Below are 56,407 nucleotides of genomic sequence, written 5' to 3' on the forward strand. Positions count from 1 at the left end.
GCGAGCTGCCCGGAGATGCGGCGGCTGTGGCACGGCGAGCTCTTGGCCGAGGCCGGGGAGCAGGCGCGGACGCACTCCGGGAGCGCCTCCGCGCCGCCCGTCGCCGGCTGAGCCCGTGATCGGCCGGAGGTGGTCCTAGAGTCGGAACCGACGCCGGCCCCGGCCGCATGGGCATCGCCGGCGAGGCGGCATTCGGCATGGGAGGTGGTTACGGACATGAGCGATGACGCGCGGGCTCTTCTCTCCGTCGCGCTGGAGGCGGCCGGCGTCGCCGGCGAGCTGGTCAGGACGCGCCTGCCAGGCGCCGTCACGGCCAAGGGCGACCGGGACATGGCGACCGAGGTCGACTACGCCGTCGAGCGGGCGGTCCGCGACCACCTCCGCGAGCGCACCCCGCAGGTCGGCTTCCTGGGCGAGGAGGAGGCGGCCGGAACCGGATGGGAGCCGGGGGCGGGGCTGCGCTGGGTGCTGGACCCGGTGGACGGCACGGTCAACTTCGTCCACGGCCTGCCGCTGTGCGCGGTCTCGCTGGGCCTGGTGCGCGGGGACGTCCCCGTCCTCGGCGTCATCGAGCTGCCGTTCCTCGGCTCCCGCTATGCCGCCGCCGAGGGGTGCGGCGCCACCGTGGACGGGGAGCCGATCAAGGCGAGCGGCGCGGTGGCGCTCTCGGCCGCGCTGGTCTCCGTCGGGGACTTCGCCGTCGGCGACGGGGCCCCGGAGGCGAACCGGCTGCGGCTCGCGATCACCGGCCTGCTGGCGGAGCGGGCGCAGCGCGTCCGCATGTTCGGCTCCGCCGCGATCGACCTGGCCTGGGTCGCCGAAGGCAGGACCGACGCCTGCCTGATGATGAACAACCGGCCGTGGGACACCGCCGCCGGCGTCGCCATCGCCCGCGAGGCGGGCGCGCTGGTCGTCGACCGCGACGGGACGCCGCACACCATGCGCTCGACGGCCACCGTCTGCGCCGCCCCCGGCGTGCTCGCCGAGGTGCTGGACATCGTGCGAGGGGCCCGGAGCGTCACCGGGCGCGAGCGGGACATCCGCGAACGTTGACCGGGTTGGGCGCCGTAACCGGCGCCGGCATCGCCGTACCACGACCCGCCGCCCCGGCGCCGATCACCCACAGCACATGGCCGGGGTGCGAAGCCGCGCCCGGTGAACGGACGTGGACACCGCGCCGGCCAGTGCACTGCGCCGGAGATCCGTCGGCTGAGTCTCGTCCGATCCCACAAGGTCGGATGCGGAGGAACCACCGATCGGCCTCACTCATCCCACCATCGACCCAGACGGCGAACACCCGGCACGGCACACTGGCCGTTCAGCTTCCGACGCCCCGGGCGCGCGGGCCGTCCGGGCCGGCTCTCACCCGGCCACGACGGCCGTCTCGTCGCCGCGGAGCAGGCGCTCTTCGAGCTGGACCTCCGCGGCGAGATAGGCCGCGAGCTCGTCGAGCGTGGCGGCGCAGCGGACGTTGGACAGGCCGCGCGAGAGCAGGCCGCGCGAGACGCCGTGCCGGCGGACGGCGTACCAGCCGCCGCCCACGGCGTCGGATACGAGCCAGTGCTTGCTGTAGCGGTCTTTCAGCTCGTTGATCGTCACCGCCATCGCCGGGCACCCGCCGAGGACGGAGGGCGAGGAGCGGACGGGGCCGGCGCGAAACCGCGGGCCGTGACGGTGGGGGAGGGCATGCGTCAAGGCTAGTCAACGACTCGTGTTCGCTCAATCACACAATGTAATCGGGTCGGCGTTGGCCTACATCGGCCACACCCCTCAAGCTTGAAGGTATGAACGCGAACGAGTCGGCCACGACACGAAGGTCCCTGCACGGCGTCGCCGAGCTGCTGCTGGCCGGGCCGCAGCACCGGCGCAGCGGCACCATACGCCTGCGGGCCACGCCCGGCGGCTTCGCCACGGTCACCGAGCCCGACCTGCGCGTCGAGGGCGCCGACCTGGTGGCGGGCGAGCTTCGCCTGCCGATCTCCGGCACGTCGGCGCGGGCGCTGGGCACGGCGACGGGAACGGACGCGGGCGCGCCGGAGAGCCTCTACTCCGACGGCTCGGGGGTCTCCCCCGACGAGGTGCTGCGCGTCGACCCCGTCGCGGCGGCGGAGCTCGCCCACGCTCTCACGCTGGGTGACCAGGCGCTGCGCGCTCTGTCCCCCGGGGCGACGCCCGTGCTCTGGCCCGAGCACTTCGATCTGGCGATCACCGTGGACAAGGTGAACTACGGCGTCTCACCCGGCGACGCCTACCTCGCGGTGCCGTACGCGTACGTCGGCCCCTGGGAGCCGCACAGCGGCGAGTTCTGGAACGCGCCCTTCGGCGCGGCGCGCCCGCTGAGCGAGCTGGGCGGGGTGGTCGCGGCGATCACCGGCTTCTTCGCCGAGGGCCGCGACCGCGCCACCATGTCCTGACGTCCCCGCCGCCGCGCCGCCACTCCCGCCGCCGCGTCGTCCCCCCGTCCCCCCGTCCCGCCGCCGCGTCGTCCCCCCGTCCCCCCGTCCCGCCGCCGCGTCGTCCCCCCGTCCCCCCGTCCCGCCGTCGTCGGCCGTCCATGACCGGAGGCGGAACGGCGGAGCTGCGGACGAGCGGCGGCGGAGATCAGTAGTCCACGGCCGCGTCGACGAGCCAGGCGGCCAGGTAGCGGGCGTAGGAGGCACGGACGAGGACGCGGAACTCCTCCTCCCCGGCGATCAGCAGGACCTGGGCGCGGGCGAGCGTGGTCTGCGCGCAGCGGCCGGGGCCGAACACCGACGGGTGCAGGTCCAGGGCGCACCCGTGGGCCAGCAGGTCGCGGGCGCCCGGACCGGCCACCACGATCGTGGTGCGCTGCGCCGAGACGTCGGTCACCGCGACCTCCTCCGAGCGCGACAGGGGTGCCTCGCCGATCACCAGCCACTCGTCCGGCCCGAGCCAGACCACGTCGGCCTCCCCCGAGCGCAGCCAGGTGCCCGGCTCCAGCGGCAGCCTCATCCCCAGCGAGGACGGCGCCCGCGCGGGGTCCACGCGGAGGTTCGTCTGCCGCAGGAAGGGGATCTCCCGTATCTGGAGCCGCGGGCCCGTGACGCCGTCGAAGATGCCGTCGAATCCGGCGAGCGGGCTGGTCCGGTCAACCGTCACGGCGGGTCCCCTCGGGGTCGTAGAGGACGGGGTGGGCGACCGTCACCGCGACCAGGCCGGCGCCGGTGTAGGCGTGCAGGCGCTCGCCGATCCTGTCCCTGCCGCCGGCCACGAGCGCGAGCGCGAAGGCGCGTCCCAGGGCGGCGCTGCGGTAGGCCGAGGTGACGTGGCCGAGCATGGGCACCGGCGGTTCGGGAAGCCGGTCGGCGGCGATGACCTGGGCCCCCTCGGGGAGCAGTTCGGCCGGGTCGTCGGGGAGCAGGGCCACCAGATGGCGGCGGCCGGCACGGGCGGTGTCGGGCCGGGTGAAGGACCGTCTGCCCACGAAGTCGGCCTTGCTCCTGGAGATGATCCAGCTCATGCCGAGGTCGGCGGGGGTGACGGTGCCGTCGGTGTCCTGGCCGATGATGGGGTATCCCTTCTCGGCGCGCAGCACGTGCATGGTCTCGGTGCCGTACGGCGTGACGGCGCCGGTGCCCATGACGGCCTTCCAGAGCGCGAGCCCGTGCCACCAGGCGACGTTGATCTCGTAGGCGAGCTCGCCGGAGAAGCTGATGCGGCACACCCTGGCCTCCACGCCGGCCACCTCGGCGTCGCGCCAGGTCATGAACGGGAAGCTTCGCGCGTCCACCGCCAGCCCGGGGGCGAGCCCGGCCAGGACGGCGCGCGAGCCGGGACCGGCCAGGGCGACCGTGGCCCACTGCTCGGTGACCGACGTGCAGCGCACCCGCAGGCCCGGCCACTCGGTCTGCAGCCATTCCTCCATCCAGTCCAGGACGGTGGCGGCGTTGCCGGTGGTCGTGGTGACCAGGAATCGGTCGGGCGCCAGGCGGATGACGGTGCCGTCGTCGAACACCATGCCGTCGGCGCGGCACATGACGCCGTACCGGATCGCGCCGACCTTCAGGCTGCTCATGAGGTTGGTGTAGAGCCGGTCGAGGAACTCGGCCGCGTCCGGTCCCTGCACGTCGATCTTGCCGAGGGTGGAGGCGTCGAGCGCGCCCGCCGCCTCGCGCACGGCGCGGCACTCGCGCGGCACGGCGGCCGCCATGTCCTCCCCCGGCCGCGGGTAGTACCAGGGCCGTTTCCACTGGCCGACGTCCTCGAACCGCGCGCCGTGCTCGACGTGCCAGTCGTGGAGCGCGGTGACCCGCACGGGGTCGTGCAGGGCGCCGCGGTCGCGCCCGGCGAGGGCGGCGAAGGACACCGGGACGTAGGGGGCGCGGAAGGTGGTGGTGCCGAGTTCGGCCAGCCCCGCGCCGAGCGTGTGGGCGAGGACCGCGGTGGTGAGCGTGCCGGAGGTCTTGCCCTGGTCGTGGGCGGTCCCGGCCGTGGTGTACCGCTTGACGTGCTCGACGGAGCGCAGCCCGGCCCCGGTGGTGGCCAGCGCGATGTCGGCCACGGTCACGTCGCGTTGCAGGTCGACGAAATGGCGCGTGTAATCCCCCGCGCCCGTGGGATCGGCCGGTTCCCGCCCGCCAGCACCGTCCGGCCCCCGCACACCGGACGGCCCCCGCTCACCGGACGGCCCCCGCTCGTCGGACGGCTCCGGGGGGACGATGGTCGCCAGGGAGAGGGGCGGCACGATCCACACGTGCTCCGGGGGCGGCCCGGCGGGGACGGGGAGCGGCGGCGGTTCGGCGCCGGAACCTGCGGCCTCGCCGTCGGCCAGGCATCCGGCGAGGGTGAACAGCCCGCGCGCCGCCCCGGCCACCCGCACGGCGCCGCCGGCGGCGAACGGCTCCGCGGGGCGGAAGGCCGCCAGATGGTCGTCGTAGGCAATGGCGCCACCGGCCTGGCCGAACAGGTGGACCACGGGGTTCCAGCCGCCGGAGACCAGCAGCAGGTCGGCCTCGACCTCGCGGGCGCCGACCCGCACGGCGCGCACGCCGCCGTCGCCGCCGGGGCCGTCCGCGCCGAGCACTCCCGTGACCAGCCCGCCCTCCCGCGCGTCGGCGATCTCGGCGATCTCCACGCCGGCCGCCGCGAGGTCGCGGGCCGCGTCGTGGCCGCTGTCACCGCAGGTGAAGACCACCGCGCGGCGGCCGGGCAGAACGCCGTGCCGGTTGGCGTACGCGCGGGCGGCCGAGGCGAGCATGACGCCGGGCAGATCGTTGCCGTGGAAGGCGACCGACCGTTCGTGCGCGCCGGTGGCCAGCACGACTCTGCGGGCCCGGATGCGCCAGACCCGTTCCCGCGTGACCGCCTCCTCGCCGCGGCGCTCGACGGCGACCAGGTAGGTGTGGTCGTAGTAGCCGAGGACGCTGGTGCGGGACAGCACGCGCACGTCCGGCAGGGCGCGCAGTTCCCCGGCGACGGCCCGCGCCCACGCGGCGCCGGGGCGGCCCTCGACGGCGCCGCCGGTGTCGGCGAGGGTGCCCCCGGGCTCGGGGCGGTCGTCGGCGAGGATGACGCGGGCGCCGGTGGCCGCGGCGGCCCGCGCCGCGGCGAGCCCGGCGGGTCCGGCGCCCACCACCAGGACGTCGCAGTGGGCGTGGGTGGCGTCGTAGCGGGCGGTGTCCGGTTCGGCGGACAGCCGTCCACGTCCGGCCAGGCCGGAGGCGGCCATGCCGTCGAGCAGCGGGACCGTGGTGGCCTGCGCCATGGGCTCGGAGTAGGGCCGGTCGATCTGGACGACCGCGCTGGGCTCCTCGGTCCAGGAGCCGAACACCCCGCGCGGACGGCCGAGGGTGACGCTGGTGGCCACCCGGCGCACTCCGGCGGCGAGCAGCGCCGAGGCCAGCGTGTCGCCCCGGAGTCCCTCGTAGGACCGGCCGTCGAAGGTGAACCGCAGCGCTTCCCCCGCGTGCCCGTCCCTGCGCCGCCCGGTCATCGCCCGGCTCCCGGAACGGAGGCGTCGGCGGAAGCGGCATCGGCACCGGGGGTGAGGTCGCCACCGGGGGTGGGATCGCCGCCGGGCAGGATCTCGTCGGTCGCGGTGTCCCTGGTGAGGCCGAACCAGCGGCGGCAGCCGGCGGCGTGGTGCCAGCGCTCCCTGAACGGGCCCTCGGGGTTGTCGCGGAAGAACAGGTAGCGCGCCCACTCCTCGTCGGTGAGCGCGGCGGGGTCGCCGGGGTAGGCGACGCCGGCCTGTCCGCCGTACCGGAACTCGGCCTCGTCGCGCGGCCCGCACCACGGGCAGGGGATCAGCAGCATCGGGAAAGGGCGCTCCTTCAGTGGGCCACGGCGGCGGCGCCGTGCTCGTCCACGAGCGCGCCTGTGGTGAATCGTGCGAGGTCGAAGGGCGCGTTGAGCGGGTGCGGCTCGTCGCGGGCGATGGTGTGCGCGTAGCACCAGCCGACGCCGGGCGTCGCCTTGAAGCCGCCGGTGCCCCAGCCGCAGTTGACGTACAGGCCGCCGACCGGGGTGAGCCCGACGATCGGCGAGGCGTCGGGGCTGACGTCGACCACGCCGCCCCAGGTGCGCAGGACGTGCGCCCTGGCGAAGATCGGGAACAGTTCGAGCGCGGCGGCCATCTGCCGTTCGATGATGTGGAAGGCGCCGCGCCTGCGGTAGGAGTTGGGCGCGTCGATGCCGGCGCCCATGACCAGCTCGCCCTTGTGGGCCTGGCTGACGTAGACGTGGACGGCGTTGGACATGACGACCGTCGGGTGCACCGGTTCGAGCAGTTCGGAGACCAGCGCCTGCAGGGTGTGACTCTGCACCGGCAGCCGCACCCCGGCCAGGCCCGCGACGACCGAGGAGTGGCCGGCCGCGCTGAGCGCCACCCGGCCCGCCGCGACCCGCCCGCGCGTGGTCCGGACGGCCTGGACGCGTCCGCCGGCGACCTCGATGCCGGTGACCTCGCAGTGCTCGATGAAGTGGACGCCCATCGCGGAGGCGGCGCGGGCGTAGCCCCAGGCGACGTGGTCGTGCTTGGCGATGCCGCCCCGGGGCTGGTAGGTGGCGCCGAGCACCGGGTAGCGGGCGTCGGGCCGGACCTCGACGATGGGGCAGATCTCCTTGACCCGCTCGGGGCCGAGCCATTCGGCGTCCACGCCGTTCAGCCGGTTGGCGTTGACGCGGCGCACGCCGTCGCGCACGTCCTGGGCGCTGTGGGCGAGGTTGAGCACGCCGCGCTGACTGAACATCAGCCGGTAGCCGAGCTCCTCCTCCAGCCCCTCCCACAGCTTGAGCGCGTGCTCGTAGATGCCGGCGCTCTGGTCCCACAGGTAGTTGGAGCGGATGATCGTGGTGTTGCGCGCCATGTTGCCGCCGGCCAGCCAGCCCCGCTCAAGGACGGCCACGTTGGTGATGCCGTGGTTTCTGGCCAGGTAGTAGGCGGTGGCGATGCCGTGCCCGCCGCCGCCGACGATGACGACGTCGTAGGACCGGGCGGGCTCGTCGGGGCCGCGCCAGAGGGCGGCGCCGTCTCCGGGACCGGCCAGGCCGGTGGGGTCGGTCATGGTCCTCCCGTGCGGGGTCACGCGCGCAGCCGTTTCATCGCGGGGTCGAACAGCGGCTCCCGCGCGACGACGGCCGGGACGCGCCTGCCGAAGTAGCCGATGTGCACCTGCCGGCCGGGGATGGCCAGCTCGGCCGGCAGCCACGCGTAGGCGACGGCCTTGCCGACGGTGTACCCGTAGGCGGCGCTGGTGACGTATCCCACGCAGGAGTCGCCGTCGTACACCGGCTCCTTGCCCATCACCACGTCGGCGGGGTCGTCGGAGGTCAGGCAGGTGAGGCGGCGCCGCACCGACGCCTCCCGCTCGGCGAGCGCGCTCTTGCCGATGAAGCCGGGCTTGCGGGTCTTGACGGCGAAGCCGAGCCCGGCCTCGTACGGGTCGTGCTCGTAGGTCATGTCGGTGCCGAAGGAGCGGTAGCCCTTCTCCAGGCGCAGGCTGGTGAAGGCTCCGCGTCCGCCGGCGACGACGCCGTGCGCCTGCCCGGCCTCCCACAGCGTGTCCCACAGCTTCTGGCCCATGTCGGCCGTAGTGTAGAGCTCCCAGCCCAGCTCGCCGATGTAGGACAGGCGCAGCGCGGTGACCGGCACGGCGCCGATGTGGGCGCGCTTGGCGCGGAAGTAGCCGAAGCCCTCGGCGGAGAAGTCGGCGGTGGTGAGCGGCGCGACGACGTCGCGGGCGAGCGGTCCCCAGACGCCGACGCAGCACGTGCCGGGGGTGATGTCCCTGACGGTGACCGAGCCGTCGGCGGGCAGGTGGCGGTGGAGCCAGTCGAGGTCGAGGTTGCCGTTGGCGCCGACCTGGAACAGCTCGCGGCCGAGCCGGGCGACGGTGATGTCGCTGCGGATGCCGCCGTCGTGGTCCAGCAGCAGGCAGTAGGTGACGGTGCCCACCGCCTTGTCGACCTCTCCGGTGGACAGGCGGGTGAGGAACGCCGCGGCGCCGCGGCCGGTGACCTCCAGCCGTTTGAGGGCGGTCATGTCGTACATCGCGACGCCCCGCCGGGACGCCAGGGCCTCGGCACCGACGATCGGGGACCAGTAGCGGGCCGCCCAGTCGCCGGGCCGCGGGATGTCGCCGACCTCCGCCAGGGCGGCGTTGGCGGCGTACCACTGCGGGCGCTCCCATCCCGCGGCCTCCAGCGGGACCGCGCCCAGCTCGCGCTGCCGCGCGTGGAAGGGGCTGACCCGCAGCGGGCGCAGGTTCTCCGGCGGCTGGAGGGGGTGGATGATGTCGTAGACCTCGACGAAGTTCTGGCAGTCGCGGGTGAGGACGTACTCGGGGGCCAGTTGGTGCGGCTCGAACCGGTTGACGTCGCACTCGTGCAGGTCGAACGACGAGCAGTGCCCGTCGACCAGCCATTCGGCCATGGCGCGGGCCACGCCCGCCGAGTGGGTGACCCACACGGCCTCGGCCACCCAGAAGCCCTTGACCTCGGCCGACTCGCCGAGCAGCGGCATGTTGTCGGTGGTGAAGGAGAACAGCCCGTTGATGCCCCGCTCGATCTCGGCCTCGCGGGTCGCGGGGAGCAGCGCGCGGGTCTCCTCCCACGCCGGGGCGAAGTCGGCGGGGGTGAAGGGGGTCACCGAGGGCATCACCCCGGCGGCGGCGACGGCCGGGATGTCCTCGGGACGCACGGGCATCGGGCGGTGGCCGTAGTAGCCGACGGCCAGCCGGTCGTGCCGCTCGCGGTAGTAAAGGTCGGCGTCCTGGTGGCGCAGGATCGGGCGGGTCGCCTCCCTGGACGGCCGGGCCACCTCGCTCGCGAGGGCGGGGACCGGGCCGGTCCAGGCGAGCTGGTGGGCGAGCGGGGTGAGCGGCAGCGTCATGCCGGCCATGGCGGCCACCTTGGGGCCCCAGATGCCCGCGCAGCACACGACGACGTCGGCGGGGATCTCGCCCCGGTCGGTGAGCACGGCGCTCACCCGGCCGTCCTCGGCGCGCACGGCGAGCACCTCGTGCCGGTCCAGGACGCGCACGCCGCGCTCGCGGGCGCGGGCGAGCTGCCCCTCGACGGCGGGGACGGCCTTGGCGATGCCGTCGGTCGGGACGTACAGGCCGCCGAGCACCCGGCCGGGGTCGAGCAGCGAGTGGCGCCGCAGGCACTCCTCGGGGGTGAGCAGGCGGGCTTCGAGGCCCCAGGAGGCGGCCCAGCCGTGCCGCCTGCGCAGATCCGCGAGGCGTGCGGGGGTGGTGGCCACCTCCAGCCCCCCGACCTGGAGGAAGCAGCCGAGCGCCAGCAGCTTCTCGACGGTGTAGCGGGCCATTTCCATCATGGTCTTGGACGGGTTGGTCTGGAACACCAGGCCGGGCGCGTGGGAGCTGGACCCGCCGGCGGCCGGGAGCGCTCCCTGGTCGACCACGGTGATGTCGTCCCAGCCGCGCGTGGACAGCTCGTCGGCCAGGGCCGCGCCCACCACACCGGCTCCGATGACCACGACCCGCGGGCCTGCCATACGCCGCTCCTCTGTTGCGCATGCCGAGATCGGATGCGCATTCCGCAACAAGCGTGACCGGCGGCCCGGGGGGTGTCAAGAGCGGGTCAGCCGGTCGGCAGCCAGGCCTTCACCTTGGCGGGGTTGTCGGCGACCCACTTCTTCGCGGCGTCCTCGGCGGACATCTTGTCCTCGGAGATGTACTTGGCCACGAGGTTCTGGTCGTCGTTGGTCCAGGTGAAGTTCTTCACCAGCTCGTAGGCCGGGCCGCCCGAGTCGGCGAACTTCTTGCTCACGATCTTGTCGAGCTCGTACGGCGGGTAGTCGCAGGCCACCTTGGCGGCGTCGGCGTCGCAGCCGTCGGTGTAGGGCGGCAGGTTCACCTTGACGAGCTTGACCTCCGACAGGAACCACTGCGGCTCGTAGAAGTAGCCGAGCATCGGCTTCTGCTGCGCCTCGGCCTGCCGGAACCCGGTGATGAGGGCCGCCTCGCTGCCCGCGTAGACGACCTTGTAGTTCAGGCGCAGGTTCTTCACCAGCGCGGCGTCGTTGGTCACGAACGAGGGGTCGCCGTCGAGCAGCTGACCCTTGCCGCCGGACTCGGAGGTCGTGAACAGGTCGGCGTACTTGTCCAGGTTCTTGTAGTCGGTGATGCCGGGGTACTTCTGGGCCATCCACGGCGGCACGTACCAGCCGATGACGCCCTTGTTGCCGGTCGGGCCGGCCTCGACGGCGACCTTCTGGTCCTCGATGTATTTCTTCTTCAGGTCGTCGTGGCCCCAGTTCTCCACGATCGCGTCGACCTCGCCGGTCGCGAAACCCTGCCAGGCGACCTCCTCCTTGAGGTCCTTCTTGGTGACCTTGCAGCCTAGCTCCTTCTCGGCCACGTAGGCGATCACGGCCGCGTTGGCCTCGTACCCGACCCAGGGGTTGATCGCGAGGTTGACGGCGCCGCACGCCTTCTTCGCCGGGGCGGCGGCGTTCCCCGAGGCCGCCGGGGCCTCGCCGACCTTCGCCCCGCCGCACGCGGAGGCGAGCAAACCCACGACCGCCAGCAGCAGGACCGCCCTCGGCCGCCCGGATCCGTAGAACGAAACACTCACCAGGGTCCTCCTGATCGCAGGGCCGCGCGGAGCGGCCGCCGTGCACCCGTGACGGGCGGTTGGTGAACTCCCCGACGCCGCGACCCCTTGGTGATCGCGGCGAGCATGGTGCCGAGCACGACGATGGCCAGGCCCGCGGCCAGGCCCTTGCCGCGCAACTGGAGCTGCGAGAACCCCGACACGACGTCGTAGCCGAGCGCGCCCGCGCCGACCAGGCCGCCGACCACGACCATGGCCAGGACGTAGCACAGGCCCTGGCTCGCGGCCAGGGCGACCGCGCCGCGCGCCATCGGCACCTGCACCTTGGAGATGATCTGCCATGTGCTCGACCCGGCGGCCGTCGCGGCCTCCACCGCCCCGGCGGGCACGCCCCGGACGCCGTCGGCGACCAGCTTGATCGCCACGGGCGCGGCGTACACCACCGCGGCGATGATCGCCGTGAACCGGGTCGCGCCGAACAGCCCGAGGATCGGCACCAGGTACACGAACGCGGGCATGGTCTGGCCGGCGTCCAGCAGCGGGCGCATCACCCGGTCGGCACGGTCGTCCCGGCCGATCCACACGCCCACCACGACGCCCAGCGCCATCACCAGCACGGTGGCGACCAGTGTGGAGGCCAGCGTCACCATCGCGTCCTGCCACAGGCCGAGCGCCACCAGCAGGGCCAGGCAGGCGGCGCACACGAGCGCGACGCGCGGGGTGGCGACCACCAGCGCGACCGCGGTGACCACCAGCAGCACCAGCCACCACGGCGACCCGGTGAGCACCGCCTCGAACGGGTTCAGCAGGCTGTAGGTGATCAGGTTCTTCAGCCCGTTGGTGGAGGCGTACAGGTCGGCCTGCGCCCACCGGCCGGCGGCGTCGGCGCCCCGGCGGACGTAGGAGCCGAGGTCGGCCTCGCCGGGGAACTCCGCCGCCCACACGTAGACGTGCGAGAGGTAGACCAGCACGGCGGTGACGGCGAGGACGGCCGCCACCTGGAGCCTGCGCCACAGCGGCCGCCCGACGAGCCCGGCGCGCCCGGCCCGGCGGGCCGCCTCGACGCGGCGCCCGGCCGCCGAGACGCCGCGGTCCAGCACGATGGCCATGACCACGATGGCCAGGCCGGCGTTGAACGACGTGCCGACGTCCAGCGTCTCCAGCGCCTTGAGCACGGTCTTGCCCAGGCCCGGCGCGTCGATGAGCGCGGCGATCGTGACCATGGACAGCGCGGCCATGACGGTCTGGTTGACCCCGACGATGATGGTGCGCTTGGCCAGCGGCAGCCGCACCTTGGCCAGCAGCTGCCAGGGCGTCGAGCCGAGCGAGATACCGGACTCGACGCTCTCGCGGGGCACCTGCCTGATCGCGTGCGAGGTGATCCTGATCGCCGGCGGGATCGCGTAGATCATCGTGGCCACGGTGGCGCTGGCCGGCCCGATCAGGAAGAACAGCGTCAACGGCGCCAGGTACACGAAGGTCGGCATGGTCTGCATGAAGTCCAGGACCGGCGTCACCAGGCGGTCGAACCGGTCGCTCAGCCCGGCGCACACGCCGAGGGGGATGCCCGCGGCCAGCGACAGCAGGACGGCGGCCAGCGTCAGCGCCAGCGTGTCCATGCTCTCCTCCCACAGGCCGAGCAGCCCGAAGGAGACGAACCCGGCGACGGTCAGCGCCGCCACCCGGAGGTTGCCGTAGAGCAGGGTGAGCGCCCCGGCGATGCCGGTGACGCCGAGCCAGCCGACCACCGGCACCGGGCGGCCGAAGGAGGGCCGGCTGAGCAGCGCCTGGACGAAGGTGACCAGGTCGTCGATGAACAGCCGCACGTAGTTGACGAAGTAGAGGAACAGCGGGCTCTCATTACGGCCGTTGTCGACGGCCTCGGCGATCCGGCCGATGCGCACGTGCAGCGGGGTGAGCTCGGCGCCGTCCAGCGGGAGGGTGCCCTGCCCGCGGAAGGCGGCCCACAGCGCCACCCAGACGGCCAGGATGCCGAGCAGCAGGTACGGCCGGGACCACGCCGGCCGGCGGCGGGGCGCCGTGGTCGCGGTCATCGCGCGGTCACCTCGCCGGCGCTCATCCGGCGATCACCTCCAGCATCTCGGCGCCGCCGACCAGGCCGAGCAGCGCCCCGTCCTGGACGACCCGCACGGGCCGGTCGGCGCGCAGGACGGTGCGCACGGCGTCCTTGATGACGACGTCCGGCCCGAGCTCGGGGCCGTCCAGCGCGTCGCCGTCCTCGGGCGGGCGCATGATCCAGCGCAGGGTGAGCACGTCGGCGCGGGATACGTCCCGCACGAACGCGCGGACGTAGTCGTCGGCGGGCGCCCCGACCACCTCGTCCGGGGTGCCTACCTGGACGATCTCGCCGTCGCGCATGACCAGGATGCGGTCGCCGAGCTTGAGCGCCTCGCTCAGGTCGTGGGTGATGAAGATCATCGTCTTGCCGACCTCGCGGTGCAGGCGGACGACCTCGTTCTGCATGTCGCGGCGGATCAGCGGGTCGAGGGCCGAGAACGGCTCGTCGAAGAACAGCACCTCGGGGTCCACCGCCAGGGCGCGGGCCAGGCCCACGCGCTGTTGCATGCCGCCGGAGAGCTGGTCGGGGTAGGACTCGCCGTACCCGGCCAGCCCGACCAGCTCAAGCATCCGCGTCGCGCGCGCGTAGCGCCCCTGCCTGCCCTGGCCCTGGATTTCCAGGCCGTAGGCGATGTTGTCCAGCACCCGCCGGTGCGGCAGCAGGCCGAAGTGCTGGAACACCATGGCGAACCGGTGGCGGCGCAGCTCGCGCAGCTCCCGGTCGCCGGCCTTGCGGATGTCCCGCCCGTCCAGCAGCACCTCGCCGGCGGTCGGCTCGACCAGCCGGGTCAGGCAGCGCACCAGCGTCGACTTGCCCGAGCCGGACAGGCCCATGACGACGAAGACCTCGCCGCGCCGCACGGAGAAGGAGACGTCGCGCACCGCGGCGACGCAGCCGGTGCGCTCCTTGAGCTCGGCCCGCGACAGCTCGGCGAGCGGCGTGCCCGCCACCCGGCCGGCCCGCGCGCCGAAGACCTTCCACAGGCCGCGCACGTCGAGGGTCACCGCCTCCGGGGGCGGGGAGGGCTCGGCCTGCGACGTCGCGGTCATGGTCACCTCGCGGTTCGAGGGGCGGGGGCCGGCTTCCGGGGACGGACGGCGGAACAGGGCTCCGGCACGGACCTCTCCGTTCGCGGATTCGGTTGCGTATCGCGCATCAGAATGCTCAACGAGGAACAGATCGTCCCTCCCGTACGCGCCCCGGTCAAGGCTTGCCGCGTTTCGCTTGGCGACCGGAAAACGCACCTCCACCCGGGCGCGCACGTGAGTCCGGCCCGGCCCTGGTCACCCGGACGGAGCGGGCGCGTGGCCGGGCGGCGCGCCGGCGCGACCGGGGTGCCGGTAGAACTCCACCCGCTCCGGCGGCAGGGGCGTGTTGCCGAGCACGAGGTCGGCGGCCTTCTCGGCGACCATCATGACCGGCGCGTAGATGTTGCCGTTGGTCACGTACGGCATCACCGAGGCGTCCACGACCCGCAGTCCTTCCAGGCCGTGCACCCGCATGCTCAGCGGGTCCACCACGGCGCCCTCCCCGACGCCCATGCGGGCGGTGCAGGAGGGATGCAGGGCGGTCTCGGCGTCGCGGGCGACCCAGTCGAGGATCTCCTGGTCGGTGCGCACGGACGGCCCCGGCGACAGCTCGCCCGCGTTGAACTCCTCCATGGCCGGCCGGTTGAGGATGTCCCTGGCCACCCGGACGGCCTCGACCCACTCGCGGCGGTCCTGGCCGGTGGACAGGTAGTTGAAGCGCAGCGCCGGCCGCACCCGGGGGTCGGGGCTCTTGATCTTCACCGAGCCGCGCGCGTCGGAGTACATGGGCCCGATGTGCACTTGGTAGCCGTGGCCGCCGGCCGGGGCCGAGCCGTCGTAGCGCACCGCGACCGGCAGGAAGTGGAACATCAGGTTGGGGTAGGCCACCTCGTCGTTGCCCCGGACGAAGCCGCCCGCCTCGAAGTGGTTGGTGGCGCCCGGTCCGCTGCGCAGGAACAGCCACCGCGCGCCGATCCACGGCCGGTTGCGCCACTTCATCGCCGGCTGCATCGACACCGGCCGCCGGCAGCCGTACTGGACGTAGACCTCCAGGTGGTCCTGGAGGTTCTCCCCCACGCCGGGCAGGTTGTGGACGGGCCGCACGCCCGCGGCCCGCAGTTCACCGGCGTCGCCCACGCCGGAGAGCTGGAGCAGCTGCGGTGTGTTGATGGCGCCGCCGCACAGAATCACCTCGCCGGCCCGCACGGTGCGCCCGTCGCACTCCACGCCGACCGCGCGCCCGCCCTCGAACAGCACGCGGGTGACCAGCGCCCGGGTCCTGACCGTCAGGTTGGGGCGCCGTTTCACCGGGTGCAGGTACGCCCGCGCGGCCGACAGGCGGCGCCCGCGGCGGATGTTCCGGTCGAACGGCGCGAAGCCCTCCTGGCGGTAGCCGTTCACGTCGTCGGTGAGCGGATATCCGGCCTGCCGCGCGGCCTCGAAGAAGGCGGTGAACAGCGGGCCGTCCGCCGGGCCGCGCTCCAGCACCAACGGCCCGTCATGGCCGCGGAAGGCCGTGCCGGGGTCGGCGGTGCAGTTCTCCATGCGCTTGAAGTAGGGCAGGCAGTGGGCGTGGTCCCAGGTCTCCATTCCGGGGTCGGCCGCCCAGCGCTCGTAGTCCAGCGGGTTGCCGCGCTGGAAGATCATGCCGTTGATGCTGCTCGACCCGCCCAGCACCTTGCCGCGCGCGTGGTAGACGCGGCGGCCGTTCAGGTGGGGCTCGGGCTCGGACTCGTACTTCCAGTCGTAGAACCGGCTGCCGATGGGGAACATCAGCGCGGCGGGCATGTGGATGAAGACGTCCCAGGGGAAGTCGGAGCGTCCGGCTTCCAGGACCAGCACCCGGACGGACGGATCGGCGGACAACCGGTTCGCGAGAACGCATCCGGCCGAGCCACCACCGACGATGACGAAGTCGTACATGTAAGCCCTCGTCTCGCTCTCATCGCCAATATCCCGGCATATGCGGAGAAATGGCGCGCGTTGCGTTGTAGCGATTGACGCACAAGGTTGCGGCCTGCGCAACCATCGTCGGGCGGCGGCGTAAATGGACGGCGGTACGCCGACCCCCTACAGTCCGGGGCTATGGGCAACGAATCCTCGGCCGGCGTGCAGTCGGTCGACCGGGCCATCAGCGTGCTGGAGATCCTCTCCCAGCGCGGCGAGGCCGGCGTCAGCGAGATCGCCGCCGAGATCGGTGTCCACAAGTCCACCGCCTTCCGGCTGCTCGGCGCCCTGGAGGCCAGGAACCTCGTCGAACAGGCCGAGGACCGCGGCAAGTACCGCCTGAGCTTCGGCGTCATCCGCCTGGCCGGCGGCGTCGCCTCCCGGCTCGACCTCACCCAGCAGGGACGCCCGGTCTGCCGCCGCCTGGCCGAGGAGATCGGCGAGACCGTCAACATCGCCGTCGTGCGCTCCCACTACGCGGTCAACCTCGACCAGGTGCGCGGCCCGTCGGCGGTCACCGCCTACAACTGGGTCGGCCAGCTCACCCCCCTGCACGCCACCTCCAGCGGCAAGATGCTGCTCGCCCACCTCGACCAGCGCCACCGCGACCGGCTGCTGGCGGCGGCGGGCCTGGCCCGCTACACCCCCGCCACCATCACCTCGGCCGACGACCTCCTGCCCCAGCTCGCCGAGGCCAGGACGCGCGGGTACGCCGTCACCGTGGAGGAGTACGAGATCGGGCTGAACGCCATGGCCGCCGCCGTCCGGTCCTATGACGGGGAGGTCGTGGCGGCGGTCAGCGCGTCCGGGCCCGCCTACCGGTTCAGCGAGGAGCGCATGCACGAGGTCGCCCCGGTGCTGGTCGGCGGCGCGGCCGACATCAGCCACCGGCTCGGCTACTCCGGCTGACCCGGTGACGCGGGCCGGCCCCGCTCGGCTCGTCCGGTGACGCGGCCAGGCTCGGCTTCTCCGGGTGCCCCGGGCCGGGCCTGCTCATCCGGCGGGCCGGCCCGGCGGCTCGAGGCGCCCGGCGACCCACTGGTGGAACTCGGCGATGTGGTGCTCGCTCGGCACCAGGACGCCGCCGCGCGCGTAGACCCGCGAGCCCATCGCCGGCTGGCAGCGCTCGCACGCGTCGAAGTCCTGCACGTTGACCTTGTGGAACAGCTCGACCGACGGCCCGATGTCCCGGCCGCCGGCCACGACCTCCGGCAGGAACAGCCAGTCGCACTCCACCACCGTGCGGTCGGCGGCCAGCGGGAACATGCGGTGCACGATGGCGTGGTCGGGGACGAGGTTGACGAACACCTGCGGCCTGATGGTGATCGCGTAGTAGCGGCGGTCCTGCTCCCGGCTCACCGTCGGGATGCGGTCGACCCCCGGCGAGCCGTCCACCGTGAACCCCTCGACGCCGCCGCCGAACGCCGCGCCGTGGCCCACGAAGTACTGGGCGGCGTACCCGTCGGCGAACTCCGGCAGCACCGCGGTCAGCTCGGGGTGGATGGTCGCGCAGTGGTAGCACTCCATGAAGTTCTCGACGATGAGCTTCCAGTTGGCCCGGACGTCGTAGACGATCCTGCGGCCGACCTTCAGCTTCTCCACCCCGTAGTTCTCGATCGAGGCCAGGTCGCCGAGCCGGGTCACCACCGCGCCGAGGACGTCCTGCTCGAAGGAGGGCGGCTCGTCGGCCAGGCACACCCACACGTATCCGAGCCATTCGCGCACATGCGCCGTGACCAGGCCGTACTCGACGCGGTCGATGTCGGGCATCGTGCTGAGGTTCGGGGCGGCGATCAGCGTGCCGTCCAGGTCGTAGGCCCAGGCGTGGTAGGGGCACTGGAAGGCCCGGCGGACCCGGCCGGACTCCTCGGCGCACAGCCGGGCGCCGCGGTGCCGGCAGACGTTCAGGAACGCGCGCGCCGATCCGTCCTCGGCGCGGCTGACGATGACGCTCTCGCGCCCCACCTGCACCGTGCGGAAGGCCCCGGGCCCGTCCAGGTCGTCGGCGCGGGCCGCGCAGAACCACATCGTCTCGAAGATCCGGCGCTGCTCCAGGGCGAAGACGTCCTGGTCGGTGTAGAAGCGGCCGGGCAGGGTGGCCAGCAGGCTGGGGGTGGTCACGCGCCGCTCCCCGTCCGCCGGGCCGCTGCCGGTGCGCCGATGTCGAGCCGGTGGGCCTCGCCCCGCGACGGTGCCGCGAGGGGGCAGGCGGGAATCACCGCGGTCACCCCTGAAGTTGATGATGACGGAACGGAACTCACTATGCGCAACAGACTGCGTCCCAGGTGGGCCGCTGTCAATACGCCCCGGCGACGCCTCTGCCTTGCCCGTGTCTCACCTTGGGTGACCCCCGGCGGGTCACCCTGCGTGACGCCCGGCGGGCCCCGCACGCCTGGAGTACGGGCGCGCGCTCCTTGCTCCGGAGCCACCTTCCTGTTACTCAGGCCCACCCGCCGCGCCCGTCGATCAGGCGCCCGCCGCGGCGCGCCATCCGGGAAAATGGCCCACATGCGGCTCGAATGGCAGCTCTGGAGATATGTCGTAGTAGCCACACTTGTATTGCTGCCTGCCGCCGTCGCCGCGGCTCACCTGCTCGCCCGCCGGCGGGCGCGTCAGGGGCATCCCCACCCCGCGCGGACGGCCTACGCCGATGTGTTCATCGTCGCCGGGACCCTCCCCTGGGTGTGGATGATCCTCACCCCTGGCACCGCTCCGGGCGTCAGCCTGGTGCCGCTGCGCGATCTCGCCGAGCTGGCGCGCGGGCCGTTCGGAGCGATGTTCGCGCAGGTCGGAGGCAATCTGCTGGTGTTCGCCGCACTCGGCGCCCTGCTGCCGATCCGCTCGGCGCGCTTCGCCCCCCTCTGGCGGATCGGCCTGCTCGCCGCCGCGCTGTCGCTCATCGTCGAGGCGCTGCAGTACGGCCTGCGCCTCGGCCGGGTCTCCTCCGCCGACGACGTCCTGCTCAACACCGCGGGCGCCGTGCTGGCCGCGCTGGCGACGCGGCCGTGGCGGGCCGGCCGGACGGCGGCCGGGACCGGTCCACGGTAAACGAGGCACGAAAGACCCCGGAGATCACCACACGGGCACGATCCGCTCAAAAGAAGCACGGGACCAACCTGAGTATCTGTGCGATCGTGGACAAGGCGGGGCAAGTTCTCTGGAGACGCGGACCGCGTTGGTGACTGAGGGTGATAGAGCGTGATGCAATCCCCGGTACCTCACGACCCCCCGATCTATCGCCGCATCGCCGATCGCCTGCGCCAGGCGATCCAGGCGGGCGAGTTGCGCGATGGGGATCGCCTACCGGGCGAGAACGCCCTCATGGCCGAGTACGGCATCGCCCGCGCGACGGCACGGCAGGCGTTGTCGGTGCTCATCAACGAGGGCGTGGCCGTGCCGCGCCGGGGCTCGGGGGTGTACGTGCGGCAGTTCCGGCCGATCCGCAGGCACGGCTCGCGCCGGCTGTCCCGCGAGCAGTGGGGGACGGGCCGGGCCATCTGGGACGGCGACGCCGGCGGCCGGCCGTACGCGGTGGACGATCTGACGGTCGCCCGTGAGACGGCGGACGAGGACGCTGCGCGGGCGCTCGGCTGCGACGAGGTCTGGGTGCGGCGACGGCGCTACTCCGTCGACGGCCGGCCGGTGCAGCTCGCGGCCTCCTGCTTTCCGGCCGAGCTGGTCGCCGGGTCGGCGATCACGGAGCCGGACACCGGCCCGGGCGGGGTCTACGCGCGGCTGCGCGACCTCGGGCACGCGCCGGTGCACTTCACCGAGGAGGTGCGCGCCCGGATGCCCGCGCCGGAGGAGGCGGCCCGCCTCTCCCTGTCCGCCGGGACGCCGGTGATCGTCGTCTGCCGGACCGCGTACGCCGCCGGAGGCGCAGCGGTGGAGCTCAACACCATGATCATGGACGCCGCGTCGTACGTACTTCAGTACGACTTCGACGCCTGAGTCAAGGTGAAATGTCAAGCGTTAGGTTGACCTGTCCCACCCGAACATTGATTTCTCTAGAGATGTCCCGCAACGTGAAGGGGAAAGGTACCGACCTGGCCCCTCGCCGCGGGAAGGGTGGACGGGATGTCGTTCGACCGGCACCTCGCCGAAATCGCCCGGGAGTTCCCCGACTGGACGATCTGGAGGAGCGACGCGGGAAGGTGGTGGGCCACCCGGCACCACCTGCTCACCGAACATGAACGCGACGCGGGTGGCGCGATGACCATCGACGCCGACGACCCCGCCGGCCTGCGCGAGCGCCTGCTCGAACAGCGCCGGCTCATCCCCGGCCTCGACCAGCGGTCCGGCCTCACCGGCGAGGCGGGACCGACGCGGGCCTCCACCGGCCAGGGAGGGACCGGCGAGCCGGGCGCCTCCCCGGCGTGGGGATCAGGACCGCCCGGGGCCCCTGGCGAAGGGGACCCGGGCACGGCCGCCGGCGCCGCCGACCAGGAGAGCTGATCGGCGGGCGCCGGCATGAGGGAAGCGGAAACCTCCGACCCGATCGGGGGCGGAGGTTTCCGCCACCTCAGCGCTGGTGACCGCCGCCGGAGTGGACGTCGGAGTCCTCGAAGAAGCCGCGGATGCGGCCCTTCGAGGTCTCGTGGTCGTTGCCGCGCCGGACGTCGTGCGCGTCATCGTCCCCCGCCACGACCTGGACGCTCTGCTGAGCGTCCAGGACGCCGCCGTCGGCGTCGAAGACCGGGCGCCCGAACACGGCGTCCTCCGGCTGATCGTCGCCATGGTGCCCGACGAGGCCGCCGCGCGAGCCGCCGCGCGGAGCGAAGGCGTCCTGCGGGCCCGAGTGCGACGCGAAGACGTCCCGCGAGCCCTGCTCGGCCGGCGGGCCCTGCTCGGCGCCCAGGCCGCCCTCGTCGCGCCCGTGACGCTCGTCGCCCTTGTCATGCTCGCCGGCGCCCTCGGAGCCGTCCTGCGCGCTCTCGTGGCCCGCTTGGGCGTCCTCCCCCTCGGCGGCGCCGCCCGGCCGCGCGGGGCCGTCGGGGCCGTGGGGGCTGTCGGCGTCGTCCAGGACGACGCGGACCGCGTCGATCTCCTCGGCGGCCGGGGCCCCGCCCTGGTGAAGGTCCTCGGCCGAACCCACCGGCGGCGCGGGCGGCAGCACGGCGGCCTCGTCGATCAGCGCCCCCGCGTTCGCCTCGCGCCGCAGCAGGTCGGTCAGCACCGAGCCCATCTCGTTGAGCCGGCGCATGACCTCGGTGTGGGTGTCGGTGAGGAAGGTCACCCTCGTGCCGGTGTGCTCGTCCAGCGACGCCGCCCGCTGGCGCGCGGCCTTCAGCGTGGCCTCGGACTCGGCCTTGGCCGAGCCGAGCGTGGCCTCGGCCTGGGCATTGGCCTCCGACACCAGCCGCTCGGCCTCGTGCTGCGCGGCGGTGAGCGCGCGGTCGGCCTCGGCCCGCGCGTTGCGCAGCGTCTCGTCGGACTCGGCGCGCGCGGCCCCCAGGGTCTCCTCGGCGTCCGACCCGGCCTGGGCCAGCAGCCGCTCGGCGGCGTTGGTGGCCTCGGCCACCCGGCGCTCGGCCTCGGCCTGGGCGGCGGTGAGGATGCGCTCGGCCTCGGCCGCGGCCTCCTCGCGCACCTTGGCGGCCTCGGTGTCGGCCGTCTCGCGCTTGGAGATCGCCTCCTCCTCGGCGAGCTTGAGGATCTGGCTCAGCCGCTGGCCGAGCTCGTCGTAGTCCTGCGGGGCCTCGGCCAGGCGGCGGCGGGCCTCGGCGAGCTCGACGCGGCCCTGTTCGGCCTGATCGATGGCGCGCGCCAGCCGTTCCTCCAGGTCACGAATCTGGTTGCGCGTTCGGACCATGTGATCGTGCACCTGGCGGCGGCTGTATCCACGCATCACCACCTCGAAGCCGAGGTCCTCGTGCATCATGTCGGGGAAGCTGTCGTGCTGGTTCGTCATGGCTGAGCCCTGGGGGTCTTGAATCGAGTGGGGGTCGTGCTTCGGTCACGTCACGTCAGGACACGACTTTCCTGCCATCTGCCCAAGTCCGCAACCCGAACGCCTGACCTGTTGCGGTCTGATGAGCGCCTGTCGCCGGTGAGGCGGGAAACCGGCCGAGCCGCACGTGAGATCATCGATGACATGAGCGAGCGGCCCCTCTCCGGTCCGGGCACCTCCCCGGCCGCGCCCTACATCGCGGCGCTCGGCGAGGCCGTGCCCGCCGTCCACCCCGAGGCCTACATCGCCCCGACGGCCGTGGTTGTCGGCCGCGTGCGGCTCGGGCGGGGCACCAGCGTCTGGTACGGCTCGGTGCTGCGCGGCGACGCCGAGGCCATCGAGGTCGGCGACGAGTGCAACATCCAAGATCTGTGCTGCCTGCACGCCGACCCCGGCCTGCCCGCCGTGCTGGAGGACCGCGTGAGCCTCGGCCACCGCGCCGTCGTGCACGGCGCCCGCGTCGAGAGGGGCGCGCTGGTCGGCATCGGCGCGGTCGTGCTGAACGGCGCCACGATCGGCGCGGGCTCGCTGGTCGCGGCGGGCTGCGTGGTCACCCCCGGCAAGAAGATCCCCGCCGGGGTGCTGGTCGCCGGGGTGCCAGGGAAGATCGTGCGCGAGCTGACCGACGACGACAGGGCGGGCTTCGCCCGCACGCCCGACACCTACATGGCCAAGGCCGCCCGCCACCGCGCCGCCTCTCCTCTGCCCCCCGGAGCCTGAGCCGGCCCCGTCGCGCCGGGGGCGGACCGCGGTGCGACACCCGGGTCCCCGTGACCTGCCCCCAGTAGCATGGCGGCCGTGCAGTGGGACCCTTTCGAGGCGATCGAGCGGGATGTCCGCGCCATGGTCGCCGACCCGCGGTGGGCGGACGTCCCCGCACCCACGCAGGCGCAGGCGATGGCCGCGCGCCTGCTGCGCACCCCCGACGGCGCCTGCTGGCTGTTCGGGACGCACGCCCGCTGGCACCGCCACGACGCCCAGGACGGGCTGTGGCACCTGTCGGCCCCGCCCGCCGCCCCGCGCGTCCGCGCCGCCGCGACCCCGGCCCACCCGGCGCCGCCCGTTCCGCAGGACCTGCTGCCCTCCGCCGCCGACCTGGCCTTCGACCGCGGCTCCACGCAGGCGTTCGTCGGCCCCGACGTGCCGCGCGACATGACCGAGCGCATACGGGCTCTGCTGGACGTCGCCCGCGCGGCCAGGGAGGAGGAGGCCCCCTTCTCCACGGGGCCGCTGCGCGAGGTGTTCCACCCCGACGTCACGGCCCCGGTCGCCGCGATGTGGGGGACGATCATGTGGTGCGCGTACGCCCCCGCGTTCGACGGCAACGAGGTGCTGCTGTCGATGTTCGGGGAGTTCCTCTCCCGCCCGCTGCCGGGCGACGACTGGGTGCGCTGGCTGCCCCCGATGCCGCTCTCGGCGCTGACCGCCCTCTACATCGAGCGGCTGGCGCGCGGGGCGGGCGCGGCGGTGCGCGTGGCCGGGCAGCTCGCGGGCACCGCCCGAGTGCTGCTCGCCGACCCCCGCTTCGCGCCCCGAGCGGCCGCGCTGCTGGCGATGGTGGAGCCGCTGCGGGCGCGGCCGTGGCTGGACCACCCGGCAGGCGACGCCGAGGCGGCGCGGCGGGCGTGGCTCGCGCGCTGCCCGCCGCATCTCGGGGGCGCCCTGGAGGCGGAGTCCTCGCCCGGCCGGCACCTGCGCCACATGCTCTACGACCTGGTGGAGGCGCTGTCGTTCGTGGAGGTCCACGGCGCCGACCCGCGGGCGGTGGCCGCCTCGCTGCTCGCCGCGGACGTCCAGGCCGTGGCGCCGGGCGTGGCGCCACAGCTCTATCCGTGGCTGGATCCGGAGTTGCGGCGCGCCTTCCACGCGGCGCTCACCGATCCGGGTCACCCGTTGCGGGGCTGCTGGCCGCGGGACGGCGAGCCGCCCGCCCCGCTTCGTCCGCCCGACCGGGCCTCGGCCGCGGCTCTGCTGGGAGCCGGTTACGCCTCGGGGCTCGCCTGGTGCCGTGTCACCGGAACGGCCCCGCCGCCGCGCGGCTTCCCCACGTCCTCGGCCACGGTGACCTGCCTGATCCACGAGCGGGACGACCCGGCGCCCTCCGTCCCAGCGACCTCAGCGGAATGGATACGCCACTCCTGATCCCGCCGGCCAGATCTAAACGGTTTATAGGGTTATTTCCTGCTTACCTCGCGTATATCATTCCCCGCCCCCTGATCTGCAGATTTGACGGAATTGTGATCTCGGAACGGGGAAATGGTTCCACGAGGACACGGGCGGGTGTGACGAATGGTCCCGATGGGCCATGTCGTGGAAAGCCACCCGGCCGTAACCTCGAAGAGGGTGTGGGCTGCGGAAGGAAGGACGACGCGGTGGGGCACGATTATCTGGACTCAAGGGTCCATGACCGTGTCGCGTTGGACGAGATCGCGCTCTACGCGGAGGTGCTCAGCGCCGTCGCTGTCAGCGAGCGAGAGCTGACGTTGGATGAGCTCGACAACGCGCTCGGGTTGCGGACTTCGGTGAGCCACTGAAGTAGCTCTCAGAACTGGTCCCGGACTCCCCCGGAGTTCGGGACGGTTTTGTGAGCGGGCCCCTTGAGCCCCCCTCACACGTCCCCTGCGGACTAGTCCACCCGGGCCGTGCGCCCACCCGCCGCACTAGCCTCACCCGTCCCGCGGACGGCCGCGTGGACGGCGCGCGGCGCCTCCAGCCGGTCTCCCCACCCTGGACCGGGCGGGCCTTGCGCGACGGCGCGTGCCGGTCGCCGGCCCGGCTAGGAGCGCACCAGCCGGGCGATGGCCGCCGACGCCTCCTTGACCTTCTCGTCGGCCTCTGGCCCCCCGGCGTCGATGGCGTCCCGCACGCAGTGCCCGATGTGGTCCTCCAGCAGCCCCAGCGCCACCGCCTGCAGAGCGCGCGTGGCCGCCGACACCTGGGTGAGGACGTCGATGCAGTAGGAGTCCTCCTCGACCATGCGCTGCAACCCGCGGATCTGGCCTTCGATGCGCCGGAGCCTGGTCAGATAGGCCTGCTTGTCACCGCTGTACCCATGCATACCGTCCACGATACCTGTTCGGGGTATGGCTCCCGCGCTGCTCAGACGCGGGCTCTCAGGCCCTCCACCAGCGACTCCCAGCGGGCGGCGATGGCCGGCGCGGCGTGCTCCGCGGCCGACTCGCGCGCCCCCGCCGCCAGCGCCATGCGGCGGCGCTCGTCGTCGATCAGCGCCAGCAGCGCCGAGGCGTACGCGCCGATCTCTCCCTCGCCCGAGGGCACCAGCACGCTGTCGCGGCCGGGGGTCACGAACTCCCCGAACCCCCGGGCCCCCTCGAACCCGACCACCGGGACGCCGCAGGCGAGCGCCTCGATGACCGTCATGCCCGGCGTCTCGGCATGGGAGGTGACGGCCACGATGGACGCCTTGGCGAACTCCCCCTGCAGATCAGGGGTGGTGCCCATGAAGTACACGTTGTTGTGCAGGTTCAGCTCGCCGACCAGCGCCCGCAGCCGCTTCTCCTCGGGGCCGCCACCGTACAGGCGCAGCCGCCAGTCGGGACGCTTGTCGGCCACGATGGCGAACGCGCGGATGAGCCGGTCGAACGACTTGCCCGGCATCCACCGCCCGCCGGCCGAGACGATGCGGTTGTCCATGCGCGAGCGCGGCCAGGGCGCCGGCGGGAGCGCGTCGGGGACGACGAGCACCGGCGGATCACCGGCGCCGTCCAGCAGGCGGATCATCTCTTCGCCGGTCGCCTCGGTGGAGGCCACCACGGCGTCCAGCTTGGGATAGAACCGCCGCACGGGCGCGGGCACCGCGGGGCGGCTCCACTCGCGAGCGATGCGCAGGGTCTCGCGGGGGACGTGCCGGGCGGCCTGGACGCTGAGGCCGGGCCTGGTGGTCACCAGCACATCGCCGCGCAGGCCGCGCAGAGTGCGCCACAGCGCCACCTCGGTGCGCATCTGGCCGCGGGGCAGCAGATGGCGCACTCCAGGGCGCGCGTCGATCAGCCAGCGCAGCGCGATGCGCGGGTCCACCGGGAAGAACGGCGCCTCGCGCACCCTGCGGACGCTGATGATCTCTACCTCGTGGCGGCCGGCGAGCTCGGTCGCGAGGTTGAGCACCGCGCGCGTGTCGCCGCGCATGCCGTACGCGGAGGGGACCAGGAAGCAGATCTTCACCCGCCCACCTCGAGACGGAGCTCGTCGTCCACGGTGTAGCACGGCCGGACCGGCACGCCGTCGACGCTGGTATCGGGATAGTGCACGCGGCGGCGCTTGCCGTCCACATCGTCGATGCGCGCCCCGAGCGGCAGCGGCGTCTCCAGCCCGTCCACCTCCAGGGACGGGGCCCACAGCCCCTCGTACTCGGGCGTGGCCGCGATCACGTCGCACAGCGACAGCGCCGCGTGGAAACGCACGCCCTGCACGGTGGCGGCGGCGGTCACGGCCGTGTCGGGGCCGGAGGTGCTGCGCAGGGCGAGGCGGGCGGTGCGGTGGGCGTCGTCGTCGTCGAAACCGGTGTAGGCCAGCAGCCCGGTGACCTCGAAGCGGCCCTCGCGGAACCACACCGCGCGCACGTCGGCGACCGGCTCGGCCGGGGAGATCTTCAGCGCCAGGTAGCCGTTGAGGGTGCGGTAGGCGCGGTAGGCCATGGTGCGGCGGCTCAGCGCGTAGGCGTCCAGCCGGTCGAGCGAGAAGCCCGGATCGACGCAGTGCATGCGGGTGCGCCGGGCGGGCTCGCCGTCGCCGAGGCCGCCGTCGTGCTCGAGGTAGGTGTCCCACCGGCCGGGGGCCAGGCCGAGCGGGGTCAGCGACACCGCGACCGAGGCGTCGCGCGCCTCCGCTCCCGGCGTGCCGAGAACGACCTTGGCCTCGCTTCCGGTGCCCCGCTGGCGCAGGACGAGCCGCGTGCCCTCGGGGAGGGGGTGCTCGATGGACACGCGGAGGGAGAGGACGTCGGCCAAGGTGACCTCGGCATCGGTAACGACAACGCGCACCGTAGCCCCTCCCCGTCGATTGAGCCCCGCGCGTTGAGGTTACCGTGATTTCCCCGTTATGTGGAGAAAGGTTTTCCGGCCCCGCCTACCGCCGGGCAGGCAGGGCCGTTTCCGCAGGTCACATCCCAGGTCGAGCGGCGTCAGGCCTTGACCGGCCGGCCCTTCACGGAGGTGACGAGGAGCTGCGCGACGTCGACCACCTCAAGGGACTCCTTGGCCTGGCCGTTGTTCTTCTTCTCGTTGATGGCGTCGCCCAGCATGACCAGGCAGAACGGGCAGGCGGTCGAGACGGTGTCGGGGTCGGTGGTCAGCGCCTCGTCCACCCGCTCGGTGTTGATGCGCTTGCCGATGCGCTCCTCCATCCACATGCGCGCCCCGCCCGCGCCGCAGCAGAAGCCGCGGTCCTTGCAGCGGTGCATCTCCTGGGTCTGGACGCCCGGCACCTTGGCCATGATGTCGCGCGGCTGGGCGTACACCTTGTTGTGGCGGCCGAGGAAGCACGGGTCGTGGTAGGTGATCTTCTCCTCGATCGGGGTGATCGGGGTGAGCCTGCCCTCCTCGACCAGCTTGGCCAGCAGCTGGGTGTGGTGCACCACTTCGAACATGCCGCCGAGCTGCGGGTATTCGTTGGCCAGGGTGTTGAAGCAGTGCGGGCAGGTGGCGACGATCTTCTTGACCCCGGCCTCGTTCAGCGTCTCGATGTTCTGCTGGGCGAGCATGTTGAACAGGAACTCCATGCCCAGGCGGCGGGCCGGGTCGCCCGTGCATGCCTCCATCGGGCCGAGCACGCCGAACTTCACCCCGGCGATGTGCAGCAGCTCGGCGACCGCCTTGGTGGTCTTCTTCGCGCGGTCCTCCAGGGCTCCGGCGCAGCCGACCCAGAAGAGGTACTCCAGGTCGTCGGGGACCTTCTCGTCGATGACCTGGACCTCGATCGGGTCGACCTCGCGCGCGGCCAGCTCCTCGATCCACTCGGCGCGCTTCATCTCGGACACGCCCCACGGGTTGCCCTTGTTCTCGAGGTTCTTGAGCATGACGCCCGCCTCGGAGGGGAAGCTCGACTCGATCATGACCTGGTAGCGGCGCATGTCGATGATGTGGTCGATGTGCTCGATGTCCACCGGGCACTGCTCGACGCACGCGCCGCAGTTGGTGCACGACCACAGCACGTCGGGGTGGATGACGCCCTCCTCGCCGACCAGCGGCTTGCCCGCCAGGGCCAGGACGTCCTCGGGGAGGTTCGCCCGCTCCTCCTCGGTCGCCAGCAGGTACGGGGCGATGGCCATGGCGTGGTCGCGCTGGTCGAGGATCAGCATCTTGGGCGAGAGCGGCTTGTCGGTGTTCCACGCCGGGCACTGCGACTGGCAGCGGCCGCACTCGGTGCAGGTGTAGAAGTCGAGGAAGCCCTTCCACGTGGTGTCCTCGATCTTGCCGCGGCCGAAGACGTCGGTGTCGGGGTCGGCCTCCTCGAAGTCGAGCGCCTTGCCGTTGCTGCGCATCTCGGGCACCGCGCCGAGGCCGTCGGGGCGCCGGGAGAACGCCACGTTCAGCGGGGCGGTGAAGATGTGCAGGTGCTTGGAGTTCACCACGATGACCAGGAACACCAGCATGACGCCGATGTGCAGCAGCAGACCGGCCTTCTCCAGCAGCTCGTTGGCGCCCGCGCCGAGGGGGCGCAGCAGGGCGGCCGCGGCGTCGGAGGCGAAGGCTCCGGACCGGTAGGGGAAGTTGCCGGTGTTGACCGCCGCGCCGCGGAACAGGAACAGCGACCAGATCACGTTGAAGATCATGAACAGGATCAGCCACGCGCCGCCCAGGTGGGAGCCGGAGAAGCGCGAGTCGCGGCCGAGCTTCTTCGGCGAGTTCCTGACGCGGATGACGGCGAAGGCGGCCAGGCCGGCAAGGCAGGCGACGGCGATGAGGTCCTGGAGGAAGCCGAGGACCGGCCAGGTGCCGACCAGCGGGATGTGGAAGTCGGGCTTGCCGGTCACCGCCCCCTGGATGAGCGCCCCGTACGCCTCCAGATAGACCGTGGCGAGGATCACGAACGCCCAGAACACCACGAAGTGCGCGACGCCCGACGGCGTCCACTTGAGCAGCTTCCGCTGGGCGAACACCTCGACGAGCTGCGCCCTGAGCTCGGCGCCGAGGTTCTCCTTGGCGTACCGCACCCGCTCCGGCGCGGGCTGGCCGCTGGTGGCGAGGCTGTAGAGCCAGCGCACGCGGCGACCTGCGAGCGTGACCGCCACGGCGGTCATCACCAGCCCGATGATCGCTACAAGGAGCACGGGTCCTCCAAACTATGGCGTCGGCTGCCCAGCGTAGACACACCGGTCATCCACGGTGACGGCATGGCCAACCCGTATGATACTCGCCGGTAACTTACCGCCGGTACGCAGGGGCCGGACATCCTTGGTGGACCCGATGCTAGAACAATGCTCTGGATAATGCTCTGCCGATCGCCGGTCAGTCGTCGCCCAGATAGCGCTGGAGCGTCGGGGCCAGGATCTCCACCAGCTCGTCGATCTCGGCCGAGGCCAGCGGTTCCAACCGGAGGACGTACCGCATCAGCACCACGCCAAACATCTGCGCGAACCCGACCTCCATGCGCACCGGCGAGATGCCGAGCCGCTCCACGACCCGGTTGAACACCGCCATGGTCATGAACTCGCGGATGGTCACCAGCACCTGGTCGTTGGTCATCGCGCTGCGCAGGATGGCCAGGATCGGCTCGCGGTTGGCGGGGTCGGCCGTCATGGTCAGCAGGAACCGCACCAGCCGCTCGCCGATCTCCTCGCGCGGCCCTTCGAGGATGAGGGGAATGATCGTGCCCGGGTCGACCGGCAGTTGCATCGCCTCGACGAAAATGCCCTCTTTGGTGTCGAAGTAGTGGTGGACCAGGGCCGGATCGACCTCGGCCTCGCGCGCGATGCCCCTGATCGTCGCCTTGTCGTACCCCTTCTCGGCGAAGATCTTCCGCGCGGCGGCCACGATCTGGCCGCGGGTGTCCGCCGAGCCGCGCCGCCGGCCCGGCCGCCGGCCGCCGGAGGCCGCCCCCTCGGCGCCCGCCTTGCGCGCGCTCTCGGCGCCCGGCTTACGCGTGCCCTCAGGACCCGGCTTACGCGTGCCCTCGGCGCCCGGTTTGCGCGTGCCCTCGGCGCCCGGTTTGCGCGCGCCCACGGGTTCGCCGTCCGCGCCGACCGCGCCGACCTCGCCGGCCACGCTCACCTCGGCCCCCCGCGGGGGTGGCCGGACGTTCTGTGACTCATGCCCCCCATGGAACCATCACGCGTTCGAGGAGGCGGCGAAGTGGAGCCGCGCGAAGGCCAGGCCCTCGGCCAGATCGTCGATGCGCTCGGTGCGCCCGGCCGCCTTGCGCGTATTGATCTCAAGGACGATGAGGCCGCCGTACCCGGCGGTGGCCAGGCGTTCGAGGATGCGCGCGCAGGGCTGCGCGCCCCTGCCCGGCACCAGGTGCTCGTCCTTGTTGGTGGTGCCGACGCCGTCGGCCAGGTGGAGGTGCGCCAGGCGGTCGCCGAGCTTCTCGGCCATCTCCAGCGCGTCGGAACCGGAGACGGCGGTGTGCGAGAGGTCGAGCGTGACCTGCGGGTAGTCCTGGTCGATCGGGTTCCAGCCCGGGGAGTAGGGGACCACCTCGGCCCCGCGGGCGCGCAGCGGGAACATGTTCTCCACCGCGAAGACCACGTCGGTCTCCTCGCGGATGCGGGCCAGGCCCGTCTCGAAGTCGCGGGCGTAGTCGCGCTGCCACCGGAACGGCGGGTGGACCACGACGGTCTGCGCGCCGAGACGCTCGGCGGCCTTCTGTGCACGCACGAGCTTGGCCCACGGGTCGCGGCCCCACACCCGCTGGGTGACCAGCAGGCAGGGGGCGTGCACGGCCAGCACCGGGAGCTGGTAGTGGTCGACGAGCCGCTCGAGCACGTCGATGTCCTGGCTCACGGGGTCGGCGCCGACCATGACCTCGACACCGTCGTATCCAAGGCGCGCGGCCAGCTCGAAGGCGTCCGGAGTGCGCTCCGGATACACCGACGCGGTGGACAAGGCGATCTTGGCGTTCGGGACGCGGATGACGTCGGTCACAACTGCCAGCCTAAGCCGGGTCACGTCCAGGTGGCGCTCCGCAACCCGCGATGGAAGCAGGATCACAACGGTCCGGGGGACATCCTGCCTGGTCTACGGTGTCCCCATGGCGCGGATCGTCGAGGGGGCCATACCAAGCCCGAACATCTGGAACTCCCCCCGCACCTACGAACTGGAGAACCGCGCCGTCGACCCCGACGGGGCGGTCGACGCCGCCATCTCGGCCCTGAGGCCGTGGACCGGCGGCGTCGTGCTGGACATCGGCTGCGGCACCGGCTACCACCTGCCCGGCTACGCCGCCACCGCGAGCAAGGTCGTCGGCGTCGAGCCGCACTCGGGCCTGGCCGCGCTGGCCGCCGAACGCTGCCGCGGCCTGGAGCGCGTGTCGGTCCGCACGGCCACCGCCCAGGCCCTGCCGGTGCCCGACGCCTGCGTCGACGTGGCGGTGGCGCGCTGGGCCTACTTCTTCGGGCCCGGCTGCGAGCCCGGCCTGCGCGAGCTGTCGCGGGTCGTCCGGCGCGGCGGCGCGGCGTTCGTGGTCGACCTGGACGCCACCCGCGGGGCGTTCGGCGACTGGTTCAGCCGCACGGTCCCCTCCTACTCCGCGCGGGACGTCGAGGCGTTCTGGACGCGCCAGGGATGGCTGCGCCGCGAACTCGACCTGCGCATGGTCTTCACCTCCCGCGCCGACCTGGAGGCGGTGCTGCGCATCGAGTTCGCCCCCGCCGTCGCCGAGGAGGCCATCGCGCGCACCCCCGGGCTGGAGCTCGACTACCCCAACGTCCTTCGCTGGCGCCGGTACTGACCCCGGCCCCCGCCCGCGGCGCCCCTGGCCGGGACTGCCGGGCTTGACCTTGACGTTGGCGTCAAGGGTTAGCGTGAGCGCGGATCAGGGAGGGCCGATGCGCATCGGAGAGCTGGCGAGGCGGGCGGGGGTCAGCACGCGGGCGCTGCGCTACTACGAGCAGCAGGGGCTGCTCGCGGCGCGGCGCTCGACCAACGGGTACCGGGAGTACGACGAGTCGGACCTGAGGCTCGTCACCGAGATCCGCTCGCTGCTGACCGTCGGGTTCACGCTGGAGGACGCCCGCCCGTTCGTGGAGTGCCTGCGGGCCGGCAACCGGTCCGGCGACGCCTGTCCCGAGTCCGTCGAGGTCTACCGGCGAAAGCTCGCCGAGATAGACGACCAGATCCGCACCCTGCTGGCGCGCCGCGCCGAGGTGGCGGCGCAGTTCGCCGAGGCGTGCCCGGGATGCGCGCTGAGAACCGGAGGAGCACGATCATGATCACATTGACCGCCGAGAACTTCGACGAGCAGGTCCTGCGCAGCGACAAGCCCGTGCTGGTGGACTTCTGGGCCGAATGGTGCCCACCGTGCCGCATGGTGGCCCCCATCCTGGAGGAGATCGCCGCCGAGTACGGCGACCGGCTGACCGTGGCGAAGATCAATTTCGACGACCACCCCGAGATCGCCTCCCGTTACGGGGTGCTGGGGCTTCCCACCCTGAACCTCTACCGGGACGGCGAGGTGGTGCGCCAGGTGATCGGCGCCAAGCCCAAGCGGCTCCTGCTCGCCGACCTGGAAGGCGAGTTCTGAGCCCCACCTGCGGTGATGCGACGGGCGCCGGGGGACGGGAGGCGCACGCGGTGAGGTTTGTCGGCCCCAGCCGATAACGTGCCCCGCATGACCAAGACGCAGAAGGCCGGCTACCGCTGCACCGAATGCGGCTGGCGCACCACCAAGTGGGTGGGCCGCTGCGGCGAGTGCCAGGCATGGGGCACGGTCGACGAAGAGGGCGCCCGCGCCGGGGTCCACGTCGTCCAGGGCGGCGCGGTCACCGCGCCCGCCGTGCCCATCGGCCAGGTCAAGGCCGAGTTCGCCCGCGCGCGCAGCACCGGCGTCGGCGAGCTCGACCGCGTGCTCGGCGGCGGCATGGTCCCGGGCGCCGTCGTCCTGCTCGCCGGCGAGCCGGGCATCGGCAAGTCCACCCTGCTGCTGGAGGCCGCGGCCAGCATCGCCCGCCACGAGACGGTGCTGTACATCACCGGCGAGGAGTCCTCGGCCCAGGTGCGCATGCGCGCCGACCGCATCGGCGCCATCCAGGACCAGCTCTACCTCGCCGCCGAGACCGATCTTTCCGCGCTGGTCAGCCACGTCGAGAAGGTCCAGCCGCGGCTGCTCATCGTCGACTCCGTGCAGACCATCGGCTCCTCCCAGGCCACCGGCGTGCCCGGCGGCGTCACCCAGGTGCGCGAGGTCACCGGCAACCTGGTCCGGCTGGCCAAAGAGCGCGGCATGTCCACGGTGCTGGTCGGCCACGTCACCAAGGACGGCTCGATCGCCGGCCCCCGCGTGCTCGAGCACCTGGTCGACGTCGTCCTGCACTTCGAGGGCGACCGCCACTCCCGGCTGCGCATGGTCAGGTGCATCAAGAACCGCTTCGGCCCCACCGACGAGGTCGGCTGCTTCGACCTCGACGAGGCCGGCATCCGCGGCCTGCCCGACCCGAGCGGCCTGTTCGTCTCACGGCGCTCCGAGCCGGTCCCCGGCACCTGCGTCACCGTGACCGTCGAGGGCACCCGCCCGCTGCCCGCCGAGGTGCAGGCGCTCGTCGGCCCCACCGAGGCCCAGCAGCCCCGCCGCTCCTCCTCCGGCCTCGACCCCTTCCGCGTCACGATGATCCTCGCGGTGCTCGAACGCCGGCTCAACGCCAGGCTGAGCGGTTGCGACGTGTTCACCGCGACCGTCGGCGGCATCCGCCTGAACGACCCCGCGGTCGATCTCGCCGTGATGCTGGCCGTGGCCAGCGCGGCGGGCGACCGCCCGCTGCCGCCCGGCCTCGTCGTGCTGGGCGAGGTCGGCCTGGCCGGTGAGCTGCGCCCGGTCAGGGACGTCCGCCGGCGGGTCGCCGAGGCCGCCCGCCTGGGCTTCACCCGCGCCCTGATCCCCGCCGGCTCCCTCGACCAGGCCCCTTCCGCGATCGCCGCGGCGGACAAGGAGTCCCTGCGGCCGGTGCCCGTCTCCCGCCCGCCCGTCCGCACGACCACCTTCTCCCAAGGTTTCGACGTCACCGAAGCCGAGAACGTATGGGACGCGCTCACCCACGTAACCTGAAGCGGCGTCCGGGTACGGCCGCCTCTTCGCCGGTAAACTGGGCGACGTCAGCGACCAGCGGGGGCCCTGTGGCAAACACCAACAAGGGGATCGACGAACGGCGAAGATCCACGCTTGCGATGCTCGCTCCGGGCACCGAGCTGCGCGACGGCCTGGAGCGCATCCTCCGTGGCCACACCGGCGGCCTGATCGTGCTCGGCCACGACCAGAAGGTCGAGGAGGTCTGCACGGGGGGCTTCACCCTCGACGTGGAGTTCTCCGCGACGCGCCTGCGCGAGCTGGCCAAGATGGACGGCGCCATCGTGCTCGACCGCCCGGGCCGCAAGATCCTGCGGGCGGCCGTCCACCTCGTCCCCGACTCCTCGCTGCCGACCAACGAGTCCGGCACCCGCCACCGCACCGCCCAGCGGGTGGCGCGCCAGACCGGCTACCCGGTCATCACCATCAGCAAGTCCATGCGCATCATCGCCCTCTACCTCGAAGGCGTCCGCTACGTCCTTGAGGAGTCCGCGGCGATCCTGTCCAGGGCCAACCAGGCCCTCGCGACCCTCGAGCGCTACAAGATGCGCCTGGACGAGGTGTCCGGCACGCTGTCGGCCCTGGAGATCGAAGACCTCGTCACCGTGCGCGACGTGACGGCCGTCGTCCAGCGGCTGGAGATGGTGCGCCGCATCGCCGGCGAGATCGAGGGGTACGTCGTCGAGCTCGGCGTCGACGGCCGGCTGCTGTCGCTTCAGCTCGCCGAGCTGGTCGCCGGGGTCGAGGAGGACCGCGACCTGATCATGCGCGACTACCTGCCCGCCGGGCCGCACCGGGTCGACGAGTCGCTGGCGGAGCTCGACCTGCTGTCCCCCTCCGACCTGCTCGACCTCACGGCGGTCGCCCACGTGCTCGGCCACACCGGCTCCGAGGCCCTGGAAAGCCCGGTGAGCCCCCGTGGGTTCCGCCTGCTGGCCAAGGTCCCCCGGCTGCCCGCGAGCGTCGTGGACCGGCTCGTGGACCATTTCGGCGGCCTCCAGAAGCTCCTGGCGGCCAGCACCGACGACCTGCAGTCGGTGGGCGGCGTCGGCGAGTCCCGGGCGCGCAGCGTGCGCGAGGGCCTCTCCCGCCTGGCCGAGGCATCCATCCTCGAACGCTACGTCTGACCCGCGCGTGCGCTCGGCGGCCGGGACGCCGAAGGGCTCACTCAGCGCAGGTGGAAGACGACCTTCAGCGCAGGTGGAAGACGACCTTGCGGCTCCTGAGCGCGCCCAGCCGCGCCGCCGCCACGTAGGTGCCGTTGGCCGCCCGCGGGCGGGCCGCGCGGCAGTCGGGCCCCGAGCGGCGCCGGTCCCAGCCGACCATGCGCACGTGCGGCACCCCGCGCGACAGTCGCCGCACGTCGGCGCCCTCGCCGCTCACGCAGTCGGCGGTCGACCACACGCGGTCGGAGCCGGAGGTGACGCGCACCTCGACCTTGCGGGGCCCGACGTCCACCGTGCAGTCGAACCGGCCGATGTTGACCACGGTGAGCATGAACCTGGGGACGCGCCCCCCGGAGTAGACCTCCGACCGCCCGCGCAGGCTGATCACCAGGTCGGCGTCGCCGCACCGGTCGCCCGGGCGGCGGGGACGGTGCGGGCTCGGCGAAGGCGTGCGCGGCCGCGAGGCGTGCGGCGCTCCCGCCACCCGGGCGCCTCCGTCGTTCCCGCCGGCTCCGCCGTCTCCGGCCGTCTTCCCCGCCGAACCCGGGACGGGCGCCGCCGTGGGCCAGGCCGTCGCGCTCGGGGACCGGCTCGGATCTCTGGACGCGGCCGTCACCGGCCGCCCGCCGGGACCCGCGCCCCCGGAGGCGCTGGAGCAGGCCCACGCGACCACGGCCACGACGACCAGCGCCCCGGTGAGCACCGACACCCGGCGGCGCCAGTAGACCTCCGGCCCCTCGACGCCGACATCGCCACGGAACGTGTCCGGATCCATACAGTCAGTATGGTGACTTCAGACTCTCAGGTGGGTAACGACCCGCCGACGCGGGCGGCCCCCGTACCGCCCCACTCCCGGCGAACCACCACAATCGCTCCGCGCCGACGGCGCAGGCGTTACGAGCGCCGCCCCGCGAAGCCCCGTTAGGCTCGGTCCCGTGGCCACCGGACTGCACACCCCCATCCTCGACTGGTACGCCGAGAACGCCAGGGACCTCCCCTGGCGGCGGCCGGACGCCGGGCCGTGGGCGATCCTGGTGAGCGAGATCATGCTGCAGCAGACGCCCGTGGTGCGCGTCCTGCCGGTGTGGGACGAGTGGATGCGGCGCTGGCCCACCCCCGCGGCGCTCGCCGCCGAGCCGCCCGGCGAGGCCGTGCGCCACTGGGGACGCCTCGGATATCCGCGCCGCGCCCTCAACCTGCACGCCTGCGCCCGGGCGATCACCGCCGAGCACGGCGGGCGGGTGCCGTCGAGCCACGAGTCGCTGCGCGCTCTGCCCGGCGTCGGCGACTACACCGCCGCCGCGGTCGCCAGCTTCGCCTTCGGCGGCAGCCACGCGGTGCTGGACACCAACGTGCGGCGGGTGCTGGCCCGGGCCGTACGCGGCGAGGAGTACCCGCCGAAGGCCACCACGACCGCCGAGCGCAAACTGGCCGAGTCGCTGCTCCCCCCTCTGGACGCGCCGCGCTGGGCGGTCGCGGTCATGGAACTCGGCGCGCTGGTATGCACGGCGCGCGCGCCCCGGTGCGCCGACTGCCCGGTCGCCGCCGCCTGCGCCTGGCGCCTGGCGGGCCGCCCCGCCTACCAGGGCCCCGAGCGCCGCGGCCAGACCTACGCCGGCACCGACCGGCAGTGCCGGGGACGCCTGCTCGCCGTCCTGCGGGAGGCCCACGGCGCCGTGCCCAAGGCCGCCCTGGACGTGGTCTGGGACGACGCCGTACAGCGCGAGCGCGCCCTCGACGGCCTGGTCGCCGACGGCCTGGCCGAGGCCCTCCCCGACGACGCCTACCGCCTGCCCGCCTGACCACCGGGCCGCTCGAACACCCACCCGTAGCGCGGGCTCGGAGGTCGGGGTCAGGCGGCGAGTTTGAGGCCGAGGGCGGTGAGGTTGCGGCGGGTCCAGTCGAGCTCGTCGGCGAGGGTGGCGACCAGGGCGGCGGGGCCCTTGCCCTTCGCGGGGCTGGCCAGCCCGTGCGCCTCCACCTCGATGTGGGCGCCGGCGGCCGCCGGGCCCGACAGGATGGCGGTCAGGGTGTCGGTGAGGATCGACTCGGTGGCCGGGGCCTCGCCGGTGTGGTTGTGCACGTGACCGAGCTTGACCACCGAGGCGCCGGCCGCCGCGACCCCGCGCAGGGCCGCGCCGGGCTCCTCGACGCCGCAGGTCAGGTGGCAGGCGTCCAGGCAGACGCCGAGGTACTCGGAGTCGATGCCGCACACCCGCTCGACCGCCTGCTCGGTGGTCTCCAGCACGCAGCCCGGCCAGGGCTGGAAGCCGACCCTGATGGTCTTGCCGGTGACGCTGTGCAGGCCGCGCAGCTCACGGGAGAGCCGGTCCAGCCGCCGGGAGGCGATGGCGTGCAGGTCGGCGGGCCAGTCGCGCCGCCAGCCGATCGGGATCGTGGAGATGCTGCCGAAGCGGACGTCCTCGGGAAGCAGGAAGGCCAGGATGCGCGCCAGGGACATCGTGTAGCGGTAGCGCTCGGGCTTGGCCCAGTCGGGCCCCGGGGTGTCCTGCCCCATGCCCCGGCCGCCCGCGCCGTTGAGGCTGACGACCTCCAGGCCGCGCTCCTCCAGCGAGCGACGCAGCCGCACCAGCTCGATGCGGTCGGCCACGAGGTGGTCGGCCACCGCCGGGGCCAGCCACATGCCGATGCCGAGCCGGTCGACCCCGAGCCGTTTGCGCACGGGCACGGCGTACCGCGTGAGGTGGGCGATCAGGTTCTCCAGGTCCTCGGCGGGGTGCACGCCCGCGTTGTAGGACAGGTGAACGAGCGTGCCGTCCTCATGACACAGGCGCATCTCGGGTGCCTCCCAGGCGTACGTGCGTTCGCTTGTCGGGCCTCATGGCCACGGGGCGCCGGTTCCGGCGCGCGCGGCATTGCCCTCCCTGCCAGGAATCCGGCCCTGGCTCGCCCGAGTCTGCCCGGCCGGCACCCGCCGCCGCGTCCTCCCGGCAGCGGATCCCCCGCTACACCAGTGGGGGGATCTCGGCGGTGCTCACCGCACTCGGTCGATCTTGTGAGCCGTGTGGGCACGACTCTGACCCGATTCGCTCTACGGAGTGTAGTACTACTTGCGGTGGTGTCATAGCGGATACGGTCAAAGTGATCTCATGAAATGCGAAGGACCCCTCGTGAGGTGGTCTCACGAGGGGTCCCGCGGCGATGTCCTGCCTGGTGGCGGGGCCGACCCGTCACCAGAGCCCGAAGCCGGCGAGCGGCCGCGCGGCCGTCATGACCGTGTGGTCATCACGGCCGCGCGGTGCGAAGCCGAGCGATCACTAGGCCGAGCGGTCCGCCGGCCGGGCGGAGGCGCCGGCGCGGCTGCTCGCCGGCTCGGCGATGGCCGCCGCGGAGTCGGGGATCTCGGGCTGTGCCTTCTGCTCACCGACGAAGGTGAACGTGGCCTCGTCGCCCTCGCCCTCGGTCGCGATCTTGACGACCTGACCGGGACGGAGGTCGCCGTAGAGGATCTTCTCCGACAGCGTGTCCTCCAGCTCGCGCTGGATGGTGCGGCGCAGCGGCCGGGCGCCGAGCACGGGGTCGTACCCGCGGTCGGCCAGCAGCTGCTTCGCGGCGTCGGTGAGCTCCAGACCCATGTCGCGGTCCTTGAGGCGGGCGTCCACCTGGGCCAGCATCAGATCGACGATCTTGATGATCTCGGTCGGAGTGAGCTGGTGGAACACCACGACGTCGTCGACGCGGTTGAGGAACTCGGGCCGGAAGTGCTGCTTGAGCTCCTCCTGGACCTTGGACTTCATCCGGTCGTAGTTGCCCTCGACGTCGTTGCTCTTGGCGAACCCGACCCCGATGCCCTTGGAGATGTCGCGGGTGCCGAGGTTGGTCGTCATGATGATGACGGTGTTCTTGAAGTCCACGACGCGGCCCTGGGCGTCGGTCAGGCGACCGTCCTCCAGGATCTGCAGCAGCGAGTTGAAGATGTCCGGGTGGGCCTTCTCGATCTCGTCGAACAGGACCACGGAGAACGGCTTGCGCCGGACCTTCTCGGTGAGCTGGCCGCCCTCCTCGTACCCGACGTAGCCGGGCGGGGAGCCGAACAGCCGCGAGACGGTGTGCTTCTCCATGAACTCGGACATGTCCAACATGATCAGCGCGTCCTCGTCCCCGAAGAGGAACTCGGCGAGCGCCTTGGACAGCTCGGTCTTACCGACGCCGGACGGGCCGGCGAAGATGAACGAGCCACCGGGACGGCGCGGGTCCTTCAGGCCCGCACGCGTGCGGCGGATCGCCCGGGACAGGCCCTTGATGGCGTCGTCCTGGCCGATGATGCGCTTGTGGAGCTCGTCCTCCATGCGGAGCAGCCGCTGGGACTCCTCCTCGGTGAGCTTGAAGACCGGGATGCCGGTGGCCGTCGCGAGGACCTCGGCGATGAGCTCCTCGGTGACCTCGGCGACGACGTCCATGTCGCCGGCCTTCCACTCCTTCTCGCGGCGGTCGCGCTTGAGCTGGAGCTGCTTCTCCTGGTCGCGGAGGGCGGCGGCCTTCTCGAAGTCCTGCGCGTCGATCGCGGACTCCTTGTCGCGGCGCACCTGGGCGATCTTCTCGTCGAACTCGCGCAGGTCCGGCGGCGCGGTCATGCGGCGGATGCGCATGCGCGAGCCGGCCTCGTCGATGAGGTCGATCGCCTTGTCGGGCAGGAAGCGGTCGCTGATGTAGCGGTCGGCGAGCTGGGCCGCCGCCACGAGCGCCGCGTCGGTGATCGTCACGCGGTGGTGCGCCTCGTAACGGTCGCGCAGGCCCTTGAGGATCTCGATCGTGTGGCTCAGCGAGGGCTCGGCGACCTGGATGGGCTGGAAGCGGCGCTCGAGCGCGGCGTCCTTCTCCAGGTGCTTGCGGTACTCGTCGAGCGTCGTGGCGCCGATGGTCTGCAGCTCGCCGCGGGCCAGCATCGGCTTGAGGATGCTGGCGGCGTCGATCGCGCCCTCGGCGGCGCCCGCGCCGACGAGCGTGTGCAGCTCGTCGATGAACAGGATGATGTCGCCGCGCGTGCGGATCTCCTTGAGGACCTTCTTCAGGCGCTCTTCGAAGTCGCCGCGGTAGCGCGAGCCGGCCACCAGCGCGCCGAGGTCGAGCGTGTAGAGCTGCTTGTCCTTCAGCGTCTCGGGCACCTCGCCCTTGACGATCTTCTGGGACAGGCCCTCCACCACGGCGGTCTTGCCGACGCCGGGCTCGCCGACCAGAACGGGGTTGTTCTTGGTCCTGCGGGACAGGACCTGCATCACCCGCTCGATCTCCTTGTCGCGCCCGATCACCGGGTCGAGCTTGCCCTCACGCGCGGCCTGGGTCAGGTTGCGGCCGAACTGGTCCAGCACAAGAGAGGTGGAGGGGGCGGACTCCTGGGGACCTCCCGCCGCCGCCGGCTCCTTGCCCTGGTAGCCGTGGAGCAACTGGATGACCTGCTGGCGCACTCTGTTGAGATCTGCGCCAAGCTTCACCAGCACCTGAGCGGCAACGCCCTCGCCCTCGCGGATGAGGCCCAAGAGGATGTGCTCGGTGCCGATGTAGTTGTGACCCAGTTGCAAGGCCTCGCGGAGCGACAGCTCAAGGACCTTCTTGGCGCGCGGGGTGAACGGAATGTGCCCCGACGGCGCCGACTGCCCCTGGCCGATGATCTCCTCGACCTGCTGGCGCACACCTTCAAGACTGATGCCGAGGCTCTCAAGAGCCTTGGCGGCAACACCCTCACCCTCATGGATCAAGCCAAGAAGAATGTGCTCAGTGCCGATGTAGTTGTGGTTGAGCATCCGGGCCTCTTCTTGGGCCAGGACGACAACCCGCCGTGCGCGGTCAGTGAACCTTTCGAACATCTCGTCGCTCCTCACAGAGCGGTCAGGCAGCTCGGGATATCCGGGCCCGCCGCATCCGCATGCTAGCCCCGACCGGTGACCGCTCTAGACAGGAGACGTTCCCCGAGAGCAGGGCGTTCACGCTCCATCCAACTACTGTTGGGGGGTCACATGTTCCCGCTACGCCGCAAGCGAACGACGTTTAACATCGCCGTTTTACGTGTACCCCCGGGCCGCGCCCCGGACGATCACGCTCGGAAAACACGATCATGCGGCTATGGCGGCGATTCCTGACTGGTCACCGCCATAGCCGAGTGATCCACAAAGAGCTCGTCAGTGTGCCGCTTCGTACTGCTCGACCACAGAGGAGGCAATACGACCGCGCTCGCTGACGGAGATCCCGTGAGCCTTCGCCCACGCCCTGATCTCCGAGCTCTTTTCCCGGGACGGACGCTGGCCGCCGCCCCGCTTGCGACCCCGGGTGGCGACGCCCTCCGCCCGGCGGGCATTGGACACGAAAGCCGACAGCGCCTCGCGTAGCTTCTTGGCGTTGTCGCCGCTCAGGTCAATCTCGTAAGCGGAGCCATCAATCGCGAAGGTGACAGTCTCATTGGCCTCGCCACCATCGAGGTCGTCGATGAGTATCTTCTGGATCTGCGTGGCCATCTGGCAATCCTTTCGCAGAGCATTGTTCGATTCGCCAGCCAAAGATATACCCGGTACCCCCGGCTGACAATTCACGGAACCCACAGGTTCTCATGGAACCCACAGGTACAAGAGGAGCCGCGGCGCCGGGCCCTCCGGTCAGTCGGAAGAAGCCTCAGATGCCTCAGATGACTTCTCCGAGGACTCCGCCTCCTGACGCCGGCCCCCCGCTTCGGAACGGAACAGCTTGACGACCGCGATGATGACCACCGCGGCGACCACCAAGGGTGGTATCAACGCGGACAATACATCGTTCATTGATCCTCGCTCCACGCGGGGTGGGCATTCAGCGCCCCTCCCACGTTAATTGTCACACGAGACTCCCGCGCTCTGTACCACGGCCCGCTCATCCGGGAGTCACGGTCCGACTCTATCCCCACAGGAGGTCAGCGGGGGTTGCGGGGCCGGGGGCCAAAGCCGCGAAGGACCGTTCCACAGCATTCTCCGTCTCTCCAGGCGTCTTACCGGATGGCCCGGGAAAGGCGGATCCGCCGGAAAACACGGACGGGACGGCCGCGCCGCGGCCGTCCCGTCAATAAAGCTGATCTCAGCGGGGAGCCTTGACCACAACCGTGCCCGCGAGCTTGTCGTGCAGGCCCTGCTGTAGCGGCTTGTCGGTGAGGATAAGCACGCCGAGGACGAGGACGAAGATGCCCGACAGGACGCCGAGGAAGGGAATGCCGTACAGCACCAGCACGCCGGGGTAGATAGCCGAGCGCTTCATCAACGCCGACGAATCCACCGGAGCGCCGCCGACGCCGACGAGGCGGATCTTCATGACCTTCTTGCCGATGGTCTGCCCGTCCTTGGAATGCAGCACGTAGTCATAGGCGGCGTACGCGCCGTAGGCGATGATCGCCGAGACCAGGCCGGGGACGAAGGAGGAGCCGACCGCCACACCGGGGTTGGCGAGAATTTCCTCCGTCGACGGCACGAACATCGGGGAGAGGATGAGGTTCAGGATGAAGTAGACGACGCCGAAGATCAGCATGTCGATGATCCGGGCGACCCACCTCTCCCACCACTCGGCCAGCGGCGCGGGAGCGCCGGGAGGAAGCGGCGCGCCCTGGGGGCCGCCGTAGGGGGCGTTGTAGCCCTGGGGTGCGCCGTGCCCGCTCTGGGGTGCACCATAGCCGCCCTGGGGAGCGCCATAGCCGCCCTGGGGAGCGCCATAGCCGCCCTGAGGGGCGCCATAGCCGCCCTGAGGGGCGCCATAGCCGCCACCCTGGGGGTTGCCGTATGGCTGGCCCGGGCCCTGCGGATCGTAACCGCCGGGGGGTGGTTCTGCCGTCATTTCGTCACCTTTCGCGACTGCGAAGGAAGCTGCGGTTCGTGCAAGGTCCTATCGCATGTAGGGGTATGTCCGTTACCTTTTCGCCGATTCGGTCGCCACGTGTGCGCCGACTCGGTCGCATATAGCAAACGAGGCCGGGGGATCACCCCCGGCCCCGATCGCGCGCCGCTTACTTGATCTTCACGACGACGGTCTTGGCGACCTTGTCGTGCAGACATTGCTGCAGCGGCTTGTCCCAGAACTGCCACAGGACGTTCACCAGGTAGAACACCCACGTGACCAGGCCCACGACCGGGACCCACGCGAGGAACTCGAAGCCCCACAGGACGCCGGCGCGCTTGATCGCGACGTCCGAGGCGAGCCCGCCCTCGACGCCGCCGCCCACTGGGACGATCTTGATGCCCATGACGATCTTGCCGACCGTCTGGCCGCGCTGCTTCGTCATCAGGAACTCGTAGCCGACCCAGACCAGCCCGGCCAGGATCGCCGTCAGCAGGCTGGCCAGGAAGACGCCGCCGCCCGGGCTGATCGCGCCCGTCGCGGGGTCGAAGCTCGGCGCGGTGACGATGAGCGCCGCCAGCACGGCGTTGAGGATCACATACGGGATCACGATGATGACGATGTCGATGATGCGGGCCACCAGGCGCTGCCACCACTCGGCCAGCGGGGCGGGGGCGCCCGGAGGCTGCGTGCCGGTGGCCGGGTAGCCCTGCTGGTAGCCGGCAGGGCCGTACCCCTGCTGGCCGTACTGCTGCTGGCCGTAGCCCTGCTGGCCGTAGGCCGCCCCGTACGGCGGCGCCTGCTGGGCGTGCTGCTGCCCGTAGCCCTGCTGGTCGTGGCCGGCCTGCTGCCCGTACTGCGGCTGCCCGTACTGGGCCTGCTGCCCGTACTGCTGCTGCCCGTACTGGGCCTGCTGGCCGTACGCCTGCTGCGCGTCCTGCTGGCCGTACTGGCCCTGCTGGCCGTAGCCCTGCTGGGCCTCCGGCTGGCCGTACTGCTGCTGGCCCTGCTGGGCCTGCTGGCCGTACTGCGGCTGCCCGTAGCCCTGCGGCTGGCCGTAGCCGCCGGTCTGCTGGCCGTACTGCGGCTGCCCGTAGGACGGCGACTGGCCCTGCTGGCCATAGCCCTGCTGGGCCTCCTGCTGGCCCTGCTGGCCGTACGCCTGCTGCCCGTACTGCTGGGGCTGCTGCCCGTACTGCTGCTGGCCCTGCTGGGCCTGCTGGCCGTACTGCGGCTGCCCGTAGCCCTGCCCCTGCTGGGGGTGGGAAGGCTGGCCGTAGGCTCCGGTTCCACCCTGCTGGCCGTAGGCGCCCGGCTGGCCGTAGGCTCCCGTCCCTGGCTGCTGGCCATAGGCTCCCTGCTGGCCATAGCCCTGCTGGGGGTAGGCGGAGTGCTCCGAGGCCGGCTGGGGACGGTGGACGACGGTCACCTCCGGATCGATGCCCGGGGGGTTCTGCTGCCCATATTGCGGAGAGCCGGTTGACGAATGACCCTCGTCCGGCTCGTCGCGTGGGTACGGCGGCTGTCCGGTGCTCACCGTGTCACCTCACTTCGGCTTCGCACGTGGCCTCTGTCAGGCGCACGTGCCGTGGTGTTGCCAAGGTAGCGACAGCGGGATCAACAGTCACCTTTCCATTCCGTCACCCTGAAGGTCAGGATCGCGGGTTCACATGCAGCAACATCCGCGTGTTGCCCAGGGTGTTCGGCTTGACGTGCTCCAGGTCGAGGAACTCGGCGACGCCCTCGTCGTAGGAGTCCAGGAGTTCGGCGTAGACCTCGGGGGAGACCGGCGTGCCCTGGATGGGGACGAAACCGTGCCTGCCGAAGAACTCGACCTCGAAGGTCAGGCAGAAGACCCGCTGGACCTCCAGCCGGCGGGCGGCGTCGATGAGCGCAGCGACGATCATGTGGCCGATGCCCATGCCGCGGCAGCCGGCGTCGACGGCGACCGTGCGGATCTCCGCCAGGTCCTCCCAGAGCACGTGGAGCGCGCCGCAGCCCACGACCATGCCGTCGCGCTCGGCCACCCAGAATTCCTGGACGTCCTCGTACAGGGTCACGGTCGACTTGCGCAGCAGGCGCGGCCCGTCGCCGGAGTAGGTGTCGACCAATTTCCTGATCGTCCGCACGTCGGAGGTGCGGGCCCGCCGGACGGCGGGCGCGCCCTCGGCGGACGGGCGCTGCGCGGCCTGCCTCATGACGCGTCAGCGTATCCGCCCACCGGCGGGGCGGCGTTCGACGCCGTGCCGGGACCCCCCGATAACGGACTGTCCGAAATACCTGCCAATTCGCGCCGCCATCACGGAGTGTGATCCGGTGCACGCGGTCGGTGCGCGCCTCGGGGGAGCCTGGAGGCGTGGCGCGCGAGAAGCTCTTTGACCTGCGGCTTTTCTTCGAGCCCCTATCCGCGGACCGGGTAATCGCAGCTCGGAACGGGTGCGGGACGCCCACTGGCGTGATCTTTCCGTGACGCGCCGGTTGTGGAACCTCAACAGAATTCGCAGTTCTGGTTGAGCAGGAACCTGAACTGGACTAATGTCCAGCGTCAATGTCGGTCGTCGTTCCGCGGCGACCGCACCGCCTAATTCCCGCCCCATCCGAACGGCGGGAAACCGGGGACCCAAAGGTGGGTCCGGGGAAGGTCCCCCGGCGACCCGCCACCCCTGGGGTGAATCCGAGAGGGAGGCATCGCGATCCTCCATGGTCACGTGCTCGGTAGGGCTGCTCCGGCCCGAACCCGTCAGCTAACCCGGTAGGCGTCCGAGGAGAGGAGCTTTTTGGTGCAGCCTAGGCGCACGCCTGGAAAGAGTGCGGGCAGGCATGCCCGCGGGCGAGAACGCGGTGCCCATTCCCGCTTCGGGAGCGCCTCCAATGCGTCCTTGCGCCTTCCCCGCCGCATCGCGCTGGTGACCGCCGCGCTGATGGCCGTGACCTTCGGGTCGCCTCTGGTGTCCGCGACGGCCGAGCCCAAGCCCAGCCTCAACGACCTGAAGAACCAGGTCGAGCACCTCTACAACCAGATCGAGTCGCTCACCGAGCAGTACAACGGCCAGAAGGAGCGCCTCAAGCAGGCGCAGCGGTCGGCCGAGCTCGCCAAGAAGACCCTCTCCAAGAGCGAGGCCGACCTGGAGGCCAAGCGCGCCAGAGCCGGCATGTACGCCCAGGACGCCTACATGACCGGCGGTCTGGGCTCGCCGCTGACCCTCGCCATGTCCGGCGACCCCGACGCCTACCTCGATCGCGTGGCCACGACCTACGCCCTGCAGCTGCAGCAGGGCGAGGAGGTCGCCCAGATCGGCAAGGCGATGGCGACCGCCGAGCGCGCCAAGGCCGGCGCCAAGGCCCGCGAGGCCGAGGTCAAGAAGCTCGTCTCCGACCTGTCCTCCCAGCGTGACAAGATCCGCGGCCTGGTCGCCAAGACCGAGGGCAGCCTGTTCAAGCGCGCGCTGTCGCAGGCCGGCGGGTACGGCCGGGCCATCAAGATCGAGATCCCGATCCCGGGCGAGGGCAAGGCCGCCCAGGCCGCCAAGTGGGCGCTGACGCAACAGCTCAAGCCGTACGTCTGGGGCGCCGCGGGGCCGAGCACCTTCGACTGCTCCGGCCTGGTCATGTGGGCCTACCAGGAGGTCGGCATCAGCCTGCCGCACTACACCGGCGACCAGTGGACCGCGGGGACCCACATCACCCGCGAGGACCTGCGCCCCGGCGACCTGGTCTTCTTCTACACCGACCTGCACCACGTCGGCATCTACATCGGCGGCGGCATGATGGTGCACGCACCGCGCACCGGCGATGTCGTGCGGGTGGTCCCGCTCGGCAACCGCCCGTTCGCCGGCGGCGTGCGCATCGCCGACTAGCGCCGTGGCGCGCACGCCGAACGAGGCGGCCGTCGGTACGGTGACGCCGCCTCGCGCCGGGACGAGGTTCCCTGCCTCGGACGGTGCGACCTCAGATGAGGCGGCGCCGCGCCGCCCAGGCCACGGCCTCGATGGCCGTGGCGACGCCTATGCGGTCGCAGATGCCGCGCAGGCGGCGTCGTACGGTGCGGCCGCTCACGTCGAGCCTGCGTCCCACTCTGTCGACGGTCACGCCCTTGGCCAGTTCGGCGAGCAAGAGAAGATCATCGTCGCTCAGTCCCACACCGTCTGATCCCGAAGGAATGTCATTCCCTCGGGAAACCAGATCCGGATACGCCATCGGGTGTCCTCCCCCACGACGAACTCGGCAACATACTGAATGCTTCGGCCCGCCCCGTCAGGAACGTTAAACGCCGCGTTGAAAGGTCGTCAAGCACTGACCTCGATACCCATGACGTTTGTGATTGACATACCAGTGCATATGTGAACTACTCGTGACATGTCCCCGCACCTCCCGGTCCGGGGGGACATCGGCGATGATCATGGCCGTGGGCCGCATGATCCGCCATGGAAGACCACCGCGGCGCTGGTGGAGGCCCGGTTCCATGCGGGACGCCTCGCGGGCGCCCCGGCTCGGAGATATACGGTCGACACGCTATACGCCGAATTCGACCCGCGAAACCAGTACGCTTTCTGACTTTCTTCCGCCGGTCACGCCCGTGGGCGTAACACTCCGGCCACCACGATTTGCCGTGGCGGATCACCGCGCCGCGCCGTATTCGACGCGCGCGCCCCCCTCCACGTCTCCGATATGGATCTCCCCCGCCGCTTGATCGCGCGGGGCGCGCTCAAGCGGTGTTGCGGTTGTAGATCAGGCGCAGCCCGATGAGCGTCAGCCAGGGCTCGTGGACGTCGATCGAACGGGCCTCGTTCACCACCAGCGCGGCCATCGACCCGGTGGCCACGACGGTCACGTCGTCGGGGTCGGACGCGAGCTCGGGCGCCATGCGCTCGACGATGCCGTCCACCTGGCCGGCGAAACCGTAGATGATGCCCGCCTGCAGGGCTTCGACGGTGTTCTTGGCGATCACCGAGCGGGGGCGCACCAGCTCGACCTTGTGGAGCTGGGCCCCCGCGGCGGCCAGGGCGTCCACCGAGATCTCGATGCCGGGGGCGGTGACCGCGCCGACGTACTCGCCCTTGGCCGACACCGCGTCGAAGGAGGTGGCGGTGCCGAAGTCGACGATGATGCACGGCCCCCCGTACAGCGTGACGGCGGCGAGCGCGTTGACGATGCGGTCGCTGCCGACCTCCTTGGGGTTGTCCATGCGCACCGGCACCCCGGTGCGCACGCCCGGCTCCACGATGACGGCGGTCACGTCGCCGTAGTAGCGCCGGCACATCTCGCGCATCTCGTTCAGCACGGAGGGGACCGTCGAGCAGATGGCGATGCCGCCGATGTCGGCGTCCTTGAGCAGGGGGCTCTGACCGAGCAGCCCCTGCAGGACGACCGCGATCTCGTCGGCGGTGCGCCTGGCGTCGGTGGCCAGGCGCCAGTGCTCGATGACCTCCTCGCCCTCGAAGAGGCCGAGCACCGTGTGGGTGTTGCCGACGTCGATCGTGAGCAGCATCAAGCCCCCCGAAGGTCCAAAGCGATGTCCAGTGCGGGCGCCGAATGGGTCAGCGACCCCACAGCAAGGTAGTCAACACCGGTTTCGGCCACCTCACGAGCCGATTCCAGGCGGAGTCCACCGCTGGACTCCAGCCGGGCCCTGCCGCCCACTAGGGCCACGGCGCGGGTCAGCTCCTCCACGGTGAAGTTGTCCAGCAGGATCTCCTCCGCTCCCTCGGCCAGCACCGGCTCGATCTGGTCCAGGCGGTCGACCTCCACCTCGATCGGCAGCTCCGGATAGGCCTGCCGGACGGCGCGGAACGCCTCGGCGACCCCACCGGCCGCCACCACGTGATTGTCCTTGATCAAGGCCGCGTCCGACAGGGACATCCGATGATTGACCCCGCCGCCGCACCGCACGGCGTACTTCTCCAGCGCCCTGAGGCCGGGGAGGGTCTTGCGGCTGTCGCGGACCCGCGTGCCGGTGCCGCTGACCGCCTCGACCCAGCGGTGGGTCAGCGTGGCGATGCCCGAAAGGTGGGTGAGCAGGTTGAGCGCGGTCCGCTCGGCGGTGAGCACGTCGCGCACAGGTCCGACGACGGTCATCAGCACGTCGCCGCGCGCGACGCGCTCACCGTCCTTGACGTGGCGCTCCACGGTCAGGCGGCCCTGGGAGGCGCCGTGGAAGACCGCCTGGGCGACCGCGAGACCGGCGACCACCCCGTCGGCCCTGGCCACCAGGTCGCCCACCGCCGCCTGGTCCGCGGGGACCGTGGCGATGGTCGTCACGTCGCCCTCCTCGGTGACGTCCTCGGCGAGGGCGGCGCCGATCACGACCATGACCTGCGCCGGGTCCAGGCCCGCCTCCGCCAGGTCGGCCTCGAGCTGCTGCGGCAGGCCGGCCGCCCGGTCGTCGTGGTGCTCGGCATAGCTCATGGTCAGTCCCTCCTCGGCCAGGGTCACGTCGAGGTGTCCCAGCCACCAGGCGTCGTCGCGTTCGGGGAAGTCCTCCCGCCAGTGGGAGCCGCGCGTCTCCTCGCGGGCCCGGGCGGCCGCCACCACGGCGCTCGCCACGGTGAGCAGGTTCGTGGCCTCCCACGCCTCGGTGCACGGCTCGACGGCGACCGGGGTCCAGCGGGCGTCCAGCAGGCCGTGGCCCACCTCCGCCAGGCTGCGCCCGCTGCGCAGCACCCCTGCGCCGGCGCTCATGCGGCTCTGCACCCGCGGCCGGACCCGGGGGTCCACCAGGCCGGCGGCGCGGCCGTCGTCGACCGGCTCGCCCGGGCTCCGCCGCCGCGGGGAGGCGAGGTCGGCCGCGATGCGCTCGGCGAAGACCAGCCCTTCCAGCAGGGAGTTGGAGGCGAGCCGGTTGGCCCCGTGCACCCCTGTGCAGGCCGCCTCGCCGCAGGCGTACAGGCCGGGGACGCTGGTGCGTCCGCGCAGGTCGGTATGGACGCCGCCGCTGGCGTAGTGCGCGGCGGGCGCGACGGGGATGGGCTCGCGGGCCGGGTCGATGCCGTGCTCCAGGCACACCGCGTAGATCGTCGGGAAGCGGGTGCGCCACTTGTCCTCGCCGAAGTGCCGGGCGTCCAGGCGCACGTGGCTCGCGCCGCTCTCCAGCATGCGGCGCATGATCGCCTTGGCGACGACGTCGCGGGGCGCCAGCTCGGCCAGCTCGTGCACGTCCACCATGAACCGCTCTCCGGCCTCGTCGAGCAGGACGGCGCCCTCGCCGCGCACCGCCTCGGAGATGAGCGGCTGCTGGCCGGTGGAGTCCTCGCCGAGCCAAAGGACGGTCGGGTGGAACTGCACGAACTCCAGGTCGCGGACGACGGCGCCGGCCCGCAACGCCAGGGCCACCCCGTCGCCGGTGGACACCAGGGGGTTGGTCGTGGCGGCGTACACCTGGCCCATGCCGCCGGTGGCCAGCACGACGGCGCCCGCGCGCACCGCGCCCACGCCGTCCCTGGCGCCCTCGCCCATGACGTGCAGCGTGACCCCGCAGGCGGCGCCGGAGGCGTCCTTGAGCAGGTCGAGCACCAGAGCGTGCTCGATGATCTCGATGCGGCCGCCCTCGGCGGCGCCGGCGCGGACCGCCTCGACCAGGGCGCGCTGCACCTCGGCGCCGGTGGCGTCCCCGCCCGCGTGGACGATGCGGTCGCGGCGGTGGCCGCCCTCCCGGGTGAGCTGGAGCCCGCCGCCGGGCTCCCGGTCGAACCGGGCCCCGTGCGCCATCAGCCGCCGCAGCGCGCCCGGTCCCTCGGTCACCAGCGCCTGGACGGCCCGGGCGTCGCACAGCCCCACACCGGCGATGAGCGTGTCGCTGAGGTGCTCGGACCAGGAGTCGGCCGGGTCCAGGACGGCGGCGATGCCGCCCTGCGCCCAGCGGGTGGACCCGGCCGACAGCACGTCTTTGGTGACGACGAGCACGCGCGCGTCGGGGGCCAGCTCGGCGTACCGCAGCGCCACGGTCAGACCGGCGATGCCCGAGCCGACGACGACGACATCGGCGGAGACGGTCCAGCCGGGCTCGGGCGCGGTCAACCGGCGGGGAATGGGCGGATGGGTCATGGGGGCTCCCTTATTTCGTCTATATGACGATAAGGCATCCCGCCGCACCCCCGCCACGCGGGGCTCACATGACAGGGGACAGGGTGAGCACCGCGTTGTCGATGAGGCGGGTGGTGCCCACCTTCGCGGCGACCGCGAGGATCGCCTCGCCCCGGTGGTCCTCGGCCACGGCGGTGAACGTCGCCGGGTCGACCAGGCTCAGGTAGTCCAGCAGCAGCGGCGGGTCGGCGCGGGCGGCCTCGTCCAGCACCGCGTGCGCGGCGTGCAGGATGTCCTTGGGCCGGGTGTGCCGGGCGCCCTCGCGCAGCGCACGCGACAGCGCCAGGGCCGTGGCCCGGTCGGCCGGCGACAGGTAGCGGTTGCGGCTGGACAGGGCCAGCCCGTCCGGCTCCCGCACGGTGGGAGCCCCGACGACCTCGACCGGGACGTTCAGATCGGCCACCATCCGGCGGATCATCGCCAGTTGCTGGGCGTCCTTCTGCCCGAAGACGGCGACGTCCGGCCGCACGAGGTTGAAAAGCTTGAGCACGATGGTGAGCACGCCGTCGAAGTGGCCGGGCCGGAAGGCGCCCTCGACGATCGTGCCCATCTGCCCCGCGGAGACGCCGACCTGGCGGTCGGGCAGGTAGATCTCGTCGGCCGCCGGGGCGAACACCAGGCCGGCGCCCTCGGCGGCGCACACCTCGAGGTCGGCGTCGAACGTGCGCGGGTACCGCGAGAAGTCCTCGTGCGGGCCGAACTGCAACGGGTTGACGAAGACGCTGACCGCCACGTGGTCGGCGCGCTCGCGGGCCAGGCGGATCAACGAGCGGTGCCCCTCGTGCAGCGCCCCCATGGTCGGGACCAGCGCCAGCGTGCCCGCCCCGCCCGCGCGCCGGCCCGGCGCTCCGTCCAGGCCCAGGGCGGCCCGAGCGGCGAGCAGTTCTGAGCTGTCGGCGGCGACGATCACGTCCATGTGTTGCCTCCCAGGGCGTCGAGCAGGCGTTCGGCCGTCTCGGGCTTGAGCAGGCCGGCGGCCAGCGCCCGGTCGGCGGTGAGCCGGGCGAGGGCCACGTAGGCGTCCGCCGCCTCCGGCGCGGCGAGGATGAGCGCGTCCACGTGTTTGCGCACCGTGCCGGCGTCGCCGCGCACCACCGGACCGGTCAGGCCGGCCAGGCCCAGGCGCAGCGCGTTGTCCAGGGCGGCCCCGAGCAGCGGGCCGAGCATGCGGCCCGGATGCTCGACGCCGATCTTCTTCAGCAGCTCCTGCGACTCGGCGATCAGGGTGACCATGTGGTTGGCCGCCCCCGCGAGCGCCGCGTGGTACAGCGGGCGGTCCTCGTCGGCGATCCAGACCGGCTCGCCGCCCATCTCGATCACCAGGGCCTCGGCCACCGGGCGAAACGGGTCGGGGGCGGTGACGCCGAACGAGCAGCCGGTGATGCGCCGCAGATCGTCGTCCCTGCCGGTGAAGGTCATCACCGGGTGCAGCGCGAACGGCAGCGCGCCGGCGGCCGTCGCGGAATTGAGCACGCCCAGGCCGTACGCGCCGCTGGTGTGCACGAGCATCTTGCCCCGGAGGTCCACCCCGGCGGCGGCCAGGCCCGCGACCAGGTCGGGCAGGGCGTCGTCGGGCACGGTGAGCAGCACCAGGTCGGCGGCGCCGATGACCTCCTCCGGCCCGGAGATGTCCACGCCGAGGCGGTCCAGAGCCCTGCGGCGCGAGGCGTCGGAGACCCCGGCGGCCGCGACGACGCCGTGCCCCGCCTGGGCGAGCGCCGCGCCGAGGACGGACCCCACTCGCCCGGCGCCGAGCACTCCGACCGCGAGGCGCCCAGGGCGGTCGCTTGTCTCCATCACTTTCCCGTTCAGCTTCGACGGATCAGACCAGCAGCCAGCGTAACGGTCGGCTCGCGCCGGGCGCCCGACCGGCTCTACCGGCGCGCGTCCACAGCCTGTCATCGGGACCGTCATGGGGCGGCGGCGCGGTTGGTAACGTCCGGTGTCGTGTGGGTCACGTGGCGGCAGGCCATGCAGCAGGCGCTCTACGGCGACGACGGGTTCTACATCCGCGAGCGGCCCTCGGGTCATTTCCGCACGTCGGTCGCCGCCTCCCCCGCGTTCGCGCGGGCGGTGCTGCGCCTGCTCGACACCGTCGACCAGGCCGTGGGCCATCCCCGCGAGCTCGATCTGGTGGACGTCGGCTCCGGCGACGGCGCCCTGGTGGCCCAGGTCCTCGACACCGCCGCCCCCGAGCTGGCAGAGCGGCTGCGGGTCACGGCCGTCGAGCTGTCGCCGCCGCCCGGCGACATCGACAAGCGCATCACCTGGGCCTGCTCCCCGCCCTCGGACGTCACCGGCCTGGTGATCGCCAACGAGTGGCTCGACAACGTCCCGCTGGAGGTCGCCGAGCAGACGCCCGAGGGGCCCCGTCTGGTGCTGGTCGATCCCGAGACCGGCGAAGAGCGGCTCGGCGGGCCGCCGGAGGAGGCCGACGCCCGGTGGCTGGAGCGGTGGTGGCCGCTGCGCCGCATCGGGATGCGCGCCGAGATCGGCCGCCCGCGGGACGAGGCGTGGGCGGCGGTCGTCGGGCGGCTCACCCGGGGCCTGGCGGTGGCCGCCGATTATGCACACCCTGTGGATAACCGGCCGCCGTACGGCACCCTGACGGGGTACCGCGACGGGTCCTGTGTGCCCGCCATACCCGACGGGTCCTGCGATATCACCGCACACGTGGCGTTGGACGCCTGCGCGGCGGCGGGCGAGCGGGCCGGGGCGATATCCACAACCTTGACCACACAGCGACAGGCGTTGCGCGATCTCGGGGTCAGCGGCGCACGCCCCGCGCTGACGCTGGCGACCACCGACCCGGCGGGTTACCTCCGCGCGCTCGCCCGCGCCTCCGAGGAGGCCGAGCTGATCGACCCCGCCGGCCTCGGCGGCTTCGGCTGGCTCGCCCAGTGGAGAGGTTGACGACACCCCGTGCCTGCTCCGGCCGGTGGACACCCTCGCGGGGACGCCGGCACCCCATGGGGTGCAGCCGGTCGATACTCCTCGGGGACGCCGGCATCCTGTGCAGTTGGTCCCAAGGATCCAACGGCGCGCTGATGCGCTGTCCACGAGCCCGCACCGGCTCTGGCGCCGTAGCGGGCGCCGGCATCGCCGTACCACGACCCGCCGACCCGGCGCCGATCATGGCTCATGACCGGGGGCGGAGAGCCACGCCCGGTGGGCGGATGTGGTCACCCTGCCAGCGGTCGTCGTGAGGCCAGGTCGAAGGAGGCCACGGCCGGTGGGAGACCTTCGCGGGGACGCGGGCATTCCCGGGTGCTCAGCCGATGGAGACGTTCAGGGCCTCGAGGCCGCGGATGACGTAGTTCGGCTTCCAGACCGGCTCCTCGACCAGCTCGATCTTCGGGGCCGCCTTCAGCAGCGCGCCGAACGACTCGGCCAGCTCCACCCGCGCCAGCGGGGCGCCCAGGCAGAAGTGGATGCCCGCCCCGAACGAGATGTGCGGGTTGTCCCTGCGGCCGATGTCCAGCCGCCCCGGGTCGGCGAAGACCTCGGGGTCGTGGTTGGCCGAGCCGAACAGCAGGGCCACCTCCACGCCCTTCGGGATGTCCACCCCGCCGATGGTGACGTCCTCCAGCACCCAGCGCTCGAACAGCTGCAGCGGGGTGTCGTAGCGCATCAGCTCCTCGATCGCGGTGGGCAGCAGCGAGAGATCGTCTCGCAGCCGCTCCAGCTCGCCGGGATTGCGCAGCAGCGCCCACCAGCCGTTTCCGGTGACGTTCACGGTGGCCTCGTGCCCCGCGTTGAGCAGCAGAACGCACGTGCCGACGAGCTCGTCCTCGGTGAGGCGATCACCCTCGTCCACCACCTGCGCGAGCGCGCTGATCAGGTCGTCGCCCGGACGGGCGCGGCGCTCGGCGGCCAGCGCGCGTAGATAGGCGGCGAACTCCGACGCCGCGCGCACCGCCGTGTGCTGCGCCTCGACCGACGGCGCGAGCTCGTACATGCCGCACATGCCGGCCGACCACGGGCGCAGCAGGTGCCGGTCGGCCTCGGGGACGCCGAGCATCTCGGCGATCACCGTCACCGGCAGCGGCTCGGCCACCTCGGCGATCAGGTCGCCGCCCCCGCGCTCGACGAAGCCGTCCACCAGCTCCCCGGCGACGCGGCGCACCCTCGGGCGCAGCTCCTCGACCATGCGCGGCGTGAACGCCTTGGAGACCAGCCGGCGCAGCCGGGTGTGCACCGGCGGCTCGACGTCCAGCATCCCGCCGCGGGTCACCCGCCAGAACGGCTCCTGGAAGTCCGGCTCCGGCCGCCTGCCGAACTCCTCGTGCGAGGCGACGTGCAGGTACGAACGGCCGAGCCTGCGGTCGCGCAGCGCCGCGTTGACGTCCTGGTGCCGGGCCACGAGCCACTGGCCGGTCGGCTCGAAGAAGCTGACCGGCCGGCTGTCGCGGAGCTCCCCGTAGGCGTCATAGGGATGGGCGACGAAGGCCGGATTCCAGGGATCGAAGCGCACGACGTCATGGTAATCGGGATATCCGGCCACGTCTCACCTGGCCATCCAGCGATGGACATCGCCACCGGCCAAGGGAGTGGCCGGCGCACCGGCCGGAACAGCCCTCACACCGCACGGAGCGCCGCCGGGGTCAGCGGGCTTCGGCGGGCGGCGCCGGGGCGGCGTCGGGCGCGCCGGTCTCCCCGTAGCGCTCGTGCAGCTCCACCGGCCGCTGGGCGCCCGCCTTCTTGCGCGCACGGATGTTGAGCAGCTCGACCACCAGCGAGAACGCCATCGCGAAGTAGATGTAGCCCTTGGAGATGTGCTGATCGAAGCCCTCGGCGATCAGCACGACCCCGATGAGCAGCAGGAACGACAGCGCCAGCATCTTGATGCTCGGGTACTTCTCCACGAACGCGCTGATCGGCCCGGACGCGAACAGCATGATCACCACCGACACGACCACCGCGGCGACCATGACACCGATCTCGTCGACCATGCCCACGGCCGTGATCACCGAGTCCAGCGAGAAGACCACGTCCAGCAGCATGATCTGGATGATCACCGAGGTGAACGAGGCCGCCACCCGGCCGCCGGAGTGGCCCGAGGCGCCCTCCAGGCTGTCGC

General features: G+C 72.2%; 50 protein-coding genes and 1 riboswitch (2 of these 51 only partly in view). Of the genes, 17 read left to right on the forward strand and 33 right to left on the reverse strand.

Annotated elements, in window-relative coordinates; genetic code table 11:
• Positions 1-111, forward strand: partial view of an ATP-binding cassette domain-containing protein gene (locus ACWEN6_RS31975; RefSeq protein WP_452575437.1) — the end only. The gene continues 1,839 nt to the left of window position 1, outside the view; only the last 111 of its 1,950 coding nucleotides appear in the window; the start codon falls outside the window, past its left edge; it ends in the stop codon at positions 109-111.
• 105 nt (positions 112-216) lie between these two features.
• A complete protein-coding gene (locus tag ACWEN6_RS31980) occupies positions 217-1,053 on the forward strand; it encodes an inositol monophosphatase family protein (RefSeq protein ID WP_452575439.1) in 837 nt (278 codons plus the stop codon).
• Between the two features lie 309 nt (positions 1,054-1,362).
• Here the strand turns inward: ACWEN6_RS31980 and ACWEN6_RS31985 are convergent, their stop codons facing one another.
• The gene (locus tag ACWEN6_RS31985) at positions 1,363-1,605 is read right to left on the reverse strand and encodes a hypothetical protein (protein ID WP_354844447.1); all 243 of its coding nucleotides are present in this window, start codon (positions 1,603-1,605) and stop codon (positions 1,363-1,365) included.
• 179 nt (positions 1,606-1,784) lie between these two features.
• Here ACWEN6_RS31985 and ACWEN6_RS31990 point away from each other — a divergent pair, with 179 nt between their 5' ends.
• Positions 1,785-2,414: a hypothetical protein gene (locus ACWEN6_RS31990; protein WP_452575441.1), complete on the forward strand. Its 630-nt coding sequence runs from the start codon at positions 1,785-1,787 to the stop codon at positions 2,412-2,414.
• 187 nt (positions 2,415-2,601) lie between these two features.
• Here ACWEN6_RS31990 and ACWEN6_RS31995 read toward each other — a convergent pair whose 3' ends face one another.
• The 9 genes from ACWEN6_RS31995 to betA all read right to left on the reverse strand — a co-directional run bounded on the left by ACWEN6_RS31995 (position 2,602) and on the right by betA (position 16,071).
• Entirely contained in the window at positions 2,602-3,120 is a 519-nt protein-coding gene (locus ACWEN6_RS31995; protein ID WP_452575443.1) for a sarcosine oxidase subunit gamma, read from the reverse strand.
• Positions 3,110-5,953 carry a 2Fe-2S iron-sulfur cluster-binding protein gene (locus ACWEN6_RS32000; protein ID WP_452575444.1) on the reverse strand — a complete coding sequence of 948 codons (2,844 nt, stop codon included), beginning with the start codon at positions 5,951-5,953 and terminating at the stop codon, positions 3,110-3,112. The genes ACWEN6_RS31995 and ACWEN6_RS32000 overlap by 11 nt, the downstream gene beginning before the upstream one ends.
• The gene (locus tag ACWEN6_RS32005) at positions 5,950-6,276 is read right to left on the reverse strand and encodes a sarcosine oxidase subunit delta (RefSeq protein ID WP_452575446.1); all 327 of its coding nucleotides are present in this window, start codon (positions 6,274-6,276) and stop codon (positions 5,950-5,952) included. The genes ACWEN6_RS32000 and ACWEN6_RS32005 overlap by 4 nt, the downstream gene beginning before the upstream one ends.
• Before the next feature lie 17 nt (positions 6,277-6,293).
• Entirely contained in the window at positions 6,294-7,526 is a 1,233-nt protein-coding gene (locus ACWEN6_RS32010) for a sarcosine oxidase subunit beta family protein (protein WP_452575448.1), read from the reverse strand.
• A 17-nt stretch (positions 7,527-7,543) separates the two neighbouring features.
• Complete coding sequence (locus ACWEN6_RS32015) at positions 7,544-9,979, reverse strand: GcvT family protein (RefSeq protein ID WP_452575450.1); 2,436 nt, start codon at positions 9,977-9,979, stop codon at positions 7,544-7,546.
• An 86-nt stretch (positions 9,980-10,065) separates the two neighbouring features.
• Positions 10,066-11,061, reverse strand: a complete 996-nt coding sequence (locus ACWEN6_RS32020) for an ABC transporter substrate-binding protein (protein ID WP_452575452.1) — start codon at positions 11,059-11,061, stop codon at positions 10,066-10,068.
• A complete protein-coding gene (locus ACWEN6_RS32025) occupies positions 11,058-13,094 on the reverse strand; it encodes an ABC transporter permease subunit (protein ID WP_452575454.1) in 2,037 nt (678 codons plus the stop codon). Before ACWEN6_RS32025 ends, ACWEN6_RS32020 begins: the two co-directional genes overlap by 4 nt.
• Positions 13,095-13,116: 22 nt before the next feature.
• The gene (locus ACWEN6_RS32030) at positions 13,117-14,169 is read right to left on the reverse strand and encodes a quaternary amine ABC transporter ATP-binding protein (protein ID WP_452575456.1); all 1,053 of its coding nucleotides are present in this window, start codon (positions 14,167-14,169) and stop codon (positions 13,117-13,119) included.
• A 234-nt stretch (positions 14,170-14,403) separates the two neighbouring features.
• A complete protein-coding gene (betA, locus tag ACWEN6_RS32035; protein ID WP_452575458.1) occupies positions 14,404-16,071 on the reverse strand; it encodes a choline dehydrogenase in 1,668 nt (555 codons plus the stop codon).
• A 162-nt stretch (positions 16,072-16,233) separates the two neighbouring features.
• Between betA and ACWEN6_RS32040 the strand changes: the two genes are divergently transcribed.
• A complete protein-coding gene (locus ACWEN6_RS32040; RefSeq protein WP_452575460.1) occupies positions 16,234-17,004 on the forward strand; it encodes an IclR family transcriptional regulator in 771 nt (256 codons plus the stop codon).
• Positions 17,005-17,088: 84 nt separating this feature from the next.
• On the opposite strand, the gene ACWEN6_RS32045 is transcribed toward ACWEN6_RS32040, so the two are convergent.
• Positions 17,089-18,216, reverse strand: a complete 1,128-nt coding sequence (locus ACWEN6_RS32045) for an aromatic ring-hydroxylating oxygenase subunit alpha (protein WP_452575462.1) — start codon at positions 18,214-18,216, stop codon at positions 17,089-17,091.
• Positions 18,217-18,603: 387 nt separating this feature from the next.
• Here ACWEN6_RS32045 and ACWEN6_RS32050 point away from each other — a divergent pair, with 387 nt between their 5' ends.
• The 3 genes from ACWEN6_RS32050 (at position 18,604) to ACWEN6_RS32060 (ending at position 20,550) form a co-directional block, all read left to right on the forward strand.
• Positions 18,604-19,143 carry a VanZ family protein gene (locus ACWEN6_RS32050; RefSeq protein ID WP_452575464.1) on the forward strand — a complete coding sequence of 180 codons (540 nt, stop codon included), beginning with the start codon at positions 18,604-18,606 and terminating at the stop codon, positions 19,141-19,143.
• A gap of 153 nt (positions 19,144-19,296) precedes the next feature.
• A complete protein-coding gene (locus ACWEN6_RS32055; RefSeq protein ID WP_452575519.1) occupies positions 19,297-20,046 on the forward strand; it encodes a GntR family transcriptional regulator in 750 nt (249 codons plus the stop codon).
• A gap of 126 nt (positions 20,047-20,172) precedes the next feature.
• Positions 20,173-20,550 (forward strand): hypothetical protein, encoded by a 378-nt coding sequence (locus ACWEN6_RS32060; RefSeq protein ID WP_354844405.1) that lies wholly within the window; start codon positions 20,173-20,175, stop codon positions 20,548-20,550.
• Between the two features lie 67 nt (positions 20,551-20,617).
• Here ACWEN6_RS32060 and ACWEN6_RS32065 read toward each other — a convergent pair whose 3' ends face one another.
• Positions 20,618-22,006 (reverse strand): hypothetical protein, encoded by a 1,389-nt coding sequence (locus ACWEN6_RS32065; protein WP_452575465.1) that lies wholly within the window; start codon positions 22,004-22,006, stop codon positions 20,618-20,620.
• 183 nt (positions 22,007-22,189) lie between these two features.
• On the opposite strand from ACWEN6_RS32065, the gene ACWEN6_RS32070 reads away from it, so the two are divergent.
• The gene (locus tag ACWEN6_RS32070; RefSeq protein WP_452575467.1) at positions 22,190-22,765 is read left to right on the forward strand and encodes a gamma carbonic anhydrase family protein; all 576 of its coding nucleotides are present in this window, start codon (positions 22,190-22,192) and stop codon (positions 22,763-22,765) included.
• A 69-nt stretch (positions 22,766-22,834) separates the two neighbouring features.
• Entirely contained in the window at positions 22,835-24,187 is a 1,353-nt protein-coding gene (locus tag ACWEN6_RS32075) for a hypothetical protein (protein WP_452575469.1), read from the forward strand.
• Positions 24,188-24,821: 634 nt separating this feature from the next.
• Here the strand turns inward: ACWEN6_RS32075 and ACWEN6_RS32080 are convergent.
• The 6 genes from ACWEN6_RS32080 to ACWEN6_RS32105 all read right to left on the reverse strand — a co-directional run bounded on the left by ACWEN6_RS32080 (position 24,822) and on the right by ACWEN6_RS32105 (position 31,146).
• Complete coding sequence (locus ACWEN6_RS32080) at positions 24,822-25,103, reverse strand: metal-sensitive transcriptional regulator (RefSeq protein WP_354844393.1); 282 nt, start codon at positions 25,101-25,103, stop codon at positions 24,822-24,824.
• Positions 25,104-25,144: 41 nt separating this feature from the next.
• Positions 25,145-26,227 (reverse strand): glycosyltransferase, encoded by a 1,083-nt coding sequence (locus ACWEN6_RS32085; protein WP_452575471.1) that lies wholly within the window; start codon positions 26,225-26,227, stop codon positions 25,145-25,147.
• Positions 26,224-27,045, reverse strand: a complete 822-nt coding sequence (locus ACWEN6_RS32090; RefSeq protein ID WP_452575473.1) for a hypothetical protein — start codon at positions 27,043-27,045, stop codon at positions 26,224-26,226. The genes ACWEN6_RS32085 and ACWEN6_RS32090 overlap by 4 nt, the downstream gene beginning before the upstream one ends.
• 140 nt (positions 27,046-27,185) lie before the next feature.
• Positions 27,186-29,333 (reverse strand): heterodisulfide reductase-related iron-sulfur binding cluster, encoded by a 2,148-nt coding sequence (locus tag ACWEN6_RS32095; protein ID WP_452575475.1) that lies wholly within the window; start codon positions 29,331-29,333, stop codon positions 27,186-27,188.
• A 178-nt stretch (positions 29,334-29,511) separates the two neighbouring features.
• Positions 29,512-30,267 carry a TetR/AcrR family transcriptional regulator gene (locus ACWEN6_RS32100; protein ID WP_452575477.1) on the reverse strand — a complete coding sequence of 252 codons (756 nt, stop codon included), beginning with the start codon at positions 30,265-30,267 and terminating at the stop codon, positions 29,512-29,514.
• A gap of 63 nt (positions 30,268-30,330) precedes the next feature.
• A complete protein-coding gene (locus ACWEN6_RS32105) occupies positions 30,331-31,146 on the reverse strand; it encodes a sugar phosphate isomerase/epimerase family protein (RefSeq protein ID WP_452575479.1) in 816 nt (271 codons plus the stop codon).
• A gap of 106 nt (positions 31,147-31,252) precedes the next feature.
• Between ACWEN6_RS32105 and ACWEN6_RS32110 the strand changes: the two genes are divergently transcribed.
• The 5 genes from ACWEN6_RS32110 to disA all read left to right on the forward strand — a co-directional run bounded on the left by ACWEN6_RS32110 (position 31,253) and on the right by disA (position 35,406).
• Positions 31,253-31,951, forward strand: a complete 699-nt coding sequence (locus ACWEN6_RS32110) for a class I SAM-dependent methyltransferase (RefSeq protein WP_452575481.1) — start codon at positions 31,253-31,255, stop codon at positions 31,949-31,951.
• 97 nt (positions 31,952-32,048) lie between these two features.
• Positions 32,049-32,432: a MerR family transcriptional regulator gene (locus ACWEN6_RS32115; RefSeq protein WP_452575483.1), complete on the forward strand. Its 384-nt coding sequence runs from the start codon at positions 32,049-32,051 to the stop codon at positions 32,430-32,432.
• On the forward strand, positions 32,429-32,743 hold the full coding sequence (trxA, locus tag ACWEN6_RS32120; protein ID WP_354844369.1) for a thioredoxin: 315 nt from the start codon (positions 32,429-32,431) through the stop codon (positions 32,741-32,743). Before ACWEN6_RS32115 ends, trxA begins: the two co-directional genes overlap by 4 nt.
• 87 nt (positions 32,744-32,830) lie before the next feature.
• Entirely contained in the window at positions 32,831-34,261 is a 1,431-nt protein-coding gene (gene radA, locus ACWEN6_RS32125) for a DNA repair protein RadA (RefSeq protein ID WP_452575485.1), read from the forward strand.
• Positions 34,262-34,329: 68 nt separating this feature from the next.
• The gene (gene disA, locus ACWEN6_RS32130; RefSeq protein ID WP_452575487.1) at positions 34,330-35,406 is read left to right on the forward strand and encodes a DNA integrity scanning diadenylate cyclase DisA; all 1,077 of its coding nucleotides are present in this window, start codon (positions 34,330-34,332) and stop codon (positions 35,404-35,406) included.
• Between the two features lie 64 nt (positions 35,407-35,470).
• Here disA and ACWEN6_RS32135 read toward each other — a convergent pair whose 3' ends face one another.
• Positions 35,471-36,220, reverse strand: a complete 750-nt coding sequence (locus ACWEN6_RS32135) for a hypothetical protein (RefSeq protein WP_452575489.1) — start codon at positions 36,218-36,220, stop codon at positions 35,471-35,473.
• 160 nt (positions 36,221-36,380) lie between these two features.
• On the opposite strand from ACWEN6_RS32135, the gene ACWEN6_RS32140 reads away from it, so the two are divergent.
• Entirely contained in the window at positions 36,381-37,247 is an 867-nt protein-coding gene (locus ACWEN6_RS32140) for an A/G-specific adenine glycosylase (protein WP_452575491.1), read from the forward strand.
• Between the two features lie 50 nt (positions 37,248-37,297).
• Here the strand turns inward: ACWEN6_RS32140 and ACWEN6_RS32145 are convergent, their stop codons facing one another.
• The 7 genes from ACWEN6_RS32145 to ACWEN6_RS32175 all read right to left on the reverse strand — a co-directional run bounded on the left by ACWEN6_RS32145 (position 37,298) and on the right by ACWEN6_RS32175 (position 45,446).
• Entirely contained in the window at positions 37,298-38,242 is a 945-nt protein-coding gene (locus ACWEN6_RS32145; protein WP_354844354.1) for a sugar phosphate isomerase/epimerase family protein, read from the reverse strand.
• Positions 38,243-38,723: 481 nt separating this feature from the next.
• A complete protein-coding gene (locus ACWEN6_RS32150; RefSeq protein WP_452575493.1) occupies positions 38,724-41,270 on the reverse strand; it encodes an ATP-dependent Clp protease ATP-binding subunit in 2,547 nt (848 codons plus the stop codon).
• A 312-nt stretch (positions 41,271-41,582) separates the two neighbouring features.
• The gene (locus ACWEN6_RS32155; RefSeq protein ID WP_452575495.1) at positions 41,583-41,915 is read right to left on the reverse strand and encodes a histone-like nucleoid-structuring protein Lsr2; all 333 of its coding nucleotides are present in this window, start codon (positions 41,913-41,915) and stop codon (positions 41,583-41,585) included.
• A gap of 138 nt (positions 41,916-42,053) precedes the next feature.
• Positions 42,054-42,212 carry a hypothetical protein gene (locus tag ACWEN6_RS32160; RefSeq protein ID WP_354844345.1) on the reverse strand — a complete coding sequence of 53 codons (159 nt, stop codon included), beginning with the start codon at positions 42,210-42,212 and terminating at the stop codon, positions 42,054-42,056.
• 289 nt (positions 42,213-42,501) lie between these two features.
• Entirely contained in the window at positions 42,502-43,248 is a 747-nt protein-coding gene (locus ACWEN6_RS32165) for an RDD family protein (RefSeq protein WP_452575497.1), read from the reverse strand.
• 169 nt (positions 43,249-43,417) lie between these two features.
• Positions 43,418-44,785, reverse strand: a complete 1,368-nt coding sequence (locus ACWEN6_RS32170) for an RDD family protein (protein ID WP_452575499.1) — start codon at positions 44,783-44,785, stop codon at positions 43,418-43,420.
• 115 nt (positions 44,786-44,900) lie between these two features.
• Positions 44,901-45,446 (reverse strand): amino-acid N-acetyltransferase, encoded by a 546-nt coding sequence (locus ACWEN6_RS32175; RefSeq protein WP_380827634.1) that lies wholly within the window; start codon positions 45,444-45,446, stop codon positions 44,901-44,903.
• A gap of 381 nt (positions 45,447-45,827) precedes the next feature.
• A riboswitch (cyclic di-AMP (ydaO/yuaA leader) is annotated at positions 45,828-46,023 on the forward strand.
• 104 nt (positions 46,024-46,127) lie between these two features.
• Between ACWEN6_RS32175 and ACWEN6_RS32180 the strand changes: the two genes are divergently transcribed.
• Complete coding sequence (locus ACWEN6_RS32180; RefSeq protein WP_452575501.1) at positions 46,128-47,105, forward strand: NlpC/P60 family protein; 978 nt, start codon at positions 46,128-46,130, stop codon at positions 47,103-47,105.
• 91 nt (positions 47,106-47,196) lie between these two features.
• Here ACWEN6_RS32180 and ACWEN6_RS32185 read toward each other — a convergent pair whose 3' ends face one another.
• The 5 genes from ACWEN6_RS32185 to ACWEN6_RS32205 form a co-directional block, all read right to left on the reverse strand.
• Positions 47,197-47,361, reverse strand: a complete 165-nt coding sequence (locus ACWEN6_RS32185) for a helix-turn-helix domain-containing protein (RefSeq protein WP_307837838.1) — start codon at positions 47,359-47,361, stop codon at positions 47,197-47,199.
• A gap of 592 nt (positions 47,362-47,953) precedes the next feature.
• A complete protein-coding gene (locus ACWEN6_RS32190) occupies positions 47,954-48,736 on the reverse strand; it encodes a type III pantothenate kinase (protein ID WP_354844329.1) in 783 nt (260 codons plus the stop codon).
• On the reverse strand, positions 48,736-51,288 hold the full coding sequence (locus ACWEN6_RS32195; RefSeq protein ID WP_452575503.1) for an L-aspartate oxidase: 2,553 nt from the start codon (positions 51,286-51,288) through the stop codon (positions 48,736-48,738). The genes ACWEN6_RS32190 and ACWEN6_RS32195 overlap by 1 nt, the downstream gene beginning before the upstream one ends.
• Positions 51,289-51,352: 64 nt before the next feature.
• The gene (panC, locus tag ACWEN6_RS32200) at positions 51,353-52,243 is read right to left on the reverse strand and encodes a pantoate--beta-alanine ligase (RefSeq protein ID WP_452575505.1); all 891 of its coding nucleotides are present in this window, start codon (positions 52,241-52,243) and stop codon (positions 51,353-51,355) included.
• Positions 52,234-53,124, reverse strand: a complete 891-nt coding sequence (locus ACWEN6_RS32205) for a Rossmann-like and DUF2520 domain-containing protein (protein WP_452575507.1) — start codon at positions 53,122-53,124, stop codon at positions 52,234-52,236. Before ACWEN6_RS32205 ends, panC begins: the two co-directional genes overlap by 10 nt.
• A 150-nt stretch (positions 53,125-53,274) precedes the next feature.
• Between ACWEN6_RS32205 and ACWEN6_RS32210 the strand changes: the two genes are divergently transcribed.
• Positions 53,275-54,240, forward strand: a complete 966-nt coding sequence (locus ACWEN6_RS32210) for an SAM-dependent methyltransferase (RefSeq protein WP_452575509.1) — start codon at positions 53,275-53,277, stop codon at positions 54,238-54,240.
• Positions 54,241-54,598: 358 nt separating this feature from the next.
• Here the strand turns inward: ACWEN6_RS32210 and ACWEN6_RS32215 are convergent, their stop codons facing one another.
• Both ACWEN6_RS32215 and ACWEN6_RS32220 read right to left on the reverse strand, forming a co-directional pair.
• Positions 54,599-55,801 (reverse strand): cytochrome P450, encoded by a 1,203-nt coding sequence (locus ACWEN6_RS32215; RefSeq protein WP_452575511.1) that lies wholly within the window; start codon positions 55,799-55,801, stop codon positions 54,599-54,601.
• A gap of 130 nt (positions 55,802-55,931) precedes the next feature.
• Positions 55,932-56,407 carry the 3' portion of a TerC family protein gene (locus ACWEN6_RS32220; protein ID WP_452575513.1) on the reverse strand. The gene runs 316 nt beyond the window's last position, so the window shows 476 of its 792 coding nt (coding positions 317-792); its start codon lies off the right edge, out of view — the gene reads right to left on this strand; its stop codon occupies positions 55,932-55,934.

The sequence above is a fragment of the Sphaerisporangium sp. NPDC004334 genome (assembly GCF_053602655.1).

Bases quoted from the DNA above. Each gene is read 5' to 3' on its own strand.
- ACWEN6_RS31980 (WP_452575439.1), top strand. From the start codon at position 217: ATGAGCGATGACGCGCGGGCTCTTCTCTCCGTCGCGCTGGAGGCGGCC.
- ACWEN6_RS31985 (WP_354844447.1), bottom strand. From the start codon at position 1,605: ATGGCGGTGACGATCAACGAGCTGAAAGACCGCTACAGCAAGCACTGG.
- ACWEN6_RS31990 (WP_452575441.1), top strand. From the start codon at position 1,785: ATGAACGCGAACGAGTCGGCCACGACACGAAGGTCCCTGCACGGCGTC.
- ACWEN6_RS32000 (WP_452575444.1), bottom strand. From the start codon at position 5,953: ATGACCGGGCGGCGCAGGGACGGGCACGCGGGGGAAGCGCTGCGGTTC.
- ACWEN6_RS32005 (WP_452575446.1), bottom strand. From the start codon at position 6,276: ATGCTGCTGATCCCCTGCCCGTGGTGCGGGCCGCGCGACGAGGCCGAG.
- ACWEN6_RS32010 (WP_452575448.1), bottom strand. From the start codon at position 7,526: ATGACCGACCCCACCGGCCTGGCCGGTCCCGGAGACGGCGCCGCCCTC.
- ACWEN6_RS32015 (WP_452575450.1), bottom strand. From the start codon at position 9,979: ATGGCAGGCCCGCGGGTCGTGGTCATCGGAGCCGGTGTGGTGGGCGCG.
- ACWEN6_RS32025 (WP_452575454.1), bottom strand. From the start codon at position 13,094: ATGACCGCGACCACGGCGCCCCGCCGCCGGCCGGCGTGGTCCCGGCCG.
- ACWEN6_RS32030 (WP_452575456.1), bottom strand. From the start codon at position 14,169: ATGACCGCGACGTCGCAGGCCGAGCCCTCCCCGCCCCCGGAGGCGGTG.
- betA (WP_452575458.1), bottom strand. From the start codon at position 16,071: ATGTACGACTTCGTCATCGTCGGTGGTGGCTCGGCCGGATGCGTTCTC.
- ACWEN6_RS32040 (WP_452575460.1), top strand. From the start codon at position 16,234: ATGGGCAACGAATCCTCGGCCGGCGTGCAGTCGGTCGACCGGGCCATC.
- ACWEN6_RS32050 (WP_452575464.1), top strand. From the start codon at position 18,604: ATGCGGCTCGAATGGCAGCTCTGGAGATATGTCGTAGTAGCCACACTT.
- ACWEN6_RS32055 (WP_452575519.1), top strand. From the start codon at position 19,297: ATGCAATCCCCGGTACCTCACGACCCCCCGATCTATCGCCGCATCGCC.
- ACWEN6_RS32060 (WP_354844405.1), top strand. From the start codon at position 20,173: ATGTCGTTCGACCGGCACCTCGCCGAAATCGCCCGGGAGTTCCCCGAC.
- ACWEN6_RS32065 (WP_452575465.1), bottom strand. From the start codon at position 22,006: ATGACGAACCAGCACGACAGCTTCCCCGACATGATGCACGAGGACCTC.
- ACWEN6_RS32070 (WP_452575467.1), top strand. From the start codon at position 22,190: ATGAGCGAGCGGCCCCTCTCCGGTCCGGGCACCTCCCCGGCCGCGCCC.
- ACWEN6_RS32075 (WP_452575469.1), top strand. From the start codon at position 22,835: ATGGCGGCCGTGCAGTGGGACCCTTTCGAGGCGATCGAGCGGGATGTC.
- ACWEN6_RS32080 (WP_354844393.1), bottom strand. From the start codon at position 25,103: ATGCATGGGTACAGCGGTGACAAGCAGGCCTATCTGACCAGGCTCCGG.
- ACWEN6_RS32110 (WP_452575481.1), top strand. From the start codon at position 31,253: ATGGCGCGGATCGTCGAGGGGGCCATACCAAGCCCGAACATCTGGAAC.
- ACWEN6_RS32115 (WP_452575483.1), top strand. From the start codon at position 32,049: ATGCGCATCGGAGAGCTGGCGAGGCGGGCGGGGGTCAGCACGCGGGCG.
- trxA (WP_354844369.1), top strand. From the start codon at position 32,429: ATGATCACATTGACCGCCGAGAACTTCGACGAGCAGGTCCTGCGCAGC.
- radA (WP_452575485.1), top strand. From the start codon at position 32,831: ATGACCAAGACGCAGAAGGCCGGCTACCGCTGCACCGAATGCGGCTGG.
- ACWEN6_RS32135 (WP_452575489.1), bottom strand. From the start codon at position 36,220: ATGGATCCGGACACGTTCCGTGGCGATGTCGGCGTCGAGGGGCCGGAG.
- ACWEN6_RS32145 (WP_354844354.1), bottom strand. From the start codon at position 38,242: ATGCGCCTGTGTCATGAGGACGGCACGCTCGTTCACCTGTCCTACAAC.
- ACWEN6_RS32150 (WP_452575493.1), bottom strand. From the start codon at position 41,270: ATGTTCGAAAGGTTCACTGACCGCGCACGGCGGGTTGTCGTCCTGGCC.
- ACWEN6_RS32155 (WP_452575495.1), bottom strand. From the start codon at position 41,915: ATGGCCACGCAGATCCAGAAGATACTCATCGACGACCTCGATGGTGGC.
- ACWEN6_RS32160 (WP_354844345.1), bottom strand. From the start codon at position 42,212: ATGAACGATGTATTGTCCGCGTTGATACCACCCTTGGTGGTCGCCGCG.
- ACWEN6_RS32165 (WP_452575497.1), bottom strand. From the start codon at position 43,248: ATGACGGCAGAACCACCCCCCGGCGGTTACGATCCGCAGGGCCCGGGC.
- ACWEN6_RS32175 (WP_380827634.1), bottom strand. From the start codon at position 45,446: ATGAGGCAGGCCGCGCAGCGCCCGTCCGCCGAGGGCGCGCCCGCCGTC.
- ACWEN6_RS32190 (WP_354844329.1), bottom strand. From the start codon at position 48,736: ATGCTGCTCACGATCGACGTCGGCAACACCCACACGGTGCTCGGCCTC.
- ACWEN6_RS32195 (WP_452575503.1), bottom strand. From the start codon at position 51,288: ATGACCCATCCGCCCATTCCCCGCCGGTTGACCGCGCCCGAGCCCGGC.
- panC (WP_452575505.1), bottom strand. From the start codon at position 52,243: ATGGACGTGATCGTCGCCGCCGACAGCTCAGAACTGCTCGCCGCTCGG.
- ACWEN6_RS32205 (WP_452575507.1), bottom strand. From the start codon at position 53,124: ATGGAGACAAGCGACCGCCCTGGGCGCCTCGCGGTCGGAGTGCTCGGC.